Genomic DNA, 57,671 nt, shown 5'->3' on the forward strand with positions numbered 1-57,671 from the left:
CAACGTCTTTTCAAGATCGTCCAAACTCTTGTTCACAGCATACTCTTTGCCATCAAAAGTTTTGACAAATACATTCTCGTACTCGATGTAACACAAAGCTATATCCTCAGCAACCAATGGAATAATCCGTCCATGATGATGGACAACTAAGGCATTTTGTCTTGACTGGGCCTGCCCCAATAAATCATTATAAAGACCGTCCTTCAAATTATGGTTTATCGCCCCCTGCGAAAGTTGTCGTTGCAGACCGAAATACTTTTGCATAGTAGATTCGACGGCCCCATTCGAAATCGGTTTCAAAATATAATCAATACCGTTCGTCTTAAAAGCTTCTAACAGATAATCATCATATGCCGTACAAAAGACAATAGGTGCAGAGATCGATATTTCTTTAAAGATCTCAAAACTCAAACCATCCCCTAGTTGAATATCAGAGAAAATAAGATCCACATTGGGAGCATCACGAAAAAAGGCAATTCCCTCCTGTACAGACTGTATATACTTTACAATCTCTATCTGAGGCAGGACCAAACTCAACGTTTGGGCCAAATCTTCAGCAGCTAAGCACTCATCTTCTACTAAAACGATTCTCATTACACAATTTTAATACGTACTTCAAAAAATCCCTCTGACTCCTCGATTTCCACCCCCTGTACAAATAAATATTTATAACGCTCAATGAGATTACGTAATCCACTGCCGTTTGAATCTACTTTCTGATGTTTAATATTTTTATTATTACGGACAGATATCCATCCTTCCCGTTCCTCGACAGAAATCCGAACCGGATCCGCCACTGTAAAAGCGTTATGCTTCAAAACATTATCAACCAGTGGTTGTATAGAGAAAATAGGAAGCTGTTTCATTCGTATATCTGCCGAAATATTTACCTGATAATGCAAAGCCTCACCAAAACGGATCTTCTGCATATTGAGATAATCCTCACAAAGTTTAATCTCCTGATCTATACTAGCCAACTCACCGTTCTTCACAGAAGCAATAGTAATGCGTAAAAAATCAGAAAGTTGAACCAAATAACTCTGAGCCATATCGGGATCCTTGCGAATCAACGTCTTCAAAGTAGCTAAGGCATTAAACAAAAAATGAGGTTGAATCTGTTGACGCATCATCAAATTAATAGCCTCTTCACGAGCACGTTCCAATCGAGAGCGCTCTAACTTATGATGTGCCTTAGCATGTTCTGACATCAGAAAGTAAAGCCATAGCAGTACAACTACATTTAGTAAGCTACCCTGAACACTAATAAATGTAAAATTACGTACAGGATTCTGAATCAAAAAACTATGCAACCGATAGTCCAGAACTCCAAAAAAACGTTCGATATAGTGAAATCCCCAGATAATTAAAATGGCACTCACAAAACTGACGATCTTCACGTGTAATGGCGACTTAACAGGATCCTCTACCCGAAAATAAACGTGGATACAGATATTATTGAACGCAACAATCAGAATAACTAAAAACGTAATACAGATCTGTACAACGCTACGCGTGCTCATAAAACCTCCAGTGAAAGAAGCCAATGCAATAAGTAACGTTGCTGTCAGCGCAAAGACAAAACTTTGCTTAATCCATAGTCCAAAAGGGTAATCTATGTGGCTACATCTCATTGTCAGTGTATTAAACTATTCATGCTTTTCCTTTATCTTAAAGGCGAAAACCACCAAAATCAGGTGAAATTGTAAAAAAACAAATTATTGCAATAAAAAATTGCCTTACTACACAATAAAAACAATTCATTGTCGTTTTACTTGTAATTCATAATTTAGGTTAATAAATGGTTAGTTAGAAACGCCTGTTGCTCCCAGCTTCCGGCGTTTTTTCTTACCATTCCTGTACCTACAATCACCCAGCAAAAATATCAAAATGGCAATTGCTCTGATTTAATTAGATAACAATTAAGAATTTTGATCCCTAAGACTTCCTAAATTCGGCACATTCTTTAAATCAAACGGAGTTTCTTGGTATACAAAATAGTTAAGCCAATTATTAAACAACAAATTCGCATGGCTAACCCATCTTACCTTTGGAGGTAAAGCAGGATCATCATTTGTATAATAATTACAAGGAACATCAATCTCTAACCCTTTCTCTACATCCCGTACATATTCCTGATGTAGTGTATAAGGAGCATACTCTGAATGCCCCGTCAAATAGAACTCCCGCCCCCCTCTTGAGCTGGCGATAGCAATACCTGCTTCATCCGACTCCGAAAGAACATCTATTTCTCCACTCTTTAACAGATCTTCTTTTGAAACCGTAGTATGTCTACTATGAGGAATAAAGAATTCATCATCAAACCCTCTAAAAAGTGGATTGGTTTTATCTAAAGCAGTGTGTTGAAAAACACCAAAGACCTTTTTGTCTAAAGGTTGCTTCTCAACCCCATAAAAATGATACAATGCAGCTTGAGAAGCCCAACAGATGTACAACGTTGAAGTAACGTGAGTACGCGCCCAATCGAAAATCCGCGTAACTTCATCCCAATAAGTTACCTCTTCAAAAGCAAGCATCTCTACAGGAGCTCCCGTGATAATCATCCCGTCATAAAAATCATCAGCGATTTCAGAAAATCCCTTGTAAAACATTTCCAAATGCTCTGCAGGAGTATTCTTAGATGTATGCGATTCTAAGTTCAAAAACTCCACCTCAATCTGTAAAGGATTGTTGGACAATAACCGAACGAAATCCGTTTCTGCAGAAATTTTCAATGGCATAAGATTCAGAATGACGAGTCGAAGTGGCCGGATATCCTGCTCACTCGCGCGAAGGTCACTCATTACAAATATACTTTCGTTTTTTAACAGCTCTATCGCTGGTAAACTATCGGGTATCTTAACTGGCATACGATATTCACTTATTTCACCTTAAATAAACCGTAAAAGTACCAAAAATAAGCAGGAATAAAAAAATGCTAAAAAGCTTTCGTGGCAGGGGACCATTATTTAAGTTCCAAATGTAAAGAGCTCGTTATGTTCTTGTCGAAAAACAAAAACTGTTGTAAATTGCATACTATAACCTATTATATAAATAAAACAACAACAAATGTATAAAAGAACAATAACTAACACATTAGCCATCTTATCACTATGTTTGGCTTTTACCCTAAGCCAGGCACAGGAAAGCAATAATGGCAAAAAATTGTGGGCAAAATCTATCTTAAATGAGAAAGCACCTGAACTACAGGTAGAACAATGGCTTTCCGATGCTCCAAACACCAAAGGAAAATTTGTGCTTGTTGACTTTTGGGCAACCTGGTGTGGTCCATGCCGAAGAGTGATTCCAGAACTAAACGAATGGCAGGAAAAATATAAAGATCAATTGGTGATTGTAGGAATATCCGACGAGACTGCAGACAAAGTGCAAAATGCCAAAGACATTAAAATTGACTATTACAATGCGATAGATACGCAGGCAAGACTAAAAAAAGAGCTTGAAGTAAAAGGAATACCACACTGTATACTGTTGGACCCTCAGGGAATCGTGCGCTGGGAAGGATTCCCAACACTCGCTGATCATGAACTTACAGCTGATGTTCTTGAAACAATCATTAAAAAATATAGCAAATAAATAATAAAAAAAGGGACTTTAATATTAAAGTCCCTTTTCTTTTTGACTAAATCAATTGCCGTAAAGCAATCTCATAAGCCTTCGAAGATAGCTGTCTGCGCTCTTTCGAAACATCATAAATCGCTTTCAATGCTTGTTGTATCACTTTTGAAACATCAGAAAACAACGCGTCGTCACTGATTTCAATATTTGGCTGCATCAAATAAGCAAATACACGAGCCATACCACAATTAGCCACAAAATCCGGAATAACAGACACCTGTTGATCGGCATACTCCATCACAGGACCATAGAAGATTTCTTTATCCGCAAAAGGCACATTTGCGCCACTAGCGATTAACTCTAAGCCGTTATCCACCAATTGCTGAACATGAGATTTAGACACTAGACGAGATGCCGCAGCAGGGATAAAGATTTCCGCTCCGATCCCCCAAACTTCTTCCTGCAATTTATCCGATGGAATCATATCGGGAGATACCAACTCATTGCCATTACGATTAAGGAACAAATCTGTTATCGCCTTTTCATCAAATCCGTCCGTATTAATCAGGCCGCCCATTCGATCTATAATACCAACGATACGAACCCCCATCTTAGATAGATAAAACGCGGCTGCGGCAGCAACATTCCCCCAGCCCTGGACAATAGCTCTCTTTCCTTGGCATCCTGATTCATAGAGATCATAAAAATGACGAACAGATTCCGCTACCCCAAACCCTGTAATCATATCTGCAACTTTATACTTGCGCTTTAGATCTGGCGTATAAAAAGCATCCTCCAACACTTTAGAGACGCCATACCGCAATTGTCCGATCTGACGGATACGTTCACTCTCACGGACATTAAAATGTCCATTCAACACCCCCTCTTGAGGATGCCAGAGACCATACTCCTCGGTCATCGGGATTACATCGTGGATTTCATCGATATTGAGGTCTCCACCTGTTCCGTAATAGTTTTTCAACAAAGGCGTCACCGCTTTAAACCAACGAGCCAAAACGTCCTTTTTCCGAGGATCTTTTGGATCAAAATTAATTCCGGATTTGCCCCCCCCTATTGCTGGTCCAGATACCGTAAATTTCACCTCCATTGTTTTGGCAAGCGACTCTACTTCATTCCTATCCAACCCCGCACGCATCCGCGTACCACCACCAGCTGCTCCTCCACGTAAAGAATTGATGACAACCCATCCTTCAGCCTCCGTCTCACTATCCTTCCATTCAAATACAATCTCCGGTCTTTTGTATTCAAAATCCCTAAGTAATTCCTTCATATTATTTTAAAATCCTAAAATAGACACCTTATCTTATAAATTACCTCTTCTCTCCTGTTCGCGTTCTATAGCCTCAAACAACGCTTTAAAGTTTCCTGCACCAAAACTCTGCGCACCTTTTCGTTGGATGATTTCAAAAAATAAGGTAGGACGATCCTGAACCGGTTTTGTAAAAATCTGAAGAAGATACCCTTCCTCATCCCGATCTACCAAAATCCCCAAATCTTGGATGATTTTAATTTCTTCGTCAATTATCCCCACACGGTCCGGCAACATATCGTAATAAGCCTCAGGAGGAGCTCCTAAAAACTCAACACCACGAGCCTTTAAAGCTTTGACCGTAGAAACAATGTCATTAGTAGCTAAGGCAGCATGTTGTACGCCCTCGCCTTCGTAAAACTCCAGATATTCTTCAATCTGAGACTTTTTCTTTCCTTCTGCAGGTTCATTGATCGGAAATTTCACATAACCATTACCATTACTCATCACCTTACTCATCAAAGCCGAGTATTCCGTGTTGATCTGTTTGTCATCAAACGAAAGGATATTTACAAATCCCATCACATTTTGATACCACTCAACAGTCTCATTCATTTTATTCCAATCGACGTTACCCACACAGTGGTCTACATACAAAAGACCAGTCTCTTCAGGATTATAGTCGCTAACCCAAGCCTCGTATCCAGGTAAAAATGCACCTTTGTAGTTTTTACGTTCTACAAACATATGCACTGTCTCTCCATAGGTATAGATACCAGCTGTCCAGACCTCACCATGCTCATCCTGTGTACATAATGGTTCCTGGTATACGCGAGCTCCACGCTTAGTGGTTTCTTCAAAAGATTTTCGTGCATCATCAACCCATAAAGCCAATATCTTGACCCCGTCACCATGTTTTTTGACATGCTCCGAAATAGAATGATCCGAGCGCAGAGCAGATGTCAACACCAACCTGATTTTATTCTGCTTCAATACATAAGATGCACGATCCCGCACTCCAGTCTCTGGACCAGCGTAAGCCTCCGACTGAAAACCAAAAGCGGTCTTGTAATAATGCGCAGCTTGTTTCGCATTCCCCACATAAAACTCAATGTAATCCGTACCATTAATAGGAAGAAAATCTTGTGCTGTTGCAATTTTCTCCGCAAAAGTTTGTGCCATGATAATATATTATTGTTTATTAATTAGTTACTAATTCATCCATGATTTGTAATAATCAGGGTCTTCCAGTGCTAACGCATCCTCCGTCAGCATCAACGGCCTAAAAGGATCAATCATTACTGCCAATTCATCTGTCCGCGTTTGTCCGATACTTTTTTCAACAGTACCTGGATGCGGTCCATGTGGTATCCCTCCGGGATGCAACGTAATCTGCCCTTCCTCCACCGACTTACGGCTCATAAAATCACCATCCACATAGTACAAAAGTTCATCCGAATCGACATTACTATGGTTGTAAGGAGCCGGAACCGCTAATGGGTGATAATCATATAAGCGAGGGCAAAAACTACACAATACAAAAGCATCGGTTTCGAAAGTCTGATGCACCGGAGGAGGTTGGTGCAACATACCTGTAATAGGCATAAAGTCATGAATAGAAAATGCCCAAGGATAGTGATAACCATCCCATCCAACAAAATCAAATGGATGACTGCCATACACATACGGATAGATCAATCCCTCTTTTTTGATCTTGACCTCAAAATCGCCTACTTCATCAAAAGTCTCCAGATTTTCAGGAATGCGGATATCACGTTCATAAAATGGAGCGTGCTCCATCAATTGTCCAAATTCATTGCGGTAACGCTTTGGCGTACGGACTGGAGAAAAAGACTCTACGATCAACAAACGATTTGCCGTATCCTCAAAGTGCAACTGGTAAATTGTACCCCTCGGGATCACCAGATAGTCACCGTAAGAAAATGTGATCTGTCCATATCCGGTTTTTAAAACACCTCGTCCCTCATGGATAAAGATGATTTCATCGGCCTGACTATTCTTATAAAAATAGTCTGTCATCGAATGTCGGGGAGCGGCCAAGGAGATGTGAAGATCCTGATTCACCAACACGGGCTTACGACTCTCCAAATAATCATCGGCAGGAGCCAATGAAAATCCTTTCAGACTGGTATGCTTCAGATGTTTCTCCCGTGCAATTTTTGGAGAAACATCATAAGGCTCTCTTATTTGTCGCACCAAAGTTGGCGGATGACAGTGATATACAAGAGAGTAAACACTAGAAAAACCATGTGTTGAAACCAATTCTTCGGCGTATAAATCGCCATTTTCTTTTTTAAATACGGTATGTCGCTTGTTGGGGACCTTCCCGAGCTTATGATAAAATGCCATAATCCTCTGGTTTAAAACAGTTAAAAAACAAAAAATGAAATACTCGATAAGCCTAGTTACGAGTTAAGTGAAATAAGGGGCTTAATACTGTGCAAACACAATCTCTGCTAGCATCGCTTTAATAAAAGCAATCAATCCTAAGGATAACTTTGGGGTATATACACAAAGATTGTACATAGCAGGGTTTATAATATGGTATAAAGATAAAAATATTTTCCAATATAATCCGACGAAAAAATTTTAATATTTATAATCATATGTATATTTGCACCGTAAATCTATAATTGAACCCTTTTTAATGCCACTCTTTTTATGAGAATTGTAACCTGTCTTCATGACAACGCCGAACATCTCGCTATTTTAATAGATACAACAGTTTACCGTTGCGCTGAAATCAGCGATCAACTCCCCACCTCTATGCAGGAATTCTTAAATGGAGGCCATCCAAACATACTTACCTTGCAGCAGGCAGAAAAGAAAATTAAAAATGGCTCCATCAATATAAAAGGAACAAACATAACAGAGGCTCAATTAATCGCACCTGTGCCCCACCCGACTTCCTGTAGAGATGCCTATGCTTTTAGACAGCATGTAGTCACCTCAAGACGTAATCGGGGCTTAGACATGATTCCGGAGTTCGATCAATTTCCCGTATTCTATTTCACAAACCATAACGCTATTTATGGCCCTGGAAATATTCCCTGTATGCCCCTCCATATGCAACAATTAGACTTCGAACTTGAAGTAGCAATAGTCATTAATAAAAGAGGAAAAAATATTAAAGCTGCAGAGGCTGACGACTATATAGCAGGCTATATGATCATGAACGACATCAGTGCCCGTAAGCTACAGCTGGAAGAAATGAAACTAAATTTAGGTCCGGCAAAAGGGAAAGACTTCGCGACCGTAATAGGTCCTTATTTGGTCACTAAAGACGAATTATTACCCTATAAAACACCTCACTACAAAGGTCATACGGGTGACTCTTACAATCTAGAAATGACATGTAAGGTAAACGGAAAGCAGGTTTCTCTAGGCAATTTTGCAGATATGGACTGGACCTTTGCTGAAATCATAGAGCGTGCATCCTATGGTGTAGAACTTTTTCCAGGCGATGTAATAGGATCCGGAACCGTAGGAACCGGTTGCTTTCTCGAGCTCAATGGCACAGCACGCCTAGAAAACCCAAACCATACAGACCAATGGCTACAGGATGGCGATACGGTTACGCTTGAAGTAACGGGGCTTGGCCTATTGGAAAACAAAATAGTATTAACAAACGAATAACGACCCTTATAAGTAGCGAAAATGAGTAATATAATAAGCTTCGACCCGAAAAAAGATCAGGCAATATTCGACAATCTGATCAAATATGCAATTGCACCTAGGCCTATATGTTTCGCCAGTACCATATCAAAAAATGGACAGGTCAACCTTAGCCCCTTCAGCTATTTCAATCTCATGTCGCACCAACCTCCCGTATGCGTATTCTCTCCATTGAGGCGTATGCGAGATGGCTCCACCAAACACACGCTCGAGAATATCTTGGAAGTAGACGAAGTCGTCATCAACATCGTAAACTACGATCTAGTACAACAACAATCTTTAGCAAGTACCGAATATGCCGAAGGAGTCGACGAGTTCAAAAAAGCAGGCCTCACTCCACTCCCTTCGACTTATATAAAACCACCTCGCGTAGCCGAGTCCCCAATTCAACTCGAATGCAAGGTGCAACGCGTCATACCGCTGAGTGATCTTCCTGGCGCTGGAAATCTTGTCATTGCTGAAGTATTGGCCATGCATGTGCAGGCTCATCTATTGGACGACAAAAATAATGTCAAACAACATGAACTGGACCTAGTAGCTAGACTTGGAGGCGATTGGTACTGTCGGGTGACACAGGACAACCTATTTATCGTCCCCAAACCACTTCGTAATTTAGGTATTGGGGTAGACAACCTACCCGAAGCCATCCGTCTATCTAAAGTACTGACCGGAAATCATCTAGGCTTACTGGCCAATGTAGAAATCATCCCGTCCCTAGACAATACCGTAGACGTAAATATCGATTACAGTGATTCAACGCACATACATAGCTTTGTCGCACAATTGCTAGATCAAGGAAAATTACAAGAAGCCTGGCAAGTGCTATTACGAAGTATATAGGGATGTTTAAAACTTGCCCCGTCAACTTTAGAAAAACGAGCGCTCAATTTGTATAAATTGAGCGCTCGTTTTATGTAAATTGAGCGCTCAATTTTCTAAAAGAACGCGGCCACCAATATCCACCTTCAGCTACTCGGCAATCAGCTTCAACAATCCATCCTTAATATTAGGGTTACCAAAATCCACCATCCCCGTATGCTGTACAGCGACCTCGCCACGCTTATCCAAAATCACAGTCATCGGAATGGAGCTCGTCTCCAATTCAGAAGGTAATGGGCCGTGCAAGGTATACAACGGGAGATCAAATTTATTCTTCGCCATAAACTTAGAAGCACCTTTAATATCCTCATCCACATCAATAGCCATGAATACGATATCCTTATTTGACTTAAAATCCAAAAATAACGTGTTCAATGAAGGCATTTCCCGGATACAGGGAGGACACCAAGTCGCCCAAAAATTCATAACCACCACCTTCCCACGAAGGGAGTCCAAGGTCGTAACCCGATTATTGATATCTACAAAACTTGCACTCAAGCCAACTGTAACCTCTTTCACATCCGTTCCTACTTTTTCCATAGCGATCGAATCTGCTAGAATAGTATTTTCTTTATCACCTGTCTCTTTAGTGTTATTGGCACAACCAACAACCAGTAGTGCCCCGGCAATCAACAACATCATTTTTCTTTCCATATCTGTATAATATTAATAGTGTTACTTCATTAAAGCCTTCACAACCTTTCCATCCGTAAGCTCTTCAGACGCACGGTTTACAACCCTATCTTCTGTCGTTATAGGCCCAAATACCTCAACCAGGTTTTCGTACGAAATACCCAAGCGTACCGGAACGCGTTCTGTCTTCCCATCTTCTACTACCCGTATTACAAACACGCCAGACTGTGCATTGACCACAGCCTCTTTAGGTACAAAGATAGTCTTCTGTGCCCGCTTCAAAGAAAGCTGTACATCAGCAAAATCTCCACCAATCAAACTTTTATCTCCATTAGGCACCTCAAATTCCAAACTCAACGAACGCGTTGTAGGGTCTATAAATTTAGCATTTCTCTTCAATTTGGTTGTAAACGTTCGATTAGGAATACTCAATACCTGAAATTCGGCAACAGTACTATCCGACACCGCCTGTCCATGCACCTCAGGTACCACAACCTTCAACTTCAGTTTATCATTGGCCACCAAATTGAACATAGGTACACCACTGTCACCCAGCAACGCTCCCGTAGAAAAATTACGTTGCGTAATAACACCGGAAAAAGGTGCACGGATCAATAAATAATCCTCCATATACTTCGATTTTTGATAAGCACCTCCTGCTTCTACAACAGCAGCACTATCCCGCAACATATCACCGTAAGCACGTTCCAGCTCCAAGGCGGATATAGCTCCTTTTTTGCGTCCATCGACATCATGCAAACGCTTATAACGTAATTTACTAACCTCATAATTCGCCAATAACTGATGTTGCTTCGCACGATCGGATGTACTCTGTACATCCATTTCAGGAGCCTCCATTCGAGCGAGGAGTTGCCCTTTTTGCACATAATCGCCTACATCGACATGAATCTGCCGAACGAACCCCTTGACCTTTGAAAATAACGCCACCGACTCCTGTGGCTGTAGTTCCCCCGTCAACTTAATACGATACTGCGGTTGTAACGATTGAGGATGAGAGACTGCTAGCTCCAGCATCTCCCCTTTCTTGTCTGTCTGCTCCTGTTTATCACTGCCTTGTTGCTTACACCCAAGGAATACCATGAAAACTAACAAAAAACTATATCTTATCATCTTTTTAATTATTATAAAACTTACTATTTACATCATCAGGATCTAGAGAAGGTTCCAAATACGTAGCCTTCTTCATCATCAGTGAGAAAATAAGAGGAATCATCAATAAAATCACTAACGTAGAGCTAATCAAACCTCCAATTACTGCTTGACCAAGAGGTGCAATCTGCTCGCCTCCGTCGCCCATACCCAATGCCATCGGAATCATCCCCGCTACCATAGCTGCAGCTGTCATCAAAATAGGACGCAGACGGGATTTGGCGGCGATTATCGCCGCAAAACGGGCTGAAATAAAATATTTCTTACGATTCTGCTCTGCTTGATTCACCAAAAGAACCGCATTCGAAACCGACACCCCAATAGACATGATAATACCCATATAAGACTGCAGGTTCAACGTACTTCCAAATATCCAAATGAAAAAAGAACTACCTGCAATCACAGCTGGGACAACGGATAGAATAACAAGACTGACACGTACCGATTGGTAGTAAGCACTCATCATAAAGAAAATAACTACAATCGCGATCGAAAGCCCTACCAAAAGCCCTGACAATGTTTCTTCTAACAACGTCAACGTTCCTTCCTTCCAAACACGCATCCCCTTCGGGACCTCACCTATTTCGCTTAGCGCCTGATCAACGGCTTTATTCGCAGTACCTAAATCCGTCTGGTGAAGGTCTGCCAAAATCGTAACATAACGATTCGGTCCTCTACGATTTACCTGTCCCGCTACAGTGCTATGGGTAATAGTAGCCACGTCCTCCAATATCGGATAACTCTTTCCTTTTTGTAATGGCATCGCACGCAGATCTTCAACAGCTTGTATTAGATTTTCAGGAACCTGTACCTGAACCTGAAACACCAGCCCCGATTTGGGATCTACCCAAAGGTTCTTGTCTGTAAATCGAGTCGAAGAAGTCGTTGCAGAGATATTGCGTGACACCTCTTGGACGGTCAAACCATATTGTGCGAGACGCTTACGATCGAGTTTGATATCAATAATGGGATAATGCAAAGGTTCTGCAATCTGTACATCCCTCAAAAAGTCATAATCTGACAGTTTAGACACCAACTTTTTAGCATAAGATTCGGCAGCCATCAGCTGTGGTGCACTCACTTTGACCTCTACAGGTGTCATCGAACCTTGGCCTATGATTTTATCCATCAGCTCCATCGGTTCGAAGTTGATGGTTACCGTAGGAAAATCTTTATCAACCCGTTCACGGATCTGTTCTTTTAATACATCATTCTTTAGACCGATTTTCTTTTTATCCAAAGACAATTGTAAAACGCCCTCACCAGTCGTACTGTTAAAAAGAAAAATAGGGTTAATAGGATTTGCAGAAGGGTGCATACCGACAAAAGCTGAACTTATCTTCACACTATTTTCAGGTAGCATTGCTGTAATAGATTCTCCAATTTTACGAACGGTCTCTTCTGTATGTTCGAGACGTGTACCTTCCGGAAGCCGTATACGCAACTGAAAGTCACCACCTTCAGAACGTGGCAAAATATCCGTCCCCAAAAGCGAAAACATCAAAAAGATAGCTCCGAAACTCAGGATCAAATAACCTATTGTAGGCACTATCGAACGACGCACTAGGCGACGCACCAAAAAGGCATACTTCACATTCACACGCTCCATAAATGACCGCTTGCGACGAACGAACTGCCCGTGTACCTTAGACTTCATAATCCAATTGGCCATAATAGGAACAAAAGTCTGCGAAGCAATAAAAGAAGCGATCATCGCGAATGCGACAGCAAGCGACAAGGGCATAAACATATCCCGAGGTATACCACTCATCATAAATGCAGGAGTAAGCACAGCTAGGATACTTAATAAAATTAACAACTTGGGTGCTGAAATCTCTAACAACGCATCCAGGATAGCTCGGGCTTTAGACTTACCCAGTTCCATATGTTGGTGAATATTTTCAATGGTAACCGTAGCTTCATCCACCAGAATACCAATCGAAAGAGCCAAACCGCTTAAAGTCATAATATTAACACTCTGACCAAAGAAATAGAGTGTGATTACTGCTGTGATAATAGCGATTGGAATGGTCAAAACCACAATTAACGCCCCCCGGACATCTCCTAGAAAAAGAAAAACCATCAGGCCTGTCAGCAACGCACCCAAAGCTCCCTCAAAAATCAGATTAGATAACGAACGGGAGATATACACCGACTGGTCAAAAGCATAACTGATTTTAACCCCTTCAGGCAATAGATTCTCCAGCATGGGCAACGATTTCTTAAGATTGTCCACCGCTGTTAGTGTAGATGCATCGGGTTTCTTAATGATAGGAAGATAAACAGATCGTTTACCATTGATTAAGGCATAGCCCACCGTTTGATCTGCTGCGTCCATCACTGTAGCGACATCTCCGACCAACAAGGTGCGCCCTGGCATGATCTTAATAGGGGTTTGTAAAAACTCATCGACACCATCAGCAATAGAGTTTACCGGTGCCATAAGATTTTTGTCTCCCAATCGCACATTACCTGCAGGCGAAGGAACCGAGTTTTTAGTAATCGCCAATGTGACCTCTTCTGGACTCAAGCCTGCTGCCTTCATCTTTTGAGGATCAATATTCACCACCAAACTACGCATATTACCTCCAAATGGAGCCGGAGCCGTAATACCAGGTATATTGACAAACATAGGCCTTACTTTAGTAATAGCCATAGTCTGAAGTTCCGTCACGGAGTGTTTTTCACTATCAAAAACCAATTGTCCTACGGGAAGAGAGCTCCCGTCAAAACGGACCACCATAGGTGGCACGGCACCTGGTGGCAAAAAACCCATGGCACGCGACACCTGCATACTCAGCTCGGCCGAAGCCTGGGACATATCCGTACCCGGATAAAAAGTCAATTTCATTAGCGAAAGACCTTGGATGCTTTTAAAATCCAATTCCTTAACACCGTTGACAAAAAGTAAAACCTTCTGAAACTCGTTCGCCATAAAGCCGTCCATATAGGCAGGCGAAAGCCCCCCATAGGGCATCGCTATATACATAGCAGGTGACTCAATCTCTGGAAAGATATCCACCTTAATCTTTTGAATAACCGGCCACGAAAAATAAGCAATCGCTATGATAACCATAATGAATGCAATAGGCTTCCGAAGCGCTGTTCTAATAATATTCATATGTGTATTACGATTTAAAAATGTTGGATAACGGGGTTAATATTCGCCTCCAGAAAAGCACGCTTTAAAACAATATTCCAATAGTTATAATACTGCAATAGATTTTGCTTCTCAATCTGAAGTAAGATAGCTTGAACCTGTAAAAGTTCGGCCAAATTAATAAGCCCACCTTCATAGCGTACCTTATACATCTCATAAGCCTCCGAAGCCTGTTGCTTACTACGATCCGACTCCACCAGACCGGCAGCAGTCTGCCGCTCTTGAGTCGACAGATCCAGTAAACGCTGCTCCAATTCATTATCTAACAATCGGTATTCGTCCTCGACTTTGCTCCGCTTGGCTTCGAAAATCTTACGATTAGACTTAGCCGTAAATAGCTGTTGTAAATTCCAGTTCACCCCTACGCCAACAAAATAATTATGGGCATAGTTCTGAAACATATCACCATAACTATTGGAGGCCACACCTGATGACGAGACTCCCGAACTCCGGCTAGAAAGAGCACCTATCCCTATAATTTGAGGCAATACTTGTTTGCTGGATTTCTTGACCAATTGGTCTAGTTTTTCCGTTTCAGTCTTCTTGATTTCTAATAAGGGCTGGAGTACATCTCCCCCTGTTTCCGCTTTCAACAAAACAAAAAAACGGGCTGCAGACTGAGCTGCTGGATTGACTGCCCCTCCAACAAATTCCGAAAGCGCATACACGCCACCTTTCAACTGTCCAGAAACATGAGATAGCTCAGACTGCACATTGTTTAATGAAGAAGATACAAGCAGCGTATCCGCACTTGGGACAATACCACTGGTCGCCAGATCCCGAGTGAGTTCCAAAATATCCTGATACCTCTTCAGGTGCTCATGATACCAATCCGAAAGAATCTGGTAATACAGGTAATTTATATAACGTTGGGAAAGTTCATTCTGTACCAATAGCGTATATTGATTTGCTTCCCATGTAGACTGCTTTATCGCTGTAGATCCCAGAGCTTTGTCTAAATTTTTCCGTCCAAAATTGACCAAATCCCAATTTAGACTACTTGTAGCATATTGATTAAACGTATTAGAAGAACCACCCGAGGTATTTGAGCCACTGATATTAAAAATGCCCGGCATGGGATAAAAGGCCCCCGAAACATTATTCAACGAGCTTAATCCCTGTTGGTACTGGAGCCATACCTGTGGTTTATAACGCTCCAATGAAGACGCACTATCCAATCGGGAAATACCGATTTCCTGGTCTTTTATAGAAAATCCTTTATAATTTGCTTTTGTCTGCTGCCAATAGTCCTCGAGTACTTGACCATGCACATTATTAGTGATAAGTCCTGTCCCAATGACGAGCAAACAAGCACATAACTTGTTGATCATCGATTAAAATTTATAGTAAAAAACACAATTAGAATAAAGAGCCCGTAGGCTTAACTTTAACAGTGTTTAAATCCTATAAATTGAACCGTTTTATAAAAAGGAATAGATTATTGGAGCCATAATAATAGGCCCGTGGTGGGTAAACTCTAGAACTTTTTTGGGAAACACCTAAAAATAGAACAAAAAAGAAAGCCAATAACAATACCGAAGGAGAAAAATCGATATCGGAATGACCTACCTTCACTAAATTTTCTTTAATCTCCAATACACAAGGTGCTTCTAAAGGCGTAATCAATTTAGAATGCTTGATGGTCAATCCCGAAGAAGGTTGCGATGTAGAGCTAAGCTTAATAGATGCCTTAATAGGACAAGAGGTCAGAATAAACACCATAAAAATGCCTATGATTCGCATTATACATGCAAATGAGCTATTTTTTATAGTATATAAATTATTCATCAGTACAAACCTACATAAATTTACCACTATACGCAATATAATCGCTTTCGAATATAAAATTCTGTAGCTCTCCTCAGCCTAAAAACACCTTTAATTGAGGAAATATAGACTATTCCTCCTCAGAATAAAATAGATGTAACGCCTATTTTACCTTTTCAAGACATCATTTGACACGCTAGAGATATCCCTCCCAATAAGATATTGACAGAATTAACTTTCAAAACTTTCCATTTTGCCATCTATACGACTTAAAAAATATCTTTTTGAAAAAACAGACAACGCAATCGATTGTTTAGAAGGAATTATTTATTTTTGTAGTCCTATTAACAGATTAAACTTGATACTATGTGTGGAATTGTCGGCTATGTAGGCCATCGACAAGCATACCCCTATTTAATAGAGGGATTGCGTAAACTAGAATACCGCGGATACGATAGCGCAGGAATCGCGCTCCATTCTCAACAACAATTACTAATATCCAAAACAGCTGGTAAGGTGGCTGCATTAGAAGAGTTGACGAAAACAATAGACCTTTCTGCCAAAACAGGAATAGGACATACCAGATGGGCTACCCATGGGGTACCATCCGATCACAATGCCCACCCCCATCGCTCACAGAATGGAAAACTGGCATTGGTACACAATGGTATTATTGAGAATTACGCAACAATAAAAGAAGAGCTACTCAAAAAAGGCTATACCTTCAAAAGTGATACAGACTCCGAAGTACTGCTCAATTTCATTGAAGACATCAAAACAAATAATGCCTGTACGCTCGAAGAAGCAATACGTATCGCCTTAAAACGTATTACAGGAGCTTATGTCATCCTCGTACTGGACGAAGACAGCCCAAACACGATTATAGCTGCAAGAAAAGGTAGCCCACTGGTCATCGGAATTGGCAATGGCGAACATTTCTTAGGCTCTGATGCATCCCCTATGTTGGGACATACCAAAGAAGTCGTTTATATCAATGACTATGAGCTGGCAATTATAAAACCTGATGAGCTGATCCTAAAAAACCTAGGTAACGATATCGTAACGCCATTCGTACAAAAATTGGATATGGAATTGGCCAGCATAGAAAAAGCAGGCTACCCGCACTTTATGCTGAAGGAGATATTTGAGCAACCTAAAGCAATTCAGGATTGTCTAAGAGGAAGATTAGATAGCACCACGCACCAGATTACCCTAAGCGGGTTAGAAAAAGTAAAAGACAAACTTCTAACTGCACATCGCATCATTATCGTTGCCTGTGGCACCAGCTGGCATGCGGCACTCCTAGCAGAATATTGGATTGAAGAGCTCTGTCGTGTTCCTGTTGAAGTAGAATATGCCTCTGAATTCAGATACAGAAATCCAATCGTGGGACCAGATGATCTGATCATAGCCATATCACAAAGTGGAGAAACCGCGGATACACTCGTCGCACTTGAAAACGCAAAGCAACATGGTGCTACTATATTTGGGGTCGTCAATGTTGTCGGATCCTCCATTGCCAGACTATCTGATTCGGGCATCTACACACACGCCGGACCAGAAATAGGAGTAGCCAGTACAAAAGCATTTACGACTCAGCTTGCAGCTCTTTTATTATTCGCAATCAAGCTCGCGCAATACAAACAAAAAATAGATACCGCTACCAGCAACACGCTTATCAACGAACTACAGGCTGTACCTGATAAGGTACAGGAGATCTTAAATTCACAACTCGAAAAGATAAAGAGTATAGCCCATAAATATGTGGACGCAAAAGATTTTCTATACCTAGGTCGTGGATATAACTTTCCGATAGCATTAGAAGGCGCTCTAAAACTCAAAGAAATCTCATACATCCATGCAGAAGGCTATCCAGCAGCTGAAATGAAACATGGACCGATTGCATTGGTAGACGAAAATCTACCGGTATTGTTCATTGCTACAAAAGATAAAATACAAGAAAAGATAATCAGCAATATGCAAGAGATAAAAGCCCGTTCGGGACAGCTCATTGCACTGGTATCAACCGATGACACCTTCGTGTCTTCCATGGCCGACGACAGTATCGAAATACCTGAAGCTCACGAAACCATAGCGCCTATACTATCCACTATTCCTCTACAGCTATTGGCTTACTATATCGGTATTGCCAGAGGCTGTGACGTGGACAAACCTAGAAATTTAGCTAAATCAGTAACGGTAGAATAGACGATGACATTCATTTCAAAAGAGCCGCTACACGCCTTGGGATATGGCTTTGTAACCGAAAAAGAGGTATCTGGACTAACAAACGAGTACGATATACGTAATCAACAGTTGGGAACAGATAAGGAATTCAGACAGCTCACAGCCCAAGAGATTCAACAGCTAACCAACCAGCTCAATTACAGTTCGGACTGGTCGAAGGTATGGGTTAGCGAACCCTTTTTCCCGGAACAGATCCAGCATTCCAAATTTTATGGATTGGTAAGGATAGGTGCTATGGAACAGACTTACCTTTCTTATAGGGACCTACGCCTTCCTACAGGAATATACAATTCGACCATAGTAAGCTCCGATATCGGAGCATGTTCTGCGATACATCATGTGCGTTATATGGCACATTTCATCATTGGAGAACAGGTACTGCTCTCCAATATCAATGAAATGGAAACCAGCAATAACGCCAAATTTGGAAACGGCATCCTCAAAAAAGGAGAATCTCCAGACAAAAGGATCTGGATGGAATTATGTAATGAAAATGGGGGGCGATCCGTCGTCCCCTTCGATGGCATGCAAGCGGCAGATGTCTACCTATGGTCACGCCATCGAGAAGATTCCCTATTCCAAAACCGCCTATTAGAAATAACGGATAGGCATTTCTCCACACAACGGGGATACTATAGCATCCTAGCCGACAATGTGGTATTGAAGAACTCAAATACGATCAAGGATGTTAAAATAGGTCCTTATGCATACATAAAAGGAGTAAATAAGCTGAAAAACGTAACGGTAAACTCCAGTAAAGAAGCATTCACACAAATCGGAGAAGGATGTGAAATTGTAAATGGAATAATTGGTTACGGTTGCCGCGTTTTCTATGGTGTCAAAGCTGTTAGGTTTATATTATCTTCACATTCACAGCTGAAATATGGAGCCAGACTGATCAACTCTTTTTTAGGCGACAACTCCACTATATCCTGTTGCGAAGTACTCAACTCGTTACTGTTCCCTTCTCACGAGCAACATCACAATAACTCCTTCCTATGCGCAGCATTGATAAAAGGACAAAGCAATATGGCTGCTGGAGCCACGATAGGTTCCAATCATAATTCAAGAGCTGCAGATGGTGAGATAATAGCAGGAAGAGGGTTTTGGCCCGGTCTATGTGTCAGTATCAAACATAATTCAAAATTTGCCTCTTATACCCTACTTGTAAAAGGCGACTTTCTACATGAGCTTGATATCAGAATACCATTCTCTCTCGTCAGCAATGAAGCCGACAAAAACCGTTTATTGATAGTTCCTGGATATTGGTTTCTCTACAATATGTATGCCCTGATGCGTAATACAACCAAATTCAACGATCGCGACAAACGAACACTAAAAAATCAATACCTCGAATATGATGTTTTAGCACCAGATACCGTTAATGAAATGTTTGATGCCCTACAGGAGATAGAAATGGCGGTAGGCCAGGCCTGGCCGGAGATAGAACCCGAAGCCACAGCTCAAATCCGTGGACGCCAACTCTTAATGGATCCAAATTTTGATTTAAACCAACGTGAGGTATATCTCACGGATACAGAATTCTCAAATCGCAAAGTTGTAGTAGTGAAAGCGAGAGCATGTTATCATACTTTCAAGCGTATGATTCATTATTATGGGGCAGTACACCTTGCTGATTGTCTCGAGAAGGGCACATGTGGAACATCCGCTCCAAGTGCTATTCCGGAACAAAGAGAGCACTTTGAAAATGTGGGAGGCCAATTGATTCCACAAAAACATATAAAGACACTGATAGAGGATATCAAAACGCAAAAAATTGATTCCTGGAATGAGGTGCACGAGCGTTATCATACCTGGAGTAAATTATACCCACAAAGTAAAATCGATCACGCTTTAGCTTCTCTAGCACAGATTACGGAGACCTCACCGGCAGACTGGGACACCGATTTTATCAACCACACATTAGCGCAGAGCCTCGATACTAAAAAGTGGATTTACAGCGAAATCAAAAAATCAAGAGGAAAGGATTATGAAAACCCATTCCGGATGTTAACCTATAACTCCAAAGAAGAAATGGAAAAAGTAGTCGGAAAATTAGAGGAAAACAGTTTCTTGATCAAGCAACAAGCGGAGTTCACTTGCTACGAAGAAAAAATCGCTAAAATAACAACAAAATAAATATTGTATCTTAGTTGTATCATAAATTAAGCTTACCATGTCAAACACAAGTACAGGCCATATAAAAGTTAAAAGCATCCAGGACACTGCTGCACCATATGGCTTGTACACGACATACATCACCCCGAGTGACAAAGAACTGAAAGGATCTGTCTTAGTTCTTCACGGGATGCAAGAACATAGCGGAAGGTATATACAATTTGCAGAATACCTCGCCTCTGTTGGATTCGCCGTCTTGCTTTATGACCATATAGGTCATGGCAATACCGCGACCGATGATACCGCACAGGGGTACTTCCAACAAGAAAGACCGCAGGAGAGATTAATTAATGATGCTATAGCGCTACATCACTATTTAAAGGACAAACACCCCGATCATCCGCATTTTATCATCGGACACTCCATGGGCTCCTTTATTACCCGATGTGTATTACAACGGATAGGAAACGAATTTGATGGAAGTGTATGGATCGGTACCGGAGCCAAAACAGCAGGAGCCGAAGCTTTTAGGGCGCTCCTAGCTTTACTCCAGAAAATAAGTCCTAGAAAACGGAGCAAAATGATCAATGGTATCTTCAGCAAAATGAACAATACAAAATTTCGGCATGAACCCGACTTTGATGATACCAGTTGGCTGAGTCTAAGTAAAACAAATAGGAAGCGTTTCCAAGAAGATCCACTTTGTGGCATCCCTTTTACCAACAACGCCTTCTATACCCTCCTGACCATACTGTTGACAGCAACAAAAAAAGGATGGCAGAATTCCATCCCAAAAAGTCTTCCGATTCTCTTAGTCAGCGGGCAAGATGACCCAATTGGTGGCTTTTCCAAGGGAATAGAAAAAACAGAAAAACAACTTAAAGAAAGCGGCTTCCAAGAAGTAAATATCATTACTTATCCAAAGAAAAGACATGAAATCCTGCAGGAAGAAAACAGCATAGAGGTGTCTGAAGTTATAGCACAATGGTTATTATCCCATGCCAAATTACGCCTGATCCAATAACTTCTCAAAAGCTTTACGTTGCGCCCCGCCCCGAAAGTACACCTCACCACAATATACATACCCCAATTTATCAAACACCCGTAACATGCCTGCGTTATCGTAATTTGTGTCTACTTTAATACTTAATCGATCCTGGGATAAACTAACGTTTTCAGCCTCCAGCATCATCCAGGTTCCCAATCCCTTTATCACGTCACGCTGCGAAACAGCTAGCCGGTGTATCACCGTATATGGACGCTCTGTAAGCCACTTACCGGTCAGCGCCTCGTAGGCAGGCTCGATAGCACCGATTACTGCGATATAAGCCACTATCGCCCCTTCTATGCGCTCAGCTACAAATCCATACCCCTTTTCGACATCTTCCACTATGACTTCCCGATTGGGATAACCATCCTGCCATTGATCCGACCCATCGTTACGGCGCTTCGCTATCGCCTCCTCTAGTACTGCCCAGACAGCATCCACATCCGAAATGGTAGCCTTACGAAAAATAATACCTGAAAACATATCTTTATATCTATACTAGGCTTTTTCAGCCTTTTTAACCTTATTAATTTTAAATTGTAAAAGTACGATGGAGGCGACTAAAGAAACACCACCGATCCACACCAATCCCCATACAGGCCCTTTTATAAGATCTGCTGTCCCCTGCTCTATAATCATCGTTCTAAAGATCTGAAGGTAATGGGTAAGCGGAATCAATTTAGACAACCAGACAATCCAATCCGGCATCTGGCTCAATGGCCAGGTAAAACCACTTAATATAAACGAGGGAGTAGCAATAACCATCAATATCTCCGTAGCCTTCAACTGGCTTGGAATAGCAATACTGACCAATATCCCCAAGAAAGCAACAGCAAGCAAAAACAGAAAAGAAGCTCCAAAAAACGCAAATCCTTCAACATGTAAAGGCATCCTATAAAAAACAGAATAACCGTAGTACAAACCATAAATTAAAAAGGACATCAGCACATAGGGAGTAATCTTAACCAGAATCAGCACAAAGACGTTGGAAGTCTTACCTACAAGCTCACGGAAAGTATTGTTTTCGAATTCAGACGCAAAGCTCAAGGCCAGTCCCAACATCATCACCTGCTGCAGAACAGTCAGCAAAACACCCGGTAGCATAAAGTACAAGTAATTACCACTCCGTATATTCTGTTTGACAATAGTCGTCTTAAAAGGCTCATACTGTTGTTCGGCCACATAAGCAGGAACACCTTTCTTCTCCTGAGATTTGATTTGTATACCCGCTTTCATGGTCCCTGCGCACACATTGACCGCCATCATAGCATAATTTGATGTCAACGTATTAGAAGCATTGACAAACAACGTCAACTCTGTACTGCGGTTATAATTAACATCTGATGAAAAATTCTTCGGGATATGAACAACCACAGTAGCTTCTTTCTCCAATGCTACCTCTTTGGCGCCAAAAGGATCAGCCATCAGTTCAGCAACATAGATCACCTCATTCTCATTGAACATATCAATAAGTTGCCTAGACAAAGGACTACGATCCTCGTCCACCACTATAATCGGTAGATGCGTCACCTTACCTTTCTTATACACCCCTCCTACAAGAACACCATACATAACAGGGGCTCCTAAAAAAAGAATGAGCAATACCTTATTCTGATAGAACAAAGCAAACTCCCTCTTAATCAAACTCCAAAAGTTACCCATAATTACTTCTCGTCTTTAACGATAAATGTCGCTTTAGTTAACAATTCTTTATCATCTGTAGCACTTGTAGGACGCAAACGCACTTCAAATAAAGTCTCCTGTTGTTCAAAGTCAGGATATGCTGTACTAATACTCGCATAATTACTCAATGATTTGATAGTCTCTACCCGTGCACTCAATGTTTTATTTTCTAAGTAAGGAATAGCCAATGTCTTTACAGCTCCCTTCTGAAAATCCTTAATACGGCTTTCTGGGATTGTAACCCTAAAGTAAGCACCATCCGATACATAGCCAGAAGCTAAGCTATATCCTGCCAAAGCCAGCTCTCCAACCTTGAGGTTGATCGTTTCTATAGACATATCTTGAGGAGCAATCACATAACGCTCCTTTGCAGCGACATTGACCTCCGAAACTGCTCCTATTGCACGTTCCTTCTGTCCTAATGCCATTTTCTGTTGTTCAATACGAGCCCCGTTCCTCACATCAGCCAACTCTGCCTGAGCGGCCAAATATTGATTTTTGGCACCTTGGTATTTAGCGTATATCTCGTCATATTTTTGCTGTGCAACCAAAGAATCACGAAGTAGATTTTTCATCCGGTCAAGAGACTTCTGCGCAAAATCATATTGCTCTTTCAGTCCCGCTACCTTAGCATTTAGCTGTGTCAACTGTCCGTCTGTTGCCCCCTTTACCGCCATGTCATACTGCGCTTGAGCGGCCTCGAGAGCACCCTGCGCCTGTACGGATTTTGCATCGACCTCAGGCAACTCCAAAACAATCAGAGTATCCCCTTTATGCACCAATTGCCCCTCTTCAACTAGAATCCGATGGATTTTACCAGGTATCTTTGTGGTTACCGAAATCTGATCCCGCTCGATTTTTCCTTCCAGAGCCTTCTGCTGCTTCGCATCTTTGTTTGAACACCCCTGGACCAATAATGCGACAAAAGCTATATAAAATGTGTTTTTCATTATTATTAATTATTTATAACGATGCTGACTATCGTATTAACAGGTTGCTCTTCTTTTTTCTAAACCGTAATAAGACTGTATCATCTCTTTTTGTTTATTCTATCTATATATTCTTAAAGCCGATCCTAACGGACAGACACGAAATCCGTACCTATCTTGTAATCGTATCGTAAAGGTTTCCATTAGCCTTCAACAACTCCGTTACCGCATTACGCTGATTCAGAATCTGACTATAATAACCCAAGGATTGTTTATAAAACTCATTCTCTGCCTCCAAGCGCTCAGTCACATCACTCAACCCCTCCTCAAACTGACGCGAAGCCAAATGCAGGTTATTCTTAGCGATTGCTACCTGTTGCTGATTCACACCAATTTTCTTAAGTCCCAGCTCATAGTCAGCACGTGTCTTACGTTGCAATAGGCTTAGCTTTTCCTTCGTATCTTCCAATTTGTTCTCATTGATCTGAATGTCCAGCTTAGCACGTTCGATAGCACTCTTATGCGTCTTACCTTCAAAAACATTCCACTTCATACCAATCCCTACAGCGTAATTTGGAGCCAACTGCAAATGGTTCGTCTTCATTTTTACATCGCCTACCTGCCCAATATCCTTCAATGTAAAATGAGAATCAAAAGCATTCAGATAAGAAACACTACCAAAAGCAAAGACTAGTGGTAACTTTCCACCTTTTTCTTTCTTCAATGCAAAGTCATAAGCCTTTTGTGAAGCCTCAAGAGCCTGCAACTCTTTACGGTTCATTACCATAGCTTCATCCAAGGCAAGCACAATCTCGGATAATGGGTATACAACAGTCTCCAATTCAGTCTTATCCAGTCCAGTCAGTTCTTGTAATTTATAATACAACAACTCGCGGTTACTTTCGACTTCCGCTTTTTTATTTTCCAATTCCAGCATCGCTAACTTCAGCTTATCCCGATCATAAGGAATAGCTAATCCATTATCAATGGCCTTGACAACCTTCTGATGCTCTTTATTCAATCGCTTTTCAGAGTCCGCAATAAGCACATCTACCTCACGCAATAGCATCAATTGATCGAAAGAAAACAACACCTCTTGTGCAATTTGATCACGTCCTGCCTCTTGCATCAGCGACTGGGCGATAAATTTCTGTTCTAATGCCTTTTGTCCGTTCGTAATCTGCAAACCACTAAAAATAACCTGCTTAGCAGTCACACCTGCCAGTGCTACCTGTGTAGACAGGTTCGATCTTTGCGATCCCTCAAACAGATTAAAACCAGTAATAGGAAGATGATGTGTTGGCAAATCTAGATCAACACTGCTGTTTAGATAACCATATCCACCATGTAGGGATACTGTTGGAAGAAACTTACCTTTTACTTCCTCCCGCTCCAAAGCTACTTTTTGGTTTTCCAGATAAGCATTTTGCATCCCCTTGTTATGCCTTACTGCCTGTTCTACAGATGCCTTAAAACTGGTCAACTGCTCCTGTGCCAGCAAACTCCCGGAGATACTGCTTCCTAAAGAAAAGAAGAAAAAAAGACAACAATACCTATATTTCATACTAATTTAATTTCATACCATTTTTATAAACAAGACAAAACTACGTCTAAATTGTTATTAAAAATTTAAGATATCTTAAAAAATCACTTCAAACCACGTATAACCGAAAGAGTCTGCTGCGAAACACCTAAAAAAGAAGCAATATGTCCTAATGTAGCCTTCTGAAAAAGAGCCGGATTCTCGGCGATTAGCGACTGATAACGTTCGCTAGCGGTTTCAAACTGCATATTATAAAAACGCTTCGAAAAATTTATCAAAGAATCCAACAGAATCCGTTGTATAATACGGTTCATCGTAATGTCTGTTGCCGCTAGGTCTTGTATCGTCGAAAATGGAACCCGAGTAATACAGGTCTCGCTAAGCGCTTGAAACCCGAAAACCGAAGGCTTATCATAATAAAGGCTCTCTATACCAGTACCAAAAGTATCAGGACCGAAAAAATAATGTGTTATGTCTTTCTTCCCCTTATTATAGTAAATCCGTGTAAAACCACTCTCTACAAAATAAACATGCTTTAAATAACTTCCCGGAGAAAAAATAACCGCTCCTTTATCATATTTTTTCGTCTCCGACATCGCCGTAAATACAAATTCAATTTCGTCATTTATAGGGTATAGACTTTTTAAATAGTCAATAATTCTCATAGTTTATCTTTAAACATAGCCATCAGCCATTCCAATTTGAATATATCTATTTTAACGCCAATTATCCAAACCTGATTAAAAAGTATTTTAAGAAATACCTTCAAAGAACACGAAAATAATACAACAGGATATTTTTTTTAAACCTCATAAGAATAAAAAGAAAAATATTCATATCTTTGCACTTCCGTAAGTACGGAAACTTTAAATTAACATAATTATTTAAAAAATGCAACAGTACGAATCTGTAATCATTCTTACCCCGTTGCTTTCAGAGGATGCTGCGAAAGAAACTATCGCAAAATTCAAAAGCATCCTTACAGAAGGCGGAGCCGAAATTATCGCTGAAGATAATTGGGGTTTGAAAAAATTAGCGTATCCAATCCAGAAAAAAACAACTGGATTCTATCACTTAACTGAATTCAAGGCTCCAGGTGAATTAATTAAAAAATTAGAGCTTGAATACAAGCGCGATGAGCGTGTGATGCGCTTTTTAACTATCGCTTTAGATAAGCACGCTGTTGCTTATAGCGAGAAAAAACGCAGCGGTGCATTCAACAAGAAAGCTGAAACTAAAACTGAGGAGGTAGCAAACTAATGTCAAAAGAGAACATTCAATACGTGACAGCTCCTAAAGTAGAGGACAACCGTAAAAAATACTGTCGTTTCAAGAAAAACGGTATTAAGTACATCGACTACAAAGACGCAAACTTCTTAATGAAATTTGTTAACGATCAAGGTAAAATCTTACCTCGTCGTCTTACTGGTACATCATTGAAATTCCAACGTAAAGTAGCGCAAGCGGTGAAACGTGCACGTATCATCGGACTTATGCCTTACGTAGCTGATTCATTAAAATAAGGAGGATACGATAAATGGAAATTATATTAAAACAAGATGTTAAACACCTTGGTGAAAAAGACGATATCGTAGTAGTAAAACCTGGTTTCGGACGCAACTACTTAATTCCTCAAGGATTTGCTATTTTAGCAACATCTTCAGCAAAAAAAGTATTGGCTGAGAACATCAAACAAGCTCAGTTCAAACAAGAGAAAATTAAGAAAGATGCAACAGAATTAGCAACTAAATTAGAAAACGTTAAGCTTTCTATTGGTGCTAAAGCTGGTGAAACAGGAAAAATCTTCGGTAAAGTAAACAGCATTCAAATTGCTGACGCATTGAAAGCTCAAGGTTACGAAGTAGATCGTCGCCGTATTACTTTCGAAGTAGAACCTAAAACACTAGGTGAATACGTAGCTAACTTAAACTTACACAAAGAAGTGAAAGTTCAAGTTCCTTTCGAAGTAGTAGCTGAGTAATCAGTACACGATGAAAAATACAGAGGAGATAATGAAAATTATCTCCTCTTTTTGTATCCTGCTTATCAAAGATATCCCTCCCCCTCTTCCATCCCCTCCAAAGCCAACCAAAAGCTAGTAGATAAAGAAAGTTTTCCCTATTTTTGACCAAAACAAAAGAAGTATTTGATATGAGGCCAAAAACAATCATTATTGCAATCCTACTCGCCATCGTTGTCATTATATTATTTAACAATAAAGAAGAAAGCACCTTCTGGTTTTTTGGAGAAATTAGAACTTCCAAGCTTATTCTGCTCGCTGCATTCTATGTATTAGGTATGATTACAGGCGGTATCCTCTTCAGGCGTCGTAAAAAGCACCCGAAAGAATATGCTGCAACCAACCCAAATATTCCCACCACAGTAATTACAGATACAGATAGCACCACTTCATCTCCATATGCCCCAACAGCACTATCAGATGAAGACCGTGAATTTATTAGAAGAGACTAAATAACATGCAGGAACTTGCTTTATTATTCGATATGGATGGCGTAATAGCCCACACAAACCCATATCATTCAAAAGCCTTCGAGGCCTTCTTTGACAGACATAACATCTCCTATAGCCTTCCAGAGTTTGAAGAACACATGTATGGGAAACACAACTCCTACATCATGTCCCACTTCTTCAAAAGACCTATTACAGGCGAAGAGCTACTACAGCTGGAAGAGGAAAAAGAAGGACTCTTCCGAGAAATTTATGCCAATCATATCCAAGATTTACCAGGATATATCTCCTTCCTAAGTCAGGCTAAACAACAGGGCATAAAAACGGGAGTAGCGACTTCAGCGCCACGTGCCAATATGGACCTCATTATCGACGGACTCGATATACGTAATATGATGGAATCCTTTATGTCCAGCGAAAACGTGATAAAACACAAGCCTGATCCCGAGGTCTATCTTAAATCAGCAGCTATTCTTAATATCCCCACCAATCGGTGTATTGTATTTGAAGATTCCTTCTCCGGAATCTCAGCAGCGATTAACGCGAATATGAAAGTGGTCGGTGTTTTGAGCTCACACCACAAAAACGAGCTTCCACCCTGCGATTTATACATATCCGATTACTCCGAACTACAGCTTACTAGTGTTCTTAATCTTATAGATTAATTAAAAAACTACTTATCTTTGTCTGTGATGAATGTTCAAGATTTATTAGCGCGTGCGCTCCAATTTGACTTCCTTTCTAAGGAAGAAGGTATGTTCTTATACCATAATGCAGCTACGACACAATTAGCTCACGTAGCTAATCTACTGCGAAAAAAACAAGTACCACATGGCAAAGTGACCTGGCAGATTGACAGAAATGTAAATACAACAAACGTCTGTATAGCTAATTGCAAATTTTGTAATTTCTTCAGACGCCCAGGCCATGAAGATAGTTATATCACCGATATAGAAACCTATAAAGCTAAAATAGAGGAAACCTTCAAATATGGAGGTGACCAACTCCTATTACAAGGAGGACATCACCCAGACTTAGGTATAGCATTCTATCAAGATCTTTTTAAACAGCTCAAAGAACTATATCCTACGCTCAAATTGCATTCGCTGGGACCTCCCGAAATTGCACATATCGCCAAGCTAGAAGGAATGTCGCATATTGATGTACTGACAACACTCAAAGAAGCTGGATTAGACTCTCTACCTGGAGCAGGTGCAGAAATACTGAACGACCGGGTCAGGAGACTGATTTCAAAGGGTAAATGTGGTGGACAGGAATGGCTGGATGTCATGCGTGCGGCACATAAGATAAATTTACCAACATCCGCAACAATGATGTTTGGTCATATCGAAACTATTGAAGAACGCTTCGAACACCTCGTTTGGATTCGTGAAGTACAAAGTGAAAAGCCCGTTGACAATCATGGATTTATAGCTTTCATACCTTGGCCCTTCCAAGACGATGGTACATTATTGAAAAGACTACGTGGAATTGCTAACAATGTCACTGGAGACGAATACATACGCATGATTGCACTCAGTCGAATCATGCTTCCAAACATCAAGAACATCCAGGCATCGTGGCTAACCGTAGGTAAACCGATAGCGCAAATGTGCTTACACAGTGGAGCAAATGATTTTGGGTCTATCATGATAGAGGAAAATGTGGTCTCTGCAGCCGGTGCACCGCATAGATTTACCTCAAAATCAATACAGGATGCAATCATAGAAGCTGGTTTTGAACCTCAACTACGTACGCAAACCTATCAATTTAGAGAAATTCCAGAGTCAATGGTTGAACAGGTCATAAATTATTAAGAAAGCCTTAAAAACATTCCAATGAAAGACATTATGCTTAATATAGAAGCATTGATTTTTGCTTCCGAAGAAGGAATTTCCGCTATCGAGATTAAAAACGTACTTCAAGACGCACTACTAATCGAGATCAATAAAGATGAAGTACTATCCTTTCTTGACAAAATAAAAGTAAAGTATCAAGGTGAAGACTCCGTCTTTACCTTATCTCCCATCAATAACAAGTACCAGTTTTTGACAAAGGTAATATACCATGACGCTATAAATCAATTACAGGCGCATCGTGACCGCAAAAAGTTGAGTCAGGCTGGACTAGAGACACTCTCCATCATTGCCTATAGACAGCCTATTACCAAGCTCGAGGTAGAACAGATTCGAGGCGTAAACTGCGACTATTCCATACAACGCTTATTAGAAAAGGACCTTATAAAAATTGTGGGAAAAGCGGAGAGTATCGGAAAACCCTTGCTTTATGCTACAAGTGATCAATTTATGAATCATTTTGGAATAAATTCTGTGAAAGACCTTCCTCAACTTAAGGATATTATCAACGAAGAAAATAGCATCGGCGAGATTATAGAATAAGGCAAAACCAAAACAACAAAACAAAGCACTGATAATCAGTTGCATATTTTTAAAAAAAAGTTTTAAGTTTTGATTTTCTTATCTAATTTTACGCTAGAATTAATAACAGAAAGAATTAGCTTACTATGATGAACGAGAGTGTCGAAAAGTTTGAAATTGAAGAGGAATTAATCAATTTTAATGGTCCAGAGGACGATTCTGATGACTTTGATGATGATGATTTCGGATTAGAAATTGACTCTATAGGTGGGTTTGATGATTTTGATGATGAGGATGAAGATGATTTCTAAATCTCCGTTATAAAGATAGTCCACTTATACAGAAAAAGCGATTTTTTAAAATCGCCTTTTCTATTTTTGGTGTAGCTGTTCGTACAAATCAATGACTTTCTTTTGCAAGTCAATAACTTCAATCTCTCGGAGTTGCAGCTTCCGTCCCAATTCATTCATCTCGTCCATCCTGTCCTTATCATCATCTGTATCTGAAGTAGACAACAATTGAACCAGTGACAGACCAAATAATTTAGAAATCTGGTTTAAACGAGACAAGTTCACATCTGTTATACCAGTTTCAATTTTCGAAAAAGCAGGAATGGATATATCCAATCGCTTTGCAACATCCTCTTGGCTCCAGCCCTTTTGATGTCTTAATAATCTAATCTTTTTTCCTAAAGCATTCATTTGGTAAATGTTATGTTTTACCTCAAAAGTAAAAATAAATTGTTAAAATAAAAAGAAAATCAAAAACAGTTTAGTCTATTTTCGTTAAAAATTTGTCCGCAAACTTTAGCATATTAATACCACTATAATTACTAGAACTCATAAACAACATATTATAACCCTGACTATCAAACACTTCTAAAAATCCATATAAATCAACAGGTTCCGTGATTACCAATAAATTGGGGTGATTAAACACCTTCACAATTTTATCAACAATATTATCTAAAACTACATTTTTTTCTTTTATACTACTCTTATTGATGAAAACAATAGAAGTATCCGATTCTAGCATGCTACTATCATACTGCTCTAATTTTCCTCCCTCAATAACATCATAAGGATTCAACTCTATAATAGTCAACAACTTAAAAGAAGAGAACTGTTCTTTAATAGCATGTATACTGGATTTCAACTTAGTAGGCGTATGGGCAAAATCTTGGTAGACCACACTTCCTTCTGCACTAGCAACAAACTCAAGGTAACGAATCGAACTCTTAAAATCCTTTATCGCTTCATAAAACTCATCTCTCTTAATCCCCAACCACTCACAAACGGTATATGCTCCGGCGATATTCGATAGATTTTGTTTACCTATGATTTGCAAGGGAATCTCCTCTTCTCCGACCTGAAGGTAAGTCACCCCTTTATTAATCGTATAGTTCGGTACCCGATAACCATGTCGATTGATCTTACAATCCTTAGTTTCCCCCACTATCTTTACCACATTATTATCCTCCTTATTATAGATTAATGTACCTTTCGGGACAATCGTATCAATAAAAGTCTCAAATTGGTGAAGATATTCCTCCTCGGTCATCAGCATTTTAAAATTATCCCATTGGATATTACTTATCAGCGCAATATTAGGGTGATAATAGTGAAATTTAGAATGTAGATCAATAGAGGAAGCATAGAACTCATCGCCCTCAATAAGCATTATAGGGGCACTAGACGTCAATTTGATCAAAGAATCAAACCCTTCCAACTTGGCCCCCACAAGATAGTCAAAGTCCCGATTGAGATACTTTAACACATGCATAACCATACTCGTAATAGTAGTCTTGCCATACGTACCGGCAATAACTACCCGAGTCTTGTCGATACTATGCTCATATACAAACTCCGGAAATGAATAAATCTTAACACCTAACTCTTGTGCCTTTGCCAATTCAACATTATCTGCTGAAGCATGTTTACCCAAAATCACGGCATCAATATCAGAGGTAATCCGGTCTCCATCCCAACCAATTTTTGTAGGCAATAAACCAGCCTCTTGAAGTCGAGATTTGGACGGTTCCACAATCTGATCATCAGAACCAGTCACCTGATGTCCTAACTTAGCTAAACTAATAGCCAAATTATGCATCACACTACCTCCAATAGCTATAAAATGTATCCGCATGATTATCCTTTAACAAACTTGGCCGCGCACCAACTATCCATTGATTTCATCTCTTGAAAAGAAAAGCCGATAGCATCACATTTATCCTTTAAGATGTTGAGGTCGTCTCCCTCATAAAAACCACTTAGGTACAACTGCCCTCCCATTTCCAAAACACTCGCATAAGTATCCAATTGGTCTAACAAAATATTCCTATTAATGTTTGCTAATATCACATCGTACTTTTCACCTACAATAACATCCTTAGAACCTAAGCGACTTTCTAAATTTGTGATATTGTTGAGTTGCTTATTCTCTTCTACACTGTCTACACAAATAGGATCATAGTCGACCGCTACCAAAGAAGCAGCGCCACGCTTGGCAGCTAGAATAGCCAAAATACCAGTGCCACAGCCCATATCCAACACTCGTTTGCCTTCAAAATCATTGGCCAAAACAAAAGAAAGCATCATCGAAGTAGTTTGATGATGCCCTGTACCAAAAGACATCTTAGGATCAATGACAATCTCGTAATCGTAAGCAGGCTTAGCCTCATGAAAAGTAGCCCGCACATAACAAGCATCATCAACCAAAATTGGATTAAAATTACTTTCCCAAAGGGTATTCCAATTCTGCTCTTCGATGTCGTTTACCGTGTAATCCAGCTGATAATCCGATACCTGTGCCAACAGCAAAGTCTCTAGCGCTTGGATATCCAAATTCGAACTCGGAATATAGCCTACAAAACCATCTTCGTTATCCTCAAAGGTATCAAAACCAATATCTCCAAGCTCTGCAATAAGCAAATCTTTCTGCCACTCCTCAATGTCGGCACTTACAAAATTAACAGCTGTATATTTCATTATTTTAGTTAAATACTTTCACAATTTCCAAGAAATCTCTCGACTTCAAAGAAGCACCTCCAATCAACCCTCCATCAATATCCTTTTGAGCAAATAAAGTAGATGCATTAGAAGGATTTGCACTTCCCCCATAAAGAATAGTAGTCGCATCCGCAACCTCGGCACCATACTGTTGTGCGATAGTCTCACGAATAAAAGCATGCACCTCCTGCGCCTGTTCTGGCGAAGCAGTCAACCCTGTTCCAATAGCCCAAACGGGTTCATAAGCAAGAACAACAGATGCAAAGTCGTCTTGACCTAAATGTAAAACGCCAGCTTCCAACTGCGTTTTTATAACATCAAAGAAACGACCGGATTCACGCTCCTCTTTTGTCTCTCCAATACAAAAAATGGGCTTCAAGCCATGTTTCAATGCAGCATTCAACTTCTCGGCAAGAAGAGCATCTGTCTCTCCAAAATAAGCTCTACGCTCCGAATGTCCTAAGATAACATATTGAGCACCTACGGATTTAACCTGAGAAGCTGAAACTTCGCCCGTATAAGCACCTGACTCCGCTTGGTGAATATTCTGAGCACCGATATGCACATTAGGGACTGAAGCTCCTAGTTTAGCAATAGAAGAAAGATGGATAAATGGGCTACAGACCACAACCTCTTGATTACCGATTACCTCATCCTTAACCATATTCACAATCTCCGAAAAAAGGCTAACCCCTTCTTCGTAACCAAGATTCATTTTCCAATTTCCTGCTACAATGTTTTTACGCATGATAATATATGTTTAGTGTTGATTAATTTTAATTATATCTTATACCCCTCTTATAAATAAAAGAAAAAATACGTTCATCCTCTTTCTGAAATAACTCTTGCTTCAATACTGATTTACGTCGCATCATGGCAATAAATTCCTCAAAAATATAGGAACTTTTCGCCTCATCCGTCAGCCAACTAAAATCCTCCACAAATTTGGGAATAAAATTCGACATTGCAATCTGACAGCCTACTCCAATCACTGTTCCTGTATTAATTTTTGAATTAATTCCCAACATCACCTGATCCCCCATTATCACACCACATTTTTGCATTCCCGTATCGCGCATTTCCCTTGTAGAGTAATCATAAAGACGCACATTCTTCCAATCATTCCGCAGATTAGAGTTACTACTACCTGCACCAATATTACACCCCTCTCCCAGCACAGCACATCCAAGATATCCGAAATGCCCTTTAGCAGAATTACCCCAAATAACCGTATTATTGATTTCGCCACACACAGTACTATATGGTCCAATGCTGACATTTGGGTAAAGCACTGTTCCACTCTTGACCCGACAGCCCGAGCCGATACAAACGGGTCCATACACCACCACTCCTGCCTCCAATACAGCATCTGGTCCGATATAAATAGGGCCTTTACTCGAGTCGAGCACACAGTCCCCCATCATCACTGATTCCGCTATGTAAAATTCTGAACCGACAAAAGAACGACCAGGGTGATCCGATGCTGTGGAAACAGCGCAACCGACATAAGATAGATCAAAAACAATTTGCTCCGCATTACGCAGGTAAATATCCTCAGGATATTCCAACCTTCGATGTTCATGAACAGAGACCACAGCCAAAGCTTCGTCCAATCCTCCCCTAGCAAAATCATCCAACTTAGACAAACGTACAGCAACCCAATCCCCTGTGGCCGAGATCAGCTTTTGCCCAACTTCAAGCAAGCTAAGCTCATGAATCAACTCCTTATTCGGCAAAACAGCCCCATCAATAAGCAGAACATCCTTATGCTCACAAACTGAAACCGGAAATTTTTCACGCATATAGTCCTTTGTCAGATAAGAGACCTCCACATTAAAGATCTGTCGCCACTTCTCATCCAAAGTAAGTATACCTACACGTAGATTACCCGTAGGACGTGTCGAAGTAAGTGGCATCAACCGCTCTCGAGAAGAAAAATCATCAAATAATAAGATCGAAAAAGACATAGCTCTAAAATACAAAAAATCCCGATAATGCACTTATCGGGATCCTGAACCATAATAAAATATGGTAATTATTTCTTGTTATAACGAGTACGGAATTTATCGATACGTCCTGCTGTATCAACCAATTTCATCTTACCTGTATAGAAAGGGTGTGAAGTATGAGAAATCTCTAATTTCACCAATGGATACTCATTTCCATCTTCCCAAGTGATTGTTTCTTTTGTATCTACACATGATTTAGTTATAAAAGAATATTCATTGGACATGTCTTTAAAAACAACTAATCTGTAGTTTGATGGATGCAAATCTTTTTTCATTTTATCTTATGATTACTACTATATATTCAACAATTGAGGTGCAAAGATAATCTATTTAACAATTATTTGCAAAATAATATTTATCCACACGCTGTTAGTTTTCAACCATACAGACATAGGAACCTTTGACGACAGGCAAAAATAGCAATATTTTAAAATATAACGACATTATTCAAGCTTTTTTATCCATGTTTTTGCTATTTTTGCTGATTATTTGAAACGACCTTTATAGTCAGCTTATTAATAGCACTGCCAAAGGGTCTTTTCTACCCATACAGGGAAACATACATTTTCAAAAACACAACAAATGAGTATTGCATTATCCGAACAGGAACTACAACGTAGGCAAAACCTACAGAGCATCATCGACCTAGGCATCAATCCCTTCCCTGCCGATGAATTCAAGGTGAATGTCACTGCTGCAGATATATTAGAGAACTACGAACGTGATAAGATTAACTATAAGCATATTTTAATCGCAGGTCGTATCATGAGTCGTCGCATCATGGGTAATGCATCTTTTATTGAAATTCAGGATGCAACCGATCGGATCCAAGTTTATATAAAAAGAGACGACCTATGTCCCGATGAAGATAAAACATTTTACAACACCGTATTCAAAAAACTAATGGATATAGGTGACATCATCGGAATAGAAGGTTTTGTATTCACCACACAAAGTGGTGAAATATCAGTACATGCTCAAAAACTGACCATACTAACCAAGTCACTTCGTCCCCTCCCTGTTGTAAAAGAAGCAGAAGGTAAAACATTCGATGCCTTTACAGATCCAGAGCAACGTTACAGAATGCGCTATGTCGATCTGATCGTCAACGCTCAGAACAAAGAGACGTTTATCAAAAGAACAAAACTATATATCGCTATGCGTCAATTCTTCAATGACGCAGGTTATATGGAGGTAGAAACACCTGTCTTACAAGCGATCCCTGGCGGAGCGGCGGCAAGACCATTTACAACACACCACAATGCACTAGATATCCCATTATATCTACGCATAGCCAATGAATTATATTTAAAACGTCTAATTGTCGGTGGATTCGATGGTGTCTACGAGTTTTCCAAAAACTTCAGAAACGAAGGCATGGACCGCACCCACAATCCTGAATTCACGGTAATGGAAATCTACGTAGCCTACAAAGACTACAATTGGATGATGAGCTTTACCGAGCGCCTATTGGAACATTGTGCGCAACAAGTAAATGGAACGACCAAAGCAACATTTGGAGAACATCAGATTGACTTCAAAGCACCATATCCGCGCGTCACGATGACCGATGCCATCAAACACTTTACAGGTTTTGACATCACCGGAAAAACCGAAGATGAGATCCGTACAGCAGCCAAAGGAATGGGAATCGATGTAAACGATACAATGGGCAAAGGCAAATTGATCGATGAGATATTTGGAGAAAAGTGCGAAGGCAATTTCATACAACCGACGTTTATCACAGACTACCCTGTCGAAATGTCTCCACTTACTAAAAAACATCGTGACAATCCAGAACTTACGGAACGCTTCGAATTAATGATCTGTGGAAAAGAAGTCGCAAACGCTTACTCTGAGCTGAACGACCCTATTGATCAACGCGAACGCTTTGAAGAACAACTACGTCTTTCTGAAAAAGGGGATGATGAAGCGATGTTTATTGACCAGGATTTCTTGAGAGCATTGGAGTACGGAATGCCACCAACTTCAGGACTCGGCATCGGCATGGATAGACTCATCATGTTCTTAACGAACAATGCATCTATACAAGAGGTTCTCTTCTTCCCACAGATGCGCCCGGAGAAAAAAGAAGCAACGATAGAACTAGGCCCTGACGAAAAAGCGGTACTAAACCTGTTATCGGAAGACCAAAAACCCTTAGGTGAAATCAAAGAGCAATCAGGCCTAAGTGGCAAGAAATGGGATAATGCAACCAAAAGCTTAAGACAAAAAGATCTTATAGATATTATCATCGAAGGCGACAATAAATACATCACAAAGAAATAAGTCTTTATAAAGCCACAAAATAAAAAAGCAGGAATTTAGTGATTTCTGCTTTATTTGTTTAATATAGATTTTGTACATGAGCTGTAGTCGCGCCAAAGCTTCATATAAAAGATAACACTTGAGCACGTAACCCAACGACACTACATAGTCAAGGGCATCAAACAGGGCTAAAACCCTTGATTTACAACAAGTTAACCTAAACCCCAGTTTAACAAGACATGTAAATAGAAACGAAATACAGAGCATTTATCCTAAATGACATGATAATCGGTCCAAATGCTCTAGTATAGAAATATGTCGCACGGAGGGAAAGACAAAGAGGAATATCTGTGAAGATATACCATTTAATGGCCGCTGCAGTATAAATAACCTATCTCAGGCACTCGGACACCAGGCCTGTCTCACAGGAATAAAAACACTCTACACAGTAACTGCCCGGATCATCAAGAGACTGAAACTGAGCAAGGTTGACGGTACATATCTCAAGGAGCTGGAAAAACTGACCAAATCGGAACTGTTGATACTCGATGACTTCGGACTGCAGGCCTTCGATAACTAGGATCGGGAAACATTGATGGATATCATAGACGACCGACATGGCAAAAGATCAACCATAATATCTTCCCAGATACCGGTATCCGCATGGTATGAAATCATCGGAGGCGAAGGGACTATTGCTGACGCAATACTGGACCGTATCGTAAACTCTTCGCACAGGATTGACCTGAAAGGTGAATCCCTCAGAAAAGGAATATTGAAAAAGGAATAATCACAGCTTTTTTTATATAATTGTATGATCTTTTGAGTGGCACGGTTTGACCGAAATCACTGGCATCAATACTCCGAAATACCCAATTCCTGTCTCGTCCTGAAATAACTTTTCCTGATTAATAATTTGTTTTATTTGTCATTCAGATGCAATAGAGATATTTACCATAATGCATCCCTAAGTAAAAAGTACTATGAAATTTATTAAATGGCTGACCTTGAACCGATCAACCATTTAATAAAATAATAAAATCATTGGTCCGATAAAATAAACACCTCAATCTCTCGTTTTACGGAGATCGCCATAATCCCCTGCGGCTTCATAAAAGCATTGAAGCTTTCTATATCGATAATGTTGCTAGGAGGAGGAATAAACCCTTTACTAGTTGTTCTTTCATTGATCAATATAGGTGCTGATTCGTAGGAATTCTGGTCGTACTTACTGCGATTATTGAATGATAAGGAGATTTCATCCAAGCTCTGCTTAAATATGTTGGCATCCGTCAATCCATTTTCGGCTTCTATCCAATCCGAATTGTAAATTATCAGATAGCAGTCCATGATCCGCTTTTCAAATCGACATTTCAGGTTCAATTTGGAATTCAGATCGTTTACAATAATTTCTCTCGTACGATCTTCAGCTATATCGCTAGGCACTATGTATTCATAACAATAGGTATTCTTTCTTGACCAATCTGGATCATTGTCTAGATCCTCAAACCTTGATTTATCTAACGCTTCGTTCAGAAAATGATTCAATGGTTTTTTTACTGCTAAATTGTAAATACTGATGAGCGGTCTATTCACCGACGAATGTCGATAAATAGAAGAGTCACCATTGTAAACACCTACGCCCCAACTACCTATCCCGTCAACGAAATTAGACAGGGTCGTCTTGGCTACTACTTTCTCTTCAAAAAGACTTTCCCAGTTCCTATCAAAAGGGTCTCGGATATCAAAGTCAAATACATCTTTTTTTTGGCGAAGGGACACTACGGTTCCTTGTATTAAATCTTTTACCTGTTTCGAATTTAACTGATCACTGTCTGTAACGCTGAAAAGTTTACCCTTAAATATCCATACATAATGAGGAATAAACCTGTGTGGAAAGTACTGCTTCAAAATTTCTTTGTCTATGATGCTTTCGGAAAGATATTTCCCGTTTTTATTCGTGACCATGAACTTTCGAACTTCTTTTTCGGTATTAAGGCTAACGGGCACCAACAGTAGGTCTTCTTTAAACTCCTCTGCCAATGCAAAATTACTTGGGAAAGCTGCAATACAACTTCCGCACCATATAGCCCAGAAGTCTAGTATGATCAGTTTTTCTTTAAAATCCCCCAAACTTATATATTGCACTTTATCAGAGTTTCCTGAAACTAAAGGAAACTTCATGTCCCATAAGATATTTGGGACATCATCTCCAATCTTAATTGGTGTAATTTTTAAGCTATCTTTATCGACTAAAGCATTGCCCATAACTTGATCTACGATAGTATGTTTCTTTGTAGAACAAGAACAAAATGACCCTACAATTAATCCAAGTAGAAATAGAATGTATTTCATTTTAAGCTAATTATTTTGTTCAATACCCGTTTCCACTATCACGGACTCTGGAATTTTAAAAACATACCGTGCATCATTCGGTTGCAGGGTATAACTTACACCGTTTAGGGTTCTGGTCAATGTTTCTTCTCTTCCAGGTTCTTTGTTCAACCTTCTCAAGTCCTCCCAACGCAACCCGCGGAACAATAGTTCCTTTCTCCTTTCCAATAAAATATTACTTAGAAGTTCCTCTGTATCCGATATCTCCCATTGTTTAAACGTGTTAGGCGCATATCTATTCGCTAACAACCTATTCATATCTGCTAGTGCAATATCTGTATATCCCAAGCGTGTTGCCGACTCTGCACGGATCAAGAACATTTCGTTTACACTGATACCACCAAACAATCCAAATTTACCGTGGTATACTCCTCGAAAAGTGAAATAACCATTCGAATCTTCTAGAAAAAAAACAGATTTTCTCAAATCGTCATTGTCAAATAAGTTGTACAATGCAGTATCAACAATAGCATATGGTGCCATATTGCCAAGAAACAATGGCTGCATATCTGAATCATGTAAAACTTCTTCATTATTCAAAAGAATTGGAAATGCTAGAAGCGTATCCAATGTATTGTAATCAATTAACTTGTCATAAAGCTGCAAACAATCATTTGAGTACTTATAGGAAGATTCATAATCTGCCATACTTAAATAACAGCGAGCCAAAAGTCCAATAGCAGCAGGTCTAGATGGAGTTAGCTTTATCGACGGCAGGTTTGGTCGTAATAATTTAATAGCTTCTTTTAAGTCTTCTATGATTTGCTTATACGTTTCACCCAATGTACTTCTAACTATTGAGGCTTCTATGTCAGAACGCAATTTGATCGGCACCCCTAATGCCTGATCATTAATACCAGGCGTGTAGGGTTCACAAAATTGAACAGCAAGATTATAATGAGATCGTGCCCTAAAGAATAAAGCTGCCCCTTTAATATCGTTAAACTCTTCCTGTTCATCAATCCTAGGGGAAATTTTTTCTAAACATTCTAAAACAATATTTGAATAAAATATCTGTTTATATGGGCTTCCCCAAAACATCTCAACTAAATACGGTAAATAAGTAGTGTTCTTCCATGTATACACCTCATCATCAAACTGGTCAATTGTACTGAACATTTCATCGGTAATTAAATATTCATCAACCGCCAAAGAGACTAGCATTCTATTCTCCTTACGCATAGTAAAAGAATCATTCAACAACCTCCTAGCATCTTTTAAAGACGTAGGAATCAACAATGAAATATCTCGTTTTTCAGCTAACCAATCATTGTTACATCCGGTAATAAAAACCAAAATTACAAGCAATATTTTCTTATACATTTTTCTCACATCCATTTTCTTACAAATTTAATTTTACGCCAACGCTTATTGTCAATGGTCGTGGAATAGAACCTGCTTCCGGATCTATACCATCCTTATTTTTTGTCCATAATAATCCAATATTATTAAGATAGCTAAATAGCTCAATATCCCTTACAAAGGATCTTACCTTTCCACTTTCAAATGGGCGAAACCCCACATGAACATCCTGAAGACGGATAAATGAGCCGCTTCTAACATTCACCTCACTATTGCCATAGAAACTGTCCCTACCGGCTTTTACAGGGTATTGAATAGAGGGAATTGTGGTTGATAATTCATCACCACTTTTCTGCCAACGATTATTATAATCAGAATGTAGTGAACGATAACTTCTAAAAAGATCATCATAAGAAATTGTTGACTTTTTAAAATAATGCCCAAAACTATAAGTGATATTTGCTGAAAAAAACCATTTTTTGTAACTAAAATCATTTCTAAAAGAGCCAAAGAGTGGTGGGATCGCTCTACCATGAAAAATTAAGTCGTCAAGCGTTGTATTTAACAGGGAACTTATTTCTGAATAATTATCACTAATTTCTCCATTTAAGTACCCTAGGGGGTTTCCATTCTCTGCGTCTAATCCAGCCCATTTATAACTATATATACCAAATAATGGTTTCCTCTCAACAGGCGTGTAAAAAACACTTTCTCTATTTACACTTCGATCAATAAAAAAAACACCGATTTGGGTGGGAGCCAGATTGTATTTAGTAATTTCATCGATAGCATAACTTAACATCAATACACTATTCCATTTCCAACTTCTATCTATATTTTTACTTCTAAACGTCAAATCGAATCCTTCCCCCTTCATATCCGCTACATTTCCCTTAAATTTTGCCATACCAGTAGTTAAACCTAAGGAACTTTCACCAATCAAATCTTTGCCCTTCTTTTTGAAATATTCAAAACTTCCACTGATACGCTGGTTCTTAAATTCAAAATCTAAACCTAGGTTCCACATAGATATCTTTTCCCATCTTAAATTTGGATTAGGTGGGGAAATAATCCAAGCCCTCGGCAATCCGGAAAAACTATCATTAGACATTTGGGCAGTAGTATAAGCAGTAACGGAATGATCAATATTACCGTTATAGCCATAAGTCGCTTTCAGGTGTATATAGGGCAACCATTCTACTTTATAAAACCCCTCGTCGCTCAACTTCCATTTTGCCCCCACACTCCAAAGTGGAACTGCCCGTTGATTAGCGGCAACTCCAAATAAATTAGACTGATCTATACGCCCACTTAGAGAAAAAACATAACGCTCATTGTTTACATAAGAAATATTTGAATAGTATGATCTGAACCTATCGACCGTTCCAGTTATCCCCCTTACCTCAGGTATAAATGCACTTCCTGATGGATACAATGAATACGATGTATTATAATTTATAAACATAGAAGAACCTGTTGCAACTTCATACCCGTACATACCGCTGCGATGCCCTGCTGTTTTTGTCTCCCTGACTTCAAAACCTGTAATTGCGCTAATATTACTTCTACCCCAGCTATTATTATAATTAAATTGAAACCGTCCATTATGACTTTCCATATTATCATCATAGTTGTGGCGGATTGCACCAGGGGGAATGTTCCTATATACACCTTTCGAATCTACCGTAGAATACCGATTAATCAGATCCCTGACAAAGAAAGATTCTTCATCATAAAGATTCAGTCTTGATTCACCTTGCTTTTGGTATTGATAATGAAAATCAGCTGTCAACCCATCAACGACATGATAGCTCGTACGAATCAATGCACGAACGCTGTTATTCTGCCCTCTAAGATCAGTATAATTCATTTCTTCTAACGGATAATATGACCAGTCTAACAATCCCTTTTCAATACTTTTTTCAAGAAACATCTGACGATATTTATTGTTAATTGGTAAAGGATTTCCCAAATCATCTGCCAAATGAGCATAAGGATAAAGATTGCGAACTCCAATATTAAGATCATTAAGAGTATTATCTACACGATTATTCATTCTTATGTAATCCAAACCCAATGAAACTCTTAATTTCTCAACAAGATTAAAATTTTGGAGAGTACTAATACTTATTCTTGCATTATTATTTCCTACAAGACTACTCCTGTTCTGATCATAGCCCACACTATAATAGTAATTATGCTTCTCGCCACCACCACTCATATTGAGTGCGTATAACTGATTGATAGATTTCCGATAAAAATACTTTGAAATATCATCCCGCACATCAAAAGTTTTCATTTTTTCAATTTCGCTCTCTAAGACTTCTTTATCTATTTGTCCTTTTCTTTCTTTTTCCAGAAGCTCTATCACTGGACTTAACGCAGGAAAAGTGAACGTGTTATTGAGATCATTATTAAAATGACCTTTATCGAAGAGCATCCGTTCAATCTCAATAAAATCAGCAGAGCTCATTTTCGGCCGATAATATAAGTTAGGTTTTTGTCCAATTGTTGTACTAGCATTAAAGTTAATTCTCAAAGGTTGGTTGTTTTTCCCTTTTTTAGATGTAATAACAATCACCCCATTTCCTGCTCTTACTCCCCAAATCGATGCAGCTGCTGCATCTTTAAGAACGGTGACTGTTTCGATATCGTTTGGATTAATCCCCTGTATATCGCCTTCATATGGAAAATTATCCAACACAATCAAAGGCTGATCATTTGCATAAATAGTACTTCTCCCTCTAATACTTAATTTAGGCTCACCATCCCCTCTTTCGTCAAATAACAAGGAAGGAGTGATTCCCTTTAATCTTCCGATAATATCTGAAGAATTAGACCTATTTAACAGCTTGTTATTAATTTGTTCAAAACTACCTGTAGCTCTTTCTTTTGGGATTTCCTGGTAACCAGTATGTACGTCTACAGCATCTATTTCAGAAGAAACAGAAACTAGAATAATAGTTACAGGTTTTATACTAGCTCTAATTTCTTGTTGAATATATCCCACATAAGAAACTACCAACACCGCATCCTCCTCGACTCCATCTAAGCTAAACTCACCATTATGATTGGTAGAGGTAGTCAATTTAAAACCTTTTACATTTATAGATGCACCTGTCAAAGGCTTTCCCAAAGAATCAACCACCCTTCCTCTGACATCAATTACTTGTAAAAAGCTATCCTTCTTATCATTTACTGTTTTTCTCTTTCGACTCAGGCTAATCGTTTTTCCACTAATCTCATAATGGAGAGACTGATCTCTCAGTATTAACCCTAACACCTCTTCTAAAGATCTATTTTTTACACTAAGCGAAACCTTCTTAGCGTCTTTAAAATCAGCTGGATCAAACATAAAAGCATAACCAGTCTGTTTGCGGAGCTCACGCAAGACATTTTCTAATGATGTTTTTTGGACATGAATATTGACTTGCGAAAAACTATTGCTAAATGCTGTAATACTAAATGCAAAAACTAGGATCAAGGTCAGTTTCATAATCCGAAGAAAAATTAAGTAGTTCTTTTCACAGACTCGTTGTGATCTGATTTGAAACGAACACAATAAGTCCTCAAAATGAATGATGAAATTCATATATTTGTTGTGTTATTGTTAATAATTATGTTTACTAATCGGTAATGTGATTCACACTTTAACATTGACCGAAAGTGCTCGAACACTTTCGGTCTGTTTGTAGTGCAAGATTTATACTATTATCTACTTACAACCACCCTCCTTTCCTTACCACCGACACCATCGGCTACGATCTTCAATTTTACTTTGCTCGTTCTTTCAATTAATTGCAGAACTTCAGATAGATTTACATTTCGAGGTATTTCTCCATAGAGAATAACATCTGGAATACTTCCTATATCTATATTAAAGTCATACCACCTGCTCAGTTCAAGCAATATATACTTTAGACTTGTGTTGTGAAAAATTAAAATATTGTTCCTCCAAGCAACATAGTCCTCTGTTTCAACAGTATTAACACTCAGCTTATCATCGACTAATCGAGCTTGCTGATCGGGTTCCAACAGAGTTTCTCTACCATTCACTATAATTTTCACAGACCCCTCTACCAAGGTTGTCAAGATTGCCCCACCATCTTTATAAGAGTTGACATTAAACTGAGTGCCGAGCACTTTTACTTTTTGGGCACCACTCACTACAATAAAAGGCAATAGTTTATTAGGTGCAACCTCGAAATAAGCCTCACCAATTAATTCAACAGTCCTATTATCCGCTTCAAAATGACTTGGATATTTAAGCGTAGTAGCTGCATTTAACCACACTTTAGTACCATCAGGCAAGGTAACCTGATATTGTCCTCCATTCGGAGTTGTAAGCACAAGTATCTGGCTATCCCCAGATGGTTTATTCAAAACAAGACTACCATCTGCATACCTAATAGAGTCCGAATCAAAAATAATTTCCGCATGCTGATCGCTCAGAGCAATCGTACTTCCGTCGGCTAATGTAAGAATAGCTTGATTAGTTCCAGGTGCAATATCTATAGCTTCAACGACCGAATTTTCGTAAGACTGCAGTTGCTGTTTTTGGTACATATAAAACGCAACACTCATAACCAATAGTATACTAGCAGCTATTTTTAACCATCCAAATACATTACTTCGTTTTTCTATCAGCCTATCCTCTACATACAAAGGATTCATGCGCTCAACTCTTTGCCTTATCTCAGCCGAATTCATAAAATCTTCTGGCACATCATCCAGCAGTCCTTCAGAAATTAATACAGCCAGCTGCTCTCTATTTTGCTCCGAACGTATATACAAAAGAAGCTCCTCCACCTCCGTTGCAGTACAAGCATTCTCTTTATAACGTTTTAGTACTTCTAATATCTGTTGGTCCATAATTTATTACTAGCCCCTTTACTATGTAATACGATTTATAAAGAGGAATGTACCAATCAAAAAGTTAGAATATTTCAAACATCCGACTAACAACCTAATGGTCAGCGTATCAAAACAAAAATTCAATTCCCTAACGCAAGCAATAAGAGAATAATGACATGAGGCCCCATTTGTTCTTTCAGTGTGCGAGTAGCCTTGGCTAAATGATTTCGTACCGTCAAACTGCTAATACCAAGTTCTGTTGCAGCCTGCTCATAGCTAAGTCCATCATGCTTCACAAGCTTATATACTTTTTGGCACTGCGATGGTAGTTGGTCAATAATAGTTTGGTAAAGACTTTCGGTTTCTTTTAAAGCCAAATCTTCTTCGACATGAGAATAAAGCTCGGTATTTCTAAAACTAATATAGTTATTGACCTGCTGAGATATATCTACCCGTTTTAAATAATCATAGATCTGATATTTAGCACAAGTAAATAAAAACGAGCGAAAAGACTTCTCTAGGTCAATATTAGCCCGCTTCTGCCAAATCTTAGCAAACAAATCTTGATGAATATCATTCGCCACTTCTTGATCGCGTACCATTTTCAAAATATTACCATACAAAGGCACACTATAATATCCGTAAAGAATATTAAAAGCACGTTCCTCTCCCCTCTTCAGCTCTTCTAGAAGTTTTTGCTCATCATTTAAAGGAATAATTTTCAATTCAGATTATACTTAGTTTTCAATAAACGTAATAAAAATTACTGACATTTTTAAGAATACGAGTAAAAATCCACTATTGCTTTTTCCTTAATTCGCTTAATAAAAAAGCATCCTTTTGCACTATAGAGAACTCATAACCTATATAACAACCGATCACTTCATAAAAGTAACACGTGCATTTACGAAAGCTTTACAAGATTAGTAAGCAGCAGAAAATAGATATATAACATATTTAATTATAACAAGATATTCATCTATTAAAAATAGCAACATATAAAACCGACAATGTGCTAATCAATAATCCTAAACTCCACTACCTTATCGACACTTGGTCGCAAGACTGTGTCCAATTACAAACTGCAAATATTGGGCTAGCACTTCCCAAAATGGCACTCATGAGATCTTTTCTATAGCCCGCTCATTGATACACTCAGGAATAAGAAACGAAAGGAAGCAATGGAGCTGCATCGAATCATCCTAAAACCCTAACCTTACCAACGCTAACAAACCAAGATTCTCTATCAATCGAATAATAATGTTCATTGACAAAATCTCCGCCTGCCAAGTAACTGATATTATATTAGTTTTCATTATCAACAATCGCCTGATAGATAAATGGAAGAAGGACTTTTTTTAAATCCATCCTCTACTTTTGTCATCTTAAAGTAAAGTCCAATTACACTATTCGGCCTTAAAAGACAGCCGTAACCCATATTTAGTATCGGGCTTCTGTAATAGATGAATTAATAAAGAAACGAAGAGTGAGGAACGTGAAATAAACATACTTTTGATAAAAAAAGTAATTGAAGTAATGTGAGTTCGAATTAAACGACCTAGATTTAATCACTTTCATCTCATTATTTGACTAAAAAATTCTCACCCCTACTGCGCAGTACTAATGCCATTATAAAAATTAGAAATCAATAGATTTCTGTTTTTTTAAATACACCTGTAGCTTTTACCAAAAACCCTCCGTTATAATTACAAAAAAAGAATAGAAAAGATGAAAACACAAACTATTAAATTATTCTTCATTGCGCTTCTAAGTGTATCAGTCTTAAGTGGATGTCTTAAAGATAATGACGACATCAATAATGTTCCAAGAGCAAGACTTTCCATGGTCAACTCGTATTCACCGGTTGCATACATTGTTCATATGGCAGACAACAACAACCTGACCTCTCACCACAACCCGCTAAAATACAATCAGTTCAACAACTTTCCTCCTACATTCCTATATGTTGGAAATAGAAAAATAAAAACAATATCCCCAGAAAACAAAACCTTAATCGACACGGTATATACCTTTAAGGACAGTTCATCCTACACTTCTTTTGTATTTGGAACGCTAGAAAATCCGAAGCAAATCATCACCGAAGATAAAAGTGTTGAAATGCAAGGTAGCAAATCCGCATTACGTTTCTTTCATTTAGCAAACAATACAACAAAAGTCAATGTCTACTTAAATAGCTTAGAATCACAAATTTACAAAAACAGAGAAATTGAAGATATATTAACAGGCGAAAACCTTAAACATGCCGATTTTGCTGTACAAAACAGTGGAAAAAACAAAATCATTATTACAGATGAAAGCAATAAAATTTTGATTGAGCGAGAATATGATTTCGCACAGGGAAAATACTACTCTATCCTCTTAACAGGAGATAAAAATTCCACAACAACCCCGCTATACTTAGGTGTCGTACCACAATATTAAAATTCCATTTTAATTAGCACGGAGGGTATGTTTATACGAACATACCTTCTTTTTTTATACTCAATCCCTATAATTACCCAATAAATAACAATAAAAAAAGGATCCTCAATGTGAGAATCCTTTTTGTGCGCTCCAAGGGAGTCGAACCCCTAACCTTCTGATCCGTAGTCAGATGCTCTATCCAATTAAGCTAGGAGCGCGGCTTCCAAAACTTCAAGCTTCCTCCGTTTTGGTGATGCAAATATCAATACTTTTTTCAATATTTCAAACATTTTAACACCTTTTTTAGCAACAAAACCCATATTTTTTTATATATTGCTGATAGTAATAGAATTACATTTTCTTTTTTATGACAGAACGTATTATCCGTAGCAACAAAATCAGAACAGAAGACATCAGTCTATCCTATCATATCAAAAAAGCAACCGAAAAAGAAAGACGTACCATTATATTTCTACACGGCTTTCCCTTCAACAAGAATTCCTGGAGACCACAATTGGAATCATTGGAAGATGATATCACCGGTATCGCCATAGACGTCCGTGGGCATGGATTATCTACCAGCGGTCATGGCTTTTTTAGCATTGATGTATTTGCTAAGGACATTATCGCATTTATCAATAAACTCGACATTGAAAAAGTAACATTATGTGGAGTATCCATGGGCGGTTACATCGCTTTACGGATGTACCAACTGATCCCCGATCGTATAGAGGGCCTTATCCTCTCTGATACACATTCCAGAGCAGACGACAACACAGCTAAACAAAAGCGATTCGACAGTATCCAGGCAATTCTAAGACACGGCAGGAGACCCTTTGCACTCGGCTTTATCGACAGCCTGTTTGCTCCAAAAACAATCCTTGAAAATCCAGAAGCAGTAGAATTGATAAAAAGTAGCATAAGACGCAATCCCATCCAAACCATATGTGCTACGATGCTCGCGCTCGCCTCTCGAACGGATACATCAGATTTACTGGCAAACATAAAAGTTCCAACATTGCTCATACGGGGCACAGAGGACAAAATAACAGCAAAATTCCTAATGGAAGAGATGCATCAATGTATTCCAAAAGCAAGGTACATCGAAATTGAAGAAGCTGGGCATCTTCCAAACCTAGAACAGCCTTTAGCCTTCAACAAAGAAATAAATGCTTTTTTATTGACGTAGATTAGAATAAAAACATCCTACTACGTCAATAAATCGTTAAGGATAGCTAACCAATCCCCTCTATAGTCAGCGCACCCACCGTAAGGTTATTCCGCGGATCAATCAATATCGCTCTCGCATTAGCAGCTAGCTCATTGTTCAGGTCAAACACGACCTCATCGGCAGCTTTTACCAAAATCCGTCCAATATCATTTAAACCTATACCACCGTCATACACCTTATCCTGACTATGAACATCATACCGATATAGAACCTCCAACACCTTAACCTTTGTCACCTGTGTCTGATTTTGCAAAATATACACCTGATTGGTATCCAACGGTCGATTTTCAAACCAACTCACATTTGCTTCAAAACTTCGTTCCGAACGGGACACCTTGGTTGCGCTACTAATAAAGTCTCCCCTTGAAACATCGACATCATCTGTCAGATGCAAAACAACGGATTGTCCATCCACGGCATACAACAGGTCCTTCTGATCAAACTCAATAGCTTGCACCCGACTGCGAACACCACTCGGCAGCACCACAACTTCTTCTCCGACCGTCAATCCGTCTCCAATCACACGCCCGGCATATCCCCGATAATCGGGCAAATCTGCACTCTGCGGACGAATCACCCATTGAACAGGAAGACGCCAGGCATTGCTCACCTCCTCTTCCCAGGTTACTGTTTCCAGATACTTTAAAAGCGTAGGCCCCGTATACCACCCCATTCGATCAGAACGGTACACAATATTATCCCCTTTCAATGCAGATACAGGAACAAAATCAACATCTTTAATACCGAGCCTATCTGCCAGTAGCTGATAGTCCGATTTAATGGTTTCAAAAACAGACGCGCTATAATCCACCATATCCATCTTATTGACACAAACTAGAACTTTTCGTAACGATAGCAACTTCGCAATAAACGAATGTCGTTTAGTCTGCTCTATCACCCCTTTTCGCGCATCGATAAGAACAATGATTAAATCAGAATTCGAAGCTCCTGTCACCATATTACGCGTATACTGTATATGCCCAGGAGCATCGGCAATAATAAACTTACGTGCTTCCGTCTGAAAATACTTATAGGCCACATCAATGGTAATTCCCTGCTCACGCTCCGCCTTTAGACCATCCGTTAATATCGCCAGATCAACCGTACCATCATCATTCTTACGATTAGCCTTTTGAATCGCCTCAAGCTGATCATCCAGTATAGAATTCGTATCATATAGCAACCGGCCTATCAGGGTACTCTTACCATCGTCAACAGAACCTGCTGTAATAAATTTTAATATATTCATTTCTGATTATTTAACATCTAAATATTGTATATACCCAACACCATACGCTAAAAATACCCCTGTTTCTTACGCTCCTCCATAGCAGCCTCGGATACCTTATCATCCATCCGCGCCCCCCGTTCACTGACTGTCGACGCTTTTATCTCAGCAATGATATCATCCAACTCCACCGCGTGCGAATCCACGGCGGCCGTACAGGTCATATCGCCTACCGTCCGGAAGCGTACAGACCGACGCTCAACTCGATCATCTGCATCCACCTGTAAACAGTCCGCACTCGCCATCCATTGTCCATTACGCCATACCACATCCCGACTATGGCTAAAGTAAATAGAAGGCAAAGCGATCCCTTCCCGCTTGATATAGTTCCAAACATCAAGCTCTGTCCAATTCGAAATCGGAAACACACGGACGTTCTCTCCTTTATTTATCTTCCCATTAAAAATATTCCACAACTCCGGACGCTGCCGCTTGGGATCCCATTGCCCGAACTCATCACGCACAGAAAAAACACGCTCTTTGGCACGAGCCTTCTCTTCATCCCTACGCGCGCCTCCGATACAAGCATCAAAACCGTGTACGGCTATCGTATCCAACAATGTTACCGTCTGTAAGGCATTGCGGCTGGCATTCTTCCCTGTAGACTCCATCACCCGCCCCTGATCGATGCTTTCCTGTACTGACCCTACAATCAACCGCTCACCAACCTGCTCCACCAACCAGTCGCGGAATACAATCGTCTCCGGGAAATTATGTCCAGTATCAATATGAACAAGCGGAAACGGAAATTTACCTGGCTTAAATGCCTTCTTCGCCAGATGCACCAACGTAATACTGTCTTTACCTCCCGAAAACAACAAAGCTGGATTTTCAAATTGCCCAGCTACCTCCCGAAGAATATAAATAGCCTCTGCTTCTAAATGATCTAAATAATCCATTATTTTCTAACTTCTAAATTCCTACTTCTAATTTCTAACTTCTAAGTTTCTCCATGTAAACCACACTCTTTTTTACTCTTGTCTTCCCACCACCATCTGCCTGCACGAAAGTCCTCGCCTGCACCTACAGACCGCGTACAGGGCTGACACCCGATACTTAAAAACCCTTTATCATGAAGCGGATTATAAGGCACATTAAATGCCTTCAAGAATCCCTCTACCTCTGCCAAAGTCCAGTGAAACAAAGGGTGAACCTTAATAATAGCATTACCTTCATCCCACTCCACAATCCCCATATCTTCTCTATTCGAAGATTGCTCTGCCCGAATTCCTGTAATCCAAACATCAAACCCTTTAATAGCACGCCGCAAAGGCTCTATCTTACGGATAAAACAACATTCCTTACGATTTTCTACGCTCTCATAAAAACTTGTTGGTCCCTTATCACTCACCATAGCTTCCAACGCATCGGCCTGAGGATAGAAAGCCCTAATAGGCATACCATAGCGTTCTAAAGTTCTATTCCAAATATAATAAGTCTCCGGAAACAAACGACCGGTCTCTAAGGTAAATACCGAGGTATCGCGAGCTTTCGCAGCAAGCATATGGGTCAAAACCTGATCCTCTACCCCGAATGAAGTAGAGAAAACAACCCGATTCCCATACTGCGCCGCCACATACGCAATAATTTCCTCCGCCTGCAAACCATTCAACACACGTTTCAGTTCATCAATCATTTTTGACTCCTTTCCAATAACTCTCGTGTATGGGCATTTAATAACCGTACCTTCTCTCCAAAATCGCCCCGAAGCTGCTCACGCATCTCATACATCAATCCCAAGGTCTCATCAATCTCCTCCGGTAACAATCCTTGTAAAAACTCCTTCAACCGCTTTGCAATAGTCGGCGACTTTCCATTGGTAGAGATACCAATCTTTAAATCCCCCTTCATCACGACAGATCCCAAATAAAAATCACATAAATCCGGTTTATCGGCCACATTGAGTAATACATTACGCTTCCTTGCCAACCCCTGTATATGTTGATTCAATAGCGTGTTATTACTCGCGACCACAACCAGATCCACCCCATCCAAATCCACATCTTCAAAACTACGTTCGCACAGATCAACATGCTCTTGCCCTTGCACAAATGCTCTAAAATCCCCAGAAACATCCTTAGCAACGACCCGAACCTTCGCTTTGGGACTCTGCTGCAATAACGCGCTTATCTTTTCCAATCCCACCGGGCCAGCTCCAATCAACAGAACCTGTAACTGCTCAAGCTTAAGAAATATAGGAAACAACCTGTTCATCACACCTGCAAATAATGGATCTCGTTCCGTATCCTACTGAACGCAGCATGCTTGCTAACCACCTCTCCAATCACAATAACAGCGGGCACACCAACACCACTGCATTCCACAGCTTCAACAATAGAGCTTATCGTCCCCAACACAATACGTTCAGTAGCTAAAGAGCCATTCTGAATAACAGCAATCGGCAAAGTAGACTTTCCACCGCCCTCATACAAGGAAACAATCTCCCGCAACTTACCATACCCCATCAATACCACTACCGTAGCATCTGTCCCTACTGCCAACTGAAGATCGGAGGACAGGCTTCCGTCAGACTTAGACCCCGTAATTACCCAAAAACTCTCACTGACACCTCTATAAGTTAAAGGAATCTTCTGAATCCCTGTCAATCCAATCGCTGAAGATATCCCCGGAATGACTGCAGTAGGAATACCAAAACCATGTACATAATCCAACTCTTCACCACCACGACCAAATACAAAAGAATCTCCTCCCTTCAACCGAACCACATGCCCATGCGTCAACGCATAATCCACCATCAGTCTATTGATGTAATCCTGTGAAGTAGACAGCCGCTCTGCCCGTTTCCCCACATACACTTTTGTACAGTTAGGTCTAGCATAAGACAATAAAGCATCATTCACCAAAGCATCATAAAGAATAACATCAGCACATGCGATAGCTTTCACTCCTTTCAATGTAATCAAGTCAGGATCGCCCGGACCGGCTCCTACCAATGTTACAAATGGTTGTATTTTATTCATTTCCAAATATCCTTTAAGAATTACCCCTTAGCGCCGACCTACGTTCGGCGGCGTCATAGTAAAAAGCAGTAGCCTGTATCAAATAAGCCTCCGCAAATTCCTTAGAAGGCTCGTATTTATTAATCTGGAGTACGCGTTCCGAAAAAGAAGTCAGAAAACGAAATTCCCCACTCGCGACATACACGTCATCAAACCCATCAATAACTGCAATCTGTGTACTCGCATTGACTCCACGGTCAAGCAACAAGGCTTTAGCTCCCCAAACAAAGGCACTATAGCTGTGATAAATAGCATCAGCATACTGACCGAGTTCCAAAGCCTGTTTTGCCCAATCAATCTTTTCCTCAGCCTCAAAAAGTAAAGTAGCCACCAGATCAATCACCACCCCAGCACATTCCCCAACACCAATTGCCGTAGCAAAAGTATCCTGATGCCCCCAATCAATAAACTCATCTGCAGTCAATGTCGTCAGATCAGACAACGGCTTCAACAACCGATAGAAATAATCCTTTCCAACACGATCATAATACCCATGAAAATTCTCTTCGACCGATTTATGGATCTTATAATCGGAAAGAACAAGATCAACAACCTGAAGAACACGTTTCGTAGGCACCTTGATGACACGTTCGGCAACGCGTCCTTTACCATCACCAACAGTACCTCCGCCCAACATCACCTGCGCAGCAGGAACCACCTTACCCTCTGCTTTAACTGAGCTTCCATGAAAACCTATATGCGCCAAACCGTGCTGACCACAAGAATTCATACAGCCCGAAATCTTAATCTTCAATCCCTGCTCAAAAACAAAATCTGTATAAAATTCATGAACATACCCCTCCAATACACGAGCCATCTCCGTAGAATTAGATATCCCTAGATTACAAGTATCGGTCCCCGGACAAGTCGTAATATCAGCCGTACTATCAAAACCCGGTTTCGACAGACCTAATTCAACCAATAAATTGAATAAATGCGAAAGAGAAGCCTCACGGACAAACTTAAAAAGCAAATTCTGCCCTTGAGTAATACGGATATCATCTGCCACATGCCCCTGTATACCCGATACCAATCGCCTAGCCTTATCAGTAGATAAATCTCCTGTCTGCACATTTACATACACCCCGTAATAACCTGACTGCTTTTGAGCGAATACATTCGTTTTTTGCCACACCTGAAAAGCTCTTTCGTCGACTACAGGTACCGCATCGATTGCCGTTTCAGGCAGAACAAGCGCTTCCACCAGTCTACGATCGACCACAAAAACAGTATTCTTGTTTGCTATTCGCTCCTCCTCAATAAGACGCAGCACCTCCGAAAGTCCTACCTTCTGGACCAAATATTTAAAACGAGCCTTATTCCGATTATTACGCTCCCCATAACGATCGAAAACACGCAACGTAGCCTCTATATATGGAATAACCTGATCCTCTGGAAGAAAATCATACACTTCCTCCGCAAGAATAGGCTGAGCCCCTAGGCCACCTCCCATCAACACCTTGAAACCACGCTCCTCTACCCCATCATTCCATCTTACTTTAGGAATAAAACCAAAGTCATGAATATAAGAAAATGCGGTATCCTTGTCCGAAGACGAAAAGGAGATCTTGAATTTCCGTCCCATTTCAGCGCAGACTGGATTACGAAGAAAATAAGAAAATGTCTGCTGCGCATAAGGAGACACATCAAATGGCTCATCCGGATCTATCCCTGCTGTAGCAGATGCAGTCACATTACGGACCGTATTCCCACAGGCCTCTCTCAAAGTAATATCATCAGCTGCCAATTTAGCCCAGAGCTCAGGAGTCTTTGCCAAACTCACATAGTGAATCTGTATATCCTGACGTGTTGTAAGGTGAAGATTACGACTCGCATATTCATCAGAGATAGCAGCAATCTTCAGCAACTGTCTAAAGGTTACCTTTCCAAAAGGCAATTTAATACGAACCATCTGCACTCCAGGCTGACGCTGCCCATACACCCCCCGAGCCAAACGAAGTGACCTAAACTTCTCTTCCGGCAAAGAACCTTCCTGATAAGCCCTTATCTTTTTATCTAGTTCAATAATCTCCTGTTCAACCACAGGATTCTCTAATTCAGTACGAAAACTCTGCATATTTTTTACCTAAAAATGTGTCAATCCAAGCTTTATAATTACGGTTCACAAAACAAGAACGCAACAAATGTATAAAACAAAATCAACAATAACTACATAATCTACCAAATTAGTATATATTTGTAAAAAATATATTTACAACTCTTTTCGGTAAAGCAAACAAAAGGATGAAACAACTACGTATTAGCATATTAGCATCCATAATAATATCAAGCTGTGCACCAAAAGCACAAAACAGCTATGACCCAAAGACAGGATATTCAGGCAACATATCCCTATCTGGTGCATTCGCGCTATACCCCATTGTGGTTTTATGGAGTGAGGATTTTAAAAAAATACACCCCAATGTCCGTTTCAATATTTCGGCAGGAGGAGCAGGTAAAGGAATAACAGATGTGCTCACAGATATGATGGATATCGGTCTTGTATCCCGAGATTTTCATGAGCAAGAATTAAAAAAAGGAGCATTCCCTATTTTTGTTGCAAAAGACGCTGTGCTAGGAACGTTTAATACCAACCACCCCAATGCCACACTCCTAAAAAAGAGGGGACTTACGCAACAGGAACTCGAAGGAATCTTTGTCACACAATCCTATCAGAAATGGAGCGATATTGACCCTAGGTTTACAGCTGCTCCCATAATCACCTATGTCCGTTCAGATGCTGCAGGTGCGGCAGAGACATGGGCCAAATACCTAGGCCAAAACCAAGAAGACTTAAAAGGTATTGGTATATACGGTGACCCAGGCTTGGCGCAAGCCATCAAGGAAGAGCCAAATAGTATCGGCTTTAACAACATCAACTATGTCTATGATCTAAACCTTAAAAAAACTGCAGCGCACATAAGTGTCATACCAATCGATAAAAACAAGAATGGAAAAATTGACACAGCGGAAGACTTCTACTACAATCTAGATCAATTGACCGAAGCAGTGGCATCAGGAAAGTACCCTTCCCCTCCCTCGAGGCCCTTGGCATTTGTAGTAAAAAAAGGAAACACTAACGCATTGATACGAGAGTTTATACACTTTGTCCTAAAAAAAGAACAACAAGAGCACCTATTGAGCAACGGATATATCCCACTTACAGACGACCAACTTAAAGTCGAAAGAGAGAAAATAAACACTATTCCTATCAACTAAAAAGCAGAGCCTCGCTCCGTAAAAAACAAACACAGTAAGCAAATGAGACTACGCATTCTAAAAGACCTATGGATACGCTACACATTTCGAA

Annotated in this window: 52 protein-coding genes, 1 tRNA gene and 1 pseudogene (2 of these 54 cut by a window edge); 20 read left to right on the forward strand and 34 right to left on the reverse strand. The window is 39.9% G+C overall.

Translation table 11 applies throughout. The features are described 5' to 3' along the window. From JKG61_RS06065 to metA, 3 genes are all read right to left on the reverse strand, one after another. Positions 1 to 594: the 5' portion of a LytR/AlgR family response regulator transcription factor gene (locus JKG61_RS06065; protein WP_202102091.1), read on the reverse strand. Its footprint begins 186 nt before the window's first position; 594 of the gene's 780 nt are visible here — the first part of the coding sequence; its start codon is at positions 592 to 594; the stop codon falls past the left edge of the window. After that, entirely contained in the window at positions 594 to 1,631 is a 1,038-nt protein-coding gene (locus JKG61_RS06070; protein ID WP_202102092.1) for a sensor histidine kinase, read from the reverse strand. The genes JKG61_RS06065 and JKG61_RS06070 overlap by 1 nt, the downstream gene beginning before the upstream one ends. Positions 1,632 to 1,919: 288 nt before the next feature. Then, complete coding sequence (metA, locus tag JKG61_RS06075) at positions 1,920 to 2,867, reverse strand: homoserine O-acetyltransferase MetA (RefSeq protein ID WP_202102093.1); 948 nt, start codon at positions 2,865 to 2,867, stop codon at positions 1,920 to 1,922. Positions 2,868 to 3,066: 199 nt separating this feature from the next. Between metA and JKG61_RS06080 the strand changes: the two genes are divergently transcribed. Then, positions 3,067 to 3,591, forward strand: coding sequence for a TlpA family protein disulfide reductase (locus JKG61_RS06080; protein WP_202102094.1), 525 nt, complete (start codon positions 3,067 to 3,069; stop codon positions 3,589 to 3,591). Positions 3,592 to 3,637: 46 nt separating this feature from the next. Here JKG61_RS06080 and JKG61_RS06085 read toward each other — a convergent pair whose 3' ends face one another. From JKG61_RS06085 to JKG61_RS06095, 3 genes are read right to left on the reverse strand one after another with little or no spacing between them, the layout of a single operon-like run. Continuing rightward, complete coding sequence (locus JKG61_RS06085) at positions 3,638 to 4,864, reverse strand: Glu/Leu/Phe/Val dehydrogenase dimerization domain-containing protein (RefSeq protein WP_202102095.1); 1,227 nt, start codon at positions 4,862 to 4,864, stop codon at positions 3,638 to 3,640. A gap of 33 nt (positions 4,865 to 4,897) precedes the next feature. Then, on the reverse strand, positions 4,898 to 6,025 hold the full coding sequence (gene hppD / locus JKG61_RS06090) for a 4-hydroxyphenylpyruvate dioxygenase (protein ID WP_202102096.1): 1,128 nt from the start codon (positions 6,023 to 6,025) through the stop codon (positions 4,898 to 4,900). A 30-nt stretch (positions 6,026 to 6,055) separates the two neighbouring features. Continuing rightward, positions 6,056 to 7,213 carry a homogentisate 1,2-dioxygenase gene (locus tag JKG61_RS06095; protein ID WP_202102097.1) on the reverse strand — a complete coding sequence of 386 codons (1,158 nt, stop codon included), beginning with the start codon at positions 7,211 to 7,213 and terminating at the stop codon, positions 6,056 to 6,058. Positions 7,214 to 7,525: 312 nt separating this feature from the next. On the opposite strand from JKG61_RS06095, the gene JKG61_RS06100 reads away from it, so the two are divergent. Then, a complete protein-coding gene (locus JKG61_RS06100) occupies positions 7,526 to 8,500 on the forward strand; it encodes a fumarylacetoacetate hydrolase family protein (RefSeq protein ID WP_202102098.1) in 975 nt (324 codons plus the stop codon). 21 nt (positions 8,501 to 8,521) lie between these two features. Beyond that, positions 8,522 to 9,379 (forward strand): flavin reductase family protein, encoded by an 858-nt coding sequence (locus tag JKG61_RS06105; RefSeq protein ID WP_202102099.1) that lies wholly within the window; start codon positions 8,522 to 8,524, stop codon positions 9,377 to 9,379. A 129-nt stretch (positions 9,380 to 9,508) separates the two neighbouring features. Here the strand turns inward: JKG61_RS06105 and JKG61_RS06110 are convergent, their stop codons facing one another. The 5 genes from JKG61_RS06110 to JKG61_RS06130 form a co-directional block, all read right to left on the reverse strand. After that, positions 9,509 to 10,072, reverse strand: a complete 564-nt coding sequence (locus JKG61_RS06110) for a TlpA family protein disulfide reductase (RefSeq protein WP_202102100.1) — start codon at positions 10,070 to 10,072, stop codon at positions 9,509 to 9,511. 21 nt (positions 10,073 to 10,093) lie between these two features. Then, positions 10,094 to 11,182, reverse strand: a complete 1,089-nt coding sequence (locus JKG61_RS06115) for an efflux RND transporter periplasmic adaptor subunit (protein ID WP_202102101.1) — start codon at positions 11,180 to 11,182, stop codon at positions 10,094 to 10,096. Positions 11,183 to 11,186: 4 nt separating this feature from the next. Further along, positions 11,187 to 14,342 carry an efflux RND transporter permease subunit gene (locus JKG61_RS06120; RefSeq protein WP_202102102.1) on the reverse strand — a complete coding sequence of 1,052 codons (3,156 nt, stop codon included), beginning with the start codon at positions 14,340 to 14,342 and terminating at the stop codon, positions 11,187 to 11,189. A gap of 14 nt (positions 14,343 to 14,356) precedes the next feature. After that, a complete protein-coding gene (locus JKG61_RS06125; RefSeq protein ID WP_202102103.1) occupies positions 14,357 to 15,712 on the reverse strand; it encodes a TolC family protein in 1,356 nt (451 codons plus the stop codon). 73 nt (positions 15,713 to 15,785) lie between these two features. After that, positions 15,786 to 16,103 carry a hypothetical protein gene (locus JKG61_RS06130; RefSeq protein WP_202102104.1) on the reverse strand — a complete coding sequence of 106 codons (318 nt, stop codon included), beginning with the start codon at positions 16,101 to 16,103 and terminating at the stop codon, positions 15,786 to 15,788. 411 nt (positions 16,104 to 16,514) lie between these two features. On the opposite strand from JKG61_RS06130, the gene glmS reads away from it, so the two are divergent. The 3 genes from glmS to JKG61_RS06145 are packed head-to-tail and all read left to right on the forward strand — an operon-like array spanning position 16,515 to position 21,537. Further along, positions 16,515 to 18,356: a glutamine--fructose-6-phosphate transaminase (isomerizing) gene (gene glmS, locus JKG61_RS06135; RefSeq protein WP_202102105.1), complete on the forward strand. Its 1,842-nt coding sequence runs from the start codon at positions 16,515 to 16,517 to the stop codon at positions 18,354 to 18,356. A gap of 3 nt (positions 18,357 to 18,359) precedes the next feature. After that, on the forward strand, positions 18,360 to 20,534 hold the full coding sequence (locus tag JKG61_RS06140; protein WP_202102106.1) for a DUF4954 family protein: 2,175 nt from the start codon (positions 18,360 to 18,362) through the stop codon (positions 20,532 to 20,534). A 37-nt stretch (positions 20,535 to 20,571) separates the two neighbouring features. Continuing rightward, entirely contained in the window at positions 20,572 to 21,537 is a 966-nt protein-coding gene (locus JKG61_RS06145) for an alpha/beta fold hydrolase (protein WP_202102107.1), read from the forward strand. Here JKG61_RS06145 and JKG61_RS06150 read toward each other — a convergent pair. The 5 genes from JKG61_RS06150 to JKG61_RS06170 form a co-directional block, all read right to left on the reverse strand. Further along, positions 21,520 to 22,044: a GNAT family N-acetyltransferase gene (locus JKG61_RS06150; RefSeq protein WP_202102108.1), complete on the reverse strand. Its 525-nt coding sequence runs from the start codon at positions 22,042 to 22,044 to the stop codon at positions 21,520 to 21,522. The genes JKG61_RS06145 and JKG61_RS06150 overlap by 18 nt on opposite strands. A gap of 15 nt (positions 22,045 to 22,059) precedes the next feature. Beyond that, a complete protein-coding gene (locus JKG61_RS06155) occupies positions 22,060 to 23,223 on the reverse strand; it encodes an ABC transporter permease (RefSeq protein WP_202102109.1) in 1,164 nt (387 codons plus the stop codon). 2 nt (positions 23,224 to 23,225) lie between these two features. Next, on the reverse strand, positions 23,226 to 24,194 hold the full coding sequence (locus tag JKG61_RS06160; protein ID WP_202102110.1) for an HlyD family secretion protein: 969 nt from the start codon (positions 24,192 to 24,194) through the stop codon (positions 23,226 to 23,228). Between the two features lie 151 nt (positions 24,195 to 24,345). Next, entirely contained in the window at positions 24,346 to 25,737 is a 1,392-nt protein-coding gene (locus tag JKG61_RS06165; RefSeq protein ID WP_202102111.1) for a TolC family protein, read from the reverse strand. Positions 25,738 to 25,820: 83 nt separating this feature from the next. Further along, positions 25,821 to 26,381, reverse strand: coding sequence for a Crp/Fnr family transcriptional regulator (locus tag JKG61_RS06170; protein ID WP_202102112.1), 561 nt, complete (start codon positions 26,379 to 26,381; stop codon positions 25,821 to 25,823). Positions 26,382 to 26,607: 226 nt separating this feature from the next. Between JKG61_RS06170 and rpsF the strand changes: the two genes are divergently transcribed. From rpsF to JKG61_RS06210, 8 genes are all read left to right on the forward strand, one after another. After that, positions 26,608 to 26,976 carry a 30S ribosomal protein S6 gene (rpsF, locus tag JKG61_RS06175; protein ID WP_021072255.1) on the forward strand — a complete coding sequence of 123 codons (369 nt, stop codon included), beginning with the start codon at positions 26,608 to 26,610 and terminating at the stop codon, positions 26,974 to 26,976. Further along, entirely contained in the window at positions 26,976 to 27,239 is a 264-nt protein-coding gene (gene rpsR / locus JKG61_RS06180) for a 30S ribosomal protein S18 (RefSeq protein WP_021072256.1), read from the forward strand. Before rpsF ends, rpsR begins: the two co-directional genes overlap by 1 nt. Before the next feature lie 14 nt (positions 27,240 to 27,253). After that, complete coding sequence (rplI, locus tag JKG61_RS06185; RefSeq protein WP_202102113.1) at positions 27,254 to 27,697, forward strand: 50S ribosomal protein L9; 444 nt, start codon at positions 27,254 to 27,256, stop codon at positions 27,695 to 27,697. 143 nt (positions 27,698 to 27,840) lie between these two features. Next, on the forward strand, positions 27,841 to 28,188 hold the full coding sequence (locus tag JKG61_RS06190; RefSeq protein WP_202102114.1) for an LPXTG cell wall anchor domain-containing protein: 348 nt from the start codon (positions 27,841 to 27,843) through the stop codon (positions 28,186 to 28,188). A gap of 5 nt (positions 28,189 to 28,193) precedes the next feature. Then, positions 28,194 to 28,850 (forward strand): HAD family hydrolase, encoded by a 657-nt coding sequence (locus JKG61_RS06195; RefSeq protein ID WP_202102115.1) that lies wholly within the window; start codon positions 28,194 to 28,196, stop codon positions 28,848 to 28,850. Positions 28,851 to 28,877: 27 nt separating this feature from the next. Then, complete coding sequence (gene mqnC, locus JKG61_RS06200; protein ID WP_202102116.1) at positions 28,878 to 30,002, forward strand: cyclic dehypoxanthinyl futalosine synthase; 1,125 nt, start codon at positions 28,878 to 28,880, stop codon at positions 30,000 to 30,002. Between the two features lie 21 nt (positions 30,003 to 30,023). Further along, complete coding sequence (gene scpB, locus JKG61_RS06205) at positions 30,024 to 30,584, forward strand: SMC-Scp complex subunit ScpB (protein WP_202102117.1); 561 nt, start codon at positions 30,024 to 30,026, stop codon at positions 30,582 to 30,584. A 125-nt stretch (positions 30,585 to 30,709) separates the two neighbouring features. Continuing rightward, positions 30,710 to 30,874: a hypothetical protein gene (locus JKG61_RS06210; RefSeq protein WP_021072262.1), complete on the forward strand. Its 165-nt coding sequence runs from the start codon at positions 30,710 to 30,712 to the stop codon at positions 30,872 to 30,874. Between the two features lie 60 nt (positions 30,875 to 30,934). On the opposite strand, the gene JKG61_RS06215 is transcribed toward JKG61_RS06210, so the two are convergent. From JKG61_RS06215 to JKG61_RS06240, 6 genes are all read right to left on the reverse strand, one after another. After that, entirely contained in the window at positions 30,935 to 31,264 is a 330-nt protein-coding gene (locus tag JKG61_RS06215) for a helix-turn-helix domain-containing protein (RefSeq protein WP_133584026.1), read from the reverse strand. A 70-nt stretch (positions 31,265 to 31,334) separates the two neighbouring features. Then, positions 31,335 to 32,708, reverse strand: coding sequence for a Mur ligase family protein (locus JKG61_RS06220; protein ID WP_202102118.1), 1,374 nt, complete (start codon positions 32,706 to 32,708; stop codon positions 31,335 to 31,337). 2 nt (positions 32,709 to 32,710) lie between these two features. Then, complete coding sequence (prmA, locus tag JKG61_RS06225; protein ID WP_202102119.1) at positions 32,711 to 33,550, reverse strand: 50S ribosomal protein L11 methyltransferase; 840 nt, start codon at positions 33,548 to 33,550, stop codon at positions 32,711 to 32,713. Positions 33,551 to 33,554: 4 nt separating this feature from the next. Then, complete coding sequence (gene tpiA / locus JKG61_RS06230; protein ID WP_202102120.1) at positions 33,555 to 34,319, reverse strand: triose-phosphate isomerase; 765 nt, start codon at positions 34,317 to 34,319, stop codon at positions 33,555 to 33,557. Positions 34,320 to 34,347: 28 nt separating this feature from the next. After that, positions 34,348 to 35,538, reverse strand: a complete 1,191-nt coding sequence (locus JKG61_RS06235) for a putative sugar nucleotidyl transferase (RefSeq protein WP_202102121.1) — start codon at positions 35,536 to 35,538, stop codon at positions 34,348 to 34,350. A 68-nt stretch (positions 35,539 to 35,606) separates the two neighbouring features. Next, entirely contained in the window at positions 35,607 to 35,855 is a 249-nt protein-coding gene (locus JKG61_RS06240) for a type B 50S ribosomal protein L31 (protein WP_021072268.1), read from the reverse strand. A 307-nt stretch (positions 35,856 to 36,162) separates the two neighbouring features. On the opposite strand from JKG61_RS06240, the gene lysS reads away from it, so the two are divergent. Together lysS and JKG61_RS06250 are read left to right on the forward strand one after the other, a co-directional pair. Next, complete coding sequence (lysS, locus tag JKG61_RS06245; RefSeq protein WP_202102122.1) at positions 36,163 to 37,869, forward strand: lysine--tRNA ligase; 1,707 nt, start codon at positions 36,163 to 36,165, stop codon at positions 37,867 to 37,869. Between the two features lie 361 nt (positions 37,870 to 38,230). Continuing rightward, positions 38,231 to 38,638, forward strand: a pseudogene (locus JKG61_RS06250) (ATP-binding protein). Positions 38,639 to 38,889: 251 nt separating this feature from the next. Here JKG61_RS06250 and JKG61_RS06255 read toward each other — a convergent pair. From JKG61_RS06255 to JKG61_RS06275, 5 genes are all read right to left on the reverse strand, one after another. Beyond that, the gene (locus JKG61_RS06255; protein ID WP_202102123.1) at positions 38,890 to 40,203 is read right to left on the reverse strand and encodes a TlpA family protein disulfide reductase; all 1,314 of its coding nucleotides are present in this window, start codon (positions 40,201 to 40,203) and stop codon (positions 38,890 to 38,892) included. Positions 40,204 to 40,209: 6 nt separating this feature from the next. Then, positions 40,210 to 41,580, reverse strand: a complete 1,371-nt coding sequence (locus tag JKG61_RS06260) for a RagB/SusD family nutrient uptake outer membrane protein (RefSeq protein ID WP_202102124.1) — start codon at positions 41,578 to 41,580, stop codon at positions 40,210 to 40,212. Between the two features lie 4 nt (positions 41,581 to 41,584). After that, on the reverse strand, positions 41,585 to 45,136 hold the full coding sequence (locus JKG61_RS06265) for a SusC/RagA family TonB-linked outer membrane protein (RefSeq protein ID WP_202102125.1): 3,552 nt from the start codon (positions 45,134 to 45,136) through the stop codon (positions 41,585 to 41,587). A 119-nt stretch (positions 45,137 to 45,255) separates the two neighbouring features. Further along, complete coding sequence (locus tag JKG61_RS06270; RefSeq protein WP_202102126.1) at positions 45,256 to 46,416, reverse strand: FecR family protein; 1,161 nt, start codon at positions 46,414 to 46,416, stop codon at positions 45,256 to 45,258. Positions 46,417 to 46,538: 122 nt separating this feature from the next. After that, the gene (locus tag JKG61_RS06275) at positions 46,539 to 47,123 is read right to left on the reverse strand and encodes an RNA polymerase sigma factor (protein ID WP_202102127.1); all 585 of its coding nucleotides are present in this window, start codon (positions 47,121 to 47,123) and stop codon (positions 46,539 to 46,541) included. A 1,003-nt stretch (positions 47,124 to 48,126) separates the two neighbouring features. Between JKG61_RS06275 and JKG61_RS06280 the strand changes: the two genes are divergently transcribed. Further along, positions 48,127 to 48,840: a DUF4397 domain-containing protein gene (locus tag JKG61_RS06280; protein ID WP_202102128.1), complete on the forward strand. Its 714-nt coding sequence runs from the start codon at positions 48,127 to 48,129 to the stop codon at positions 48,838 to 48,840. A 126-nt stretch (positions 48,841 to 48,966) separates the two neighbouring features. Here the strand turns inward: JKG61_RS06280 and JKG61_RS06285 are convergent. Continuing rightward, positions 48,967 to 49,040 (reverse strand) — tRNA-Arg (locus tag JKG61_RS06285). Positions 49,041 to 49,189: 149 nt separating this feature from the next. On the opposite strand from JKG61_RS06285, the gene JKG61_RS06290 reads away from it, so the two are divergent. Further along, positions 49,190 to 50,011, forward strand: coding sequence for an alpha/beta fold hydrolase (locus JKG61_RS06290; protein WP_202102129.1), 822 nt, complete (start codon positions 49,190 to 49,192; stop codon positions 50,009 to 50,011). A gap of 46 nt (positions 50,012 to 50,057) precedes the next feature. Here the strand turns inward: JKG61_RS06290 and JKG61_RS06295 are convergent, their stop codons facing one another. The 6 genes from JKG61_RS06295 to JKG61_RS06320 are packed head-to-tail and all read right to left on the reverse strand — an operon-like array spanning position 50,058 to position 56,438. Then, on the reverse strand, positions 50,058 to 51,302 hold the full coding sequence (locus tag JKG61_RS06295; RefSeq protein WP_202102130.1) for a sulfate adenylyltransferase subunit 1: 1,245 nt from the start codon (positions 51,300 to 51,302) through the stop codon (positions 50,058 to 50,060). 47 nt (positions 51,303 to 51,349) lie between these two features. Then, a complete protein-coding gene (gene cysD / locus JKG61_RS06300) occupies positions 51,350 to 52,240 on the reverse strand; it encodes a sulfate adenylyltransferase subunit CysD (RefSeq protein WP_202102131.1) in 891 nt (296 codons plus the stop codon). Between the two features lie 41 nt (positions 52,241 to 52,281). Continuing rightward, entirely contained in the window at positions 52,282 to 52,977 is a 696-nt protein-coding gene (locus JKG61_RS06305) for a phosphoadenylyl-sulfate reductase (RefSeq protein ID WP_202102132.1), read from the reverse strand. Next, positions 52,974 to 53,555: a precorrin-2 dehydrogenase/sirohydrochlorin ferrochelatase family protein gene (locus JKG61_RS06310; RefSeq protein WP_202102133.1), complete on the reverse strand. Its 582-nt coding sequence runs from the start codon at positions 53,553 to 53,555 to the stop codon at positions 52,974 to 52,976. Before JKG61_RS06310 ends, JKG61_RS06305 begins: the two co-directional genes overlap by 4 nt. Further along, positions 53,555 to 54,322, reverse strand: coding sequence for a uroporphyrinogen-III C-methyltransferase (gene cobA / locus JKG61_RS06315; protein WP_202102134.1), 768 nt, complete (start codon positions 54,320 to 54,322; stop codon positions 53,555 to 53,557). The genes JKG61_RS06310 and cobA overlap by 1 nt, the downstream gene beginning before the upstream one ends. 13 nt (positions 54,323 to 54,335) lie before the next feature. Continuing rightward, positions 54,336 to 56,438, reverse strand: coding sequence for a HEPN domain-containing protein (locus JKG61_RS06320; protein WP_202102135.1), 2,103 nt, complete (start codon positions 56,436 to 56,438; stop codon positions 54,336 to 54,338). Positions 56,439 to 56,605: 167 nt separating this feature from the next. Here JKG61_RS06320 and JKG61_RS06325 point away from each other — a divergent pair, with 167 nt between their 5' ends. Together JKG61_RS06325 and pstC are read left to right on the forward strand one after the other, a co-directional pair. Continuing rightward, positions 56,606 to 57,580: a PstS family phosphate ABC transporter substrate-binding protein gene (locus tag JKG61_RS06325; RefSeq protein ID WP_202102136.1), complete on the forward strand. Its 975-nt coding sequence runs from the start codon at positions 56,606 to 56,608 to the stop codon at positions 57,578 to 57,580. A gap of 42 nt (positions 57,581 to 57,622) precedes the next feature. Continuing rightward, positions 57,623 to 57,671: the 5' end (the start) of a phosphate ABC transporter permease subunit PstC gene (gene pstC, locus JKG61_RS06330; protein WP_202102137.1), read on the forward strand. 839 nt of this gene lie beyond the right edge of the window; 49 of the gene's 888 nt are visible here — the first part of the coding sequence; the start codon lies at positions 57,623 to 57,625; its stop codon lies off the right edge, out of view.

Origin of the sequence: Sphingobacterium faecale (genome assembly GCF_016746095.1) — a bacterium.
Lineage (GTDB): Bacteria > Bacteroidota > Bacteroidia > Sphingobacteriales > Sphingobacteriaceae > Sphingobacterium > Sphingobacterium faecale.

Coding starts and splice junctions, on each gene's coding strand:
- JKG61_RS06070 (WP_202102092.1), bottom strand. CDS start 1,631: ATGAGATGTAGCCACATAGATTACCCTTTTGGACTATGGATTAAGCAA.
- metA (WP_202102093.1), bottom strand. CDS start 2,867: ATGCCAGTTAAGATACCCGATAGTTTACCAGCGATAGAGCTGTTAAAA.
- JKG61_RS06155 (WP_202102109.1), bottom strand. CDS start 23,223: ATGGGTAACTTTTGGAGTTTGATTAAGAGGGAGTTTGCTTTGTTCTAT.
- JKG61_RS06320 (WP_202102135.1), bottom strand. CDS start 56,438: ATGCAGAGTTTTCGTACTGAATTAGAGAATCCTGTGGTTGAACAGGAG.
- glmS (WP_202102105.1), top strand. CDS start 16,515: ATGTGTGGAATTGTCGGCTATGTAGGCCATCGACAAGCATACCCCTAT.
- JKG61_RS06295 (WP_202102130.1), bottom strand. CDS start 51,302: ATGAATATATTAAAATTTATTACAGCAGGTTCTGTTGACGATGGTAAG.
- prmA (WP_202102119.1), bottom strand. CDS start 33,550: ATGAAATATACAGCTGTTAATTTTGTAAGTGCCGACATTGAGGAGTGG.
- JKG61_RS06170 (WP_202102112.1), bottom strand. CDS start 26,381: ATGAGAATTATTGACTATTTAAAAAGTCTATACCCTATAAATGACGAA.
- JKG61_RS06150 (WP_202102108.1), bottom strand. CDS start 22,044: ATGTTTTCAGGTATTATTTTTCGTAAGGCTACCATTTCGGATGTGGAT.
- rpsF (WP_021072255.1), top strand. CDS start 26,608: ATGCAACAGTACGAATCTGTAATCATTCTTACCCCGTTGCTTTCAGAG.
- JKG61_RS06210 (WP_021072262.1), top strand. CDS start 30,710: ATGATGAACGAGAGTGTCGAAAAGTTTGAAATTGAAGAGGAATTAATC.
- scpB (WP_202102117.1), top strand. CDS start 30,024: ATGAAAGACATTATGCTTAATATAGAAGCATTGATTTTTGCTTCCGAA.
- JKG61_RS06280 (WP_202102128.1), top strand. CDS start 48,127: ATGAAAACACAAACTATTAAATTATTCTTCATTGCGCTTCTAAGTGTA.
- lysS (WP_202102122.1), top strand. CDS start 36,163: ATGAGTATTGCATTATCCGAACAGGAACTACAACGTAGGCAAAACCTA.
- JKG61_RS06270 (WP_202102126.1), bottom strand. CDS start 46,416: ATGGACCAACAGATATTAGAAGTACTAAAACGTTATAAAGAGAATGCT.
- JKG61_RS06120 (WP_202102102.1), bottom strand. CDS start 14,342: ATGAATATTATTAGAACAGCGCTTCGGAAGCCTATTGCATTCATTATG.
- JKG61_RS06165 (WP_202102111.1), bottom strand. CDS start 25,737: ATGAAATATAGGTATTGTTGTCTTTTTTTCTTCTTTTCTTTAGGAAGC.
- JKG61_RS06255 (WP_202102123.1), bottom strand. CDS start 40,203: ATGAAATACATTCTATTTCTACTTGGATTAATTGTAGGGTCATTTTGT.
- JKG61_RS06235 (WP_202102121.1), bottom strand. CDS start 35,538: ATGTCTTTTTCGATCTTATTATTTGATGATTTTTCTTCTCGAGAGCGG.
- JKG61_RS06325 (WP_202102136.1), top strand. CDS start 56,606: ATGAAACAACTACGTATTAGCATATTAGCATCCATAATAATATCAAGC.
- JKG61_RS06160 (WP_202102110.1), bottom strand. CDS start 24,194: ATGAAAAACACATTTTATATAGCTTTTGTCGCATTATTGGTCCAGGGG.
- rpsR (WP_021072256.1), top strand. CDS start 26,976: ATGTCAAAAGAGAACATTCAATACGTGACAGCTCCTAAAGTAGAGGAC.
- rplI (WP_202102113.1), top strand. CDS start 27,254: ATGGAAATTATATTAAAACAAGATGTTAAACACCTTGGTGAAAAAGAC.
- JKG61_RS06085 (WP_202102095.1), bottom strand. CDS start 4,864: ATGAAGGAATTACTTAGGGATTTTGAATACAAAAGACCGGAGATTGTA.
- JKG61_RS06115 (WP_202102101.1), bottom strand. CDS start 11,182: ATGATAAGATATAGTTTTTTGTTAGTTTTCATGGTATTCCTTGGGTGT.
- JKG61_RS06145 (WP_202102107.1), top strand. CDS start 20,572: ATGTCAAACACAAGTACAGGCCATATAAAAGTTAAAAGCATCCAGGAC.
- JKG61_RS06240 (WP_021072268.1), bottom strand. CDS start 35,855: ATGAAAAAAGATTTGCATCCATCAAACTACAGATTAGTTGTTTTTAAA.
- JKG61_RS06310 (WP_202102133.1), bottom strand. CDS start 53,555: ATGAACAGGTTGTTTCCTATATTTCTTAAGCTTGAGCAGTTACAGGTT.
- JKG61_RS06215 (WP_133584026.1), bottom strand. CDS start 31,264: ATGAATGCTTTAGGAAAAAAGATTAGATTATTAAGACATCAAAAGGGC.
- tpiA (WP_202102120.1), bottom strand. CDS start 34,319: ATGCGTAAAAACATTGTAGCAGGAAATTGGAAAATGAATCTTGGTTAC.
- JKG61_RS06195 (WP_202102115.1), top strand. CDS start 28,194: ATGCAGGAACTTGCTTTATTATTCGATATGGATGGCGTAATAGCCCAC.
- JKG61_RS06305 (WP_202102132.1), bottom strand. CDS start 52,977: ATGATTGATGAACTGAAACGTGTGTTGAATGGTTTGCAGGCGGAGGAA.
- JKG61_RS06080 (WP_202102094.1), top strand. CDS start 3,067: ATGTATAAAAGAACAATAACTAACACATTAGCCATCTTATCACTATGT.
- JKG61_RS06140 (WP_202102106.1), top strand. CDS start 18,360: ATGACATTCATTTCAAAAGAGCCGCTACACGCCTTGGGATATGGCTTT.
- hppD (WP_202102096.1), bottom strand. CDS start 6,025: ATGGCACAAACTTTTGCGGAGAAAATTGCAACAGCACAAGATTTTCTT.
- cobA (WP_202102134.1), bottom strand. CDS start 54,322: ATGAATAAAATACAACCATTTGTAACATTGGTAGGAGCCGGTCCGGGC.
- JKG61_RS06265 (WP_202102125.1), bottom strand. CDS start 45,136: ATGAATTTCATCATTCATTTTGAGGACTTATTGTGTTCGTTTCAAATC.
- JKG61_RS06105 (WP_202102099.1), top strand. CDS start 8,522: ATGAGTAATATAATAAGCTTCGACCCGAAAAAAGATCAGGCAATATTC.
- JKG61_RS06110 (WP_202102100.1), bottom strand. CDS start 10,072: ATGGAAAGAAAAATGATGTTGTTGATTGCCGGGGCACTACTGGTTGTT.
- JKG61_RS06100 (WP_202102098.1), top strand. CDS start 7,526: ATGAGAATTGTAACCTGTCTTCATGACAACGCCGAACATCTCGCTATT.
- JKG61_RS06095 (WP_202102097.1), bottom strand. CDS start 7,213: ATGGCATTTTATCATAAGCTCGGGAAGGTCCCCAACAAGCGACATACC.
- JKG61_RS06220 (WP_202102118.1), bottom strand. CDS start 32,708: ATGCGGATACATTTTATAGCTATTGGAGGTAGTGTGATGCATAATTTG.
- cysD (WP_202102131.1), bottom strand. CDS start 52,240: ATGGATTATTTAGATCATTTAGAAGCAGAGGCTATTTATATTCTTCGG.
- JKG61_RS06125 (WP_202102103.1), bottom strand. CDS start 15,712: ATGATCAACAAGTTATGTGCTTGTTTGCTCGTCATTGGGACAGGACTT.
- mqnC (WP_202102116.1), top strand. CDS start 28,878: ATGAATGTTCAAGATTTATTAGCGCGTGCGCTCCAATTTGACTTCCTT.
- JKG61_RS06130 (WP_202102104.1), bottom strand. CDS start 16,103: ATGGTGTTTATTCTGACCTCTTGTCCTATTAAGGCATCTATTAAGCTT.
- JKG61_RS06260 (WP_202102124.1), bottom strand. CDS start 41,580: ATGGATGTGAGAAAAATGTATAAGAAAATATTGCTTGTAATTTTGGTT.
- JKG61_RS06290 (WP_202102129.1), top strand. CDS start 49,190: ATGACAGAACGTATTATCCGTAGCAACAAAATCAGAACAGAAGACATC.